The organism is Streptomyces marinisediminis (assembly GCF_026262575.1).
Classification (GTDB): Bacteria; Actinomycetota; Actinomycetes; order Streptomycetales; family Streptomycetaceae; genus Streptomyces; species Streptomyces marinisediminis.
This window is the reverse complement of record NZ_JAPKFL010000013.1, coordinates 113,260-164,704: the sequence shown is the minus strand read 5'-3', so window position 1 is coordinate 164,704 and position 51,445 is coordinate 113,260. Positions and strand designations below refer to the sequence as shown.

At 75.6% G+C, this 51,445-nt stretch carries 49 protein-coding genes (1 of these 49 cut by a window edge); 30 read left to right on the top strand and 19 right to left on the bottom strand.

The window, feature by feature from the left end; all coding sequences use genetic code 11:
* Positions 1-897: S8 family serine peptidase (locus tag OSB71_RS13210; RefSeq protein WP_265947839.1), on the top strand; the 897-nt coding region annotated here is incomplete at its 5' end.
* Positions 898-1,036: 139 nt separating this feature from the next.
* On the opposite strand, the gene OSB71_RS13205 is transcribed toward OSB71_RS13210, so the two are convergent.
* Entirely contained in the window at positions 1,037-1,921 is an 885-nt protein-coding gene (locus tag OSB71_RS13205; RefSeq protein WP_265947837.1) for a DUF3109 family protein, read from the bottom strand.
* A 62-nt stretch (positions 1,922-1,983) separates the two neighbouring features.
* Here OSB71_RS13205 and OSB71_RS13200 point away from each other — a divergent pair, with 62 nt between their 5' ends.
* The 3 genes from OSB71_RS13200 (at position 1,984) to ilvD (ending at position 5,813) form a co-directional block, all read left to right on the top strand.
* Complete coding sequence (locus OSB71_RS13200; protein WP_265947835.1) at positions 1,984-2,916, top strand: Ppx/GppA family phosphatase; 933 nt, start codon at positions 1,984-1,986, stop codon at positions 2,914-2,916.
* A gap of 46 nt (positions 2,917-2,962) precedes the next feature.
* Complete coding sequence (locus OSB71_RS13195) at positions 2,963-3,790, top strand: sugar phosphate isomerase/epimerase family protein (protein ID WP_416237254.1); 828 nt, start codon at positions 2,963-2,965, stop codon at positions 3,788-3,790.
* A gap of 181 nt (positions 3,791-3,971) precedes the next feature.
* Entirely contained in the window at positions 3,972-5,813 is a 1,842-nt protein-coding gene (gene ilvD, locus OSB71_RS13190; protein WP_265947832.1) for a dihydroxy-acid dehydratase, read from the top strand.
* A gap of 299 nt (positions 5,814-6,112) precedes the next feature.
* On the opposite strand, the gene OSB71_RS13185 is transcribed toward ilvD, so the two are convergent.
* From OSB71_RS13185 to OSB71_RS13170, 4 genes are all read right to left on the bottom strand, one after another.
* Positions 6,113-7,045, bottom strand: a complete 933-nt coding sequence (locus tag OSB71_RS13185; RefSeq protein ID WP_265947830.1) for an alpha/beta fold hydrolase — start codon at positions 7,043-7,045, stop codon at positions 6,113-6,115.
* Between the two features lie 6 nt (positions 7,046-7,051).
* Entirely contained in the window at positions 7,052-8,296 is a 1,245-nt protein-coding gene (locus OSB71_RS13180; protein ID WP_265947828.1) for a beta-ketoacyl-[acyl-carrier-protein] synthase family protein, read from the bottom strand.
* Entirely contained in the window at positions 8,293-8,526 is a 234-nt protein-coding gene (locus tag OSB71_RS13175; protein WP_265947826.1) for an acyl carrier protein, read from the bottom strand. Before OSB71_RS13175 ends, OSB71_RS13180 begins: the two co-directional genes overlap by 4 nt.
* A 523-nt stretch (positions 8,527-9,049) precedes the next feature.
* Entirely contained in the window at positions 9,050-9,613 is a 564-nt protein-coding gene (locus tag OSB71_RS13170) for a heme-binding beta-barrel domain-containing protein (RefSeq protein ID WP_265947824.1), read from the bottom strand.
* 275 nt (positions 9,614-9,888) lie between these two features.
* On the opposite strand from OSB71_RS13170, the gene OSB71_RS13165 reads away from it, so the two are divergent.
* On the top strand, positions 9,889-10,269 hold the full coding sequence (locus OSB71_RS13165) for a DsrE family protein (protein WP_265947822.1): 381 nt from the start codon (positions 9,889-9,891) through the stop codon (positions 10,267-10,269).
* Between the two features lie 158 nt (positions 10,270-10,427).
* Here the strand turns inward: OSB71_RS13165 and OSB71_RS13160 are convergent, their stop codons facing one another.
* The 6 genes from OSB71_RS13160 to OSB71_RS13140 form a co-directional block, all read right to left on the bottom strand.
* Positions 10,428-10,715 (bottom strand): DUF1416 domain-containing protein, encoded by a 288-nt coding sequence (locus OSB71_RS13160; protein ID WP_265947820.1) that lies wholly within the window; start codon positions 10,713-10,715, stop codon positions 10,428-10,430.
* 61 nt (positions 10,716-10,776) lie between these two features.
* Positions 10,777-11,616: a sulfurtransferase gene (locus OSB71_RS13155; protein ID WP_265947818.1), complete on the bottom strand. Its 840-nt coding sequence runs from the start codon at positions 11,614-11,616 to the stop codon at positions 10,777-10,779.
* Positions 11,617-11,871: 255 nt separating this feature from the next.
* A complete protein-coding gene (locus tag OSB71_RS24650; protein ID WP_416237255.1) occupies positions 11,872-11,955 on the bottom strand; it encodes an Ms5788A family Cys-rich leader peptide in 84 nt (27 codons plus the stop codon).
* Between the two features lie 426 nt (positions 11,956-12,381).
* Positions 12,382-13,092: an LmeA family phospholipid-binding protein gene (locus OSB71_RS13150; protein ID WP_265947817.1), complete on the bottom strand. Its 711-nt coding sequence runs from the start codon at positions 13,090-13,092 to the stop codon at positions 12,382-12,384.
* Between the two features lie 89 nt (positions 13,093-13,181).
* The gene (locus OSB71_RS13145; protein WP_265947815.1) at positions 13,182-14,159 is read right to left on the bottom strand and encodes a hypothetical protein; all 978 of its coding nucleotides are present in this window, start codon (positions 14,157-14,159) and stop codon (positions 13,182-13,184) included.
* Positions 14,156-14,425 carry a MoaD/ThiS family protein gene (locus tag OSB71_RS13140; protein WP_265947813.1) on the bottom strand — a complete coding sequence of 90 codons (270 nt, stop codon included), beginning with the start codon at positions 14,423-14,425 and terminating at the stop codon, positions 14,156-14,158. The genes OSB71_RS13145 and OSB71_RS13140 overlap by 4 nt, the downstream gene beginning before the upstream one ends.
* Positions 14,426-14,728: 303 nt before the next feature.
* Between OSB71_RS13140 and OSB71_RS13135 the strand changes: the two genes are divergently transcribed.
* The gene (locus OSB71_RS13135) at positions 14,729-15,532 is read left to right on the top strand and encodes a response regulator transcription factor (protein ID WP_265947811.1); all 804 of its coding nucleotides are present in this window, start codon (positions 14,729-14,731) and stop codon (positions 15,530-15,532) included.
* A gap of 265 nt (positions 15,533-15,797) precedes the next feature.
* Positions 15,798-16,820 (top strand): LacI family DNA-binding transcriptional regulator, encoded by a 1,023-nt coding sequence (locus tag OSB71_RS13130; protein WP_265947809.1) that lies wholly within the window; start codon positions 15,798-15,800, stop codon positions 16,818-16,820.
* 47 nt (positions 16,821-16,867) lie between these two features.
* Here OSB71_RS13130 and soxR read toward each other — a convergent pair whose 3' ends face one another.
* Positions 16,868-17,320 (bottom strand): redox-sensitive transcriptional activator SoxR, encoded by a 453-nt coding sequence (soxR, locus tag OSB71_RS13125; RefSeq protein WP_265947807.1) that lies wholly within the window; start codon positions 17,318-17,320, stop codon positions 16,868-16,870.
* 94 nt (positions 17,321-17,414) lie between these two features.
* On the opposite strand from soxR, the gene OSB71_RS13120 reads away from it, so the two are divergent.
* Positions 17,415-18,008 carry an NADPH-dependent FMN reductase gene (locus tag OSB71_RS13120; RefSeq protein ID WP_265947805.1) on the top strand — a complete coding sequence of 198 codons (594 nt, stop codon included), beginning with the start codon at positions 17,415-17,417 and terminating at the stop codon, positions 18,006-18,008.
* A gap of 64 nt (positions 18,009-18,072) precedes the next feature.
* Here the strand turns inward: OSB71_RS13120 and OSB71_RS13115 are convergent, their stop codons facing one another.
* Positions 18,073-20,025 (bottom strand): bifunctional metallophosphatase/5'-nucleotidase, encoded by a 1,953-nt coding sequence (locus OSB71_RS13115; protein WP_265947803.1) that lies wholly within the window; start codon positions 20,023-20,025, stop codon positions 18,073-18,075.
* A 133-nt stretch (positions 20,026-20,158) separates the two neighbouring features.
* Between OSB71_RS13115 and mshD the strand changes: the two genes are divergently transcribed.
* The 4 genes from mshD to OSB71_RS13095 all read left to right on the top strand — a co-directional run bounded on the left by mshD (position 20,159) and on the right by OSB71_RS13095 (position 25,117).
* Complete coding sequence (gene mshD, locus OSB71_RS13110; RefSeq protein ID WP_265947801.1) at positions 20,159-21,064, top strand: mycothiol synthase; 906 nt, start codon at positions 20,159-20,161, stop codon at positions 21,062-21,064.
* Between the two features lie 190 nt (positions 21,065-21,254).
* Entirely contained in the window at positions 21,255-23,522 is a 2,268-nt protein-coding gene (locus OSB71_RS13105) for an RNA degradosome polyphosphate kinase (protein WP_265947799.1), read from the top strand.
* On the top strand, positions 23,506-24,687 hold the full coding sequence (locus OSB71_RS13100) for a CHAD domain-containing protein (protein WP_416237253.1): 1,182 nt from the start codon (positions 23,506-23,508) through the stop codon (positions 24,685-24,687). Before OSB71_RS13105 ends, OSB71_RS13100 begins: the two co-directional genes overlap by 17 nt.
* Positions 24,668-25,117, top strand: coding sequence for an NUDIX hydrolase (locus OSB71_RS13095; protein WP_265947797.1), 450 nt, complete (start codon positions 24,668-24,670; stop codon positions 25,115-25,117). Before OSB71_RS13100 ends, OSB71_RS13095 begins: the two co-directional genes overlap by 20 nt.
* A 46-nt stretch (positions 25,118-25,163) precedes the next feature.
* On the opposite strand, the gene OSB71_RS13090 is transcribed toward OSB71_RS13095, so the two are convergent.
* Positions 25,164-25,970 carry a class I SAM-dependent methyltransferase gene (locus OSB71_RS13090; protein ID WP_265947795.1) on the bottom strand — a complete coding sequence of 269 codons (807 nt, stop codon included), beginning with the start codon at positions 25,968-25,970 and terminating at the stop codon, positions 25,164-25,166.
* A 134-nt stretch (positions 25,971-26,104) separates the two neighbouring features.
* Here OSB71_RS13090 and mshA point away from each other — a divergent pair, with 134 nt between their 5' ends.
* The 4 genes from mshA to OSB71_RS13070 all read left to right on the top strand — a co-directional run bounded on the left by mshA (position 26,105) and on the right by OSB71_RS13070 (position 29,793).
* Positions 26,105-27,421, top strand: a complete 1,317-nt coding sequence (gene mshA, locus OSB71_RS13085; RefSeq protein ID WP_265947793.1) for a D-inositol-3-phosphate glycosyltransferase — start codon at positions 26,105-26,107, stop codon at positions 27,419-27,421.
* On the top strand, positions 27,414-27,992 hold the full coding sequence (locus OSB71_RS13080) for a type III secretion system chaperone family protein (RefSeq protein WP_265947791.1): 579 nt from the start codon (positions 27,414-27,416) through the stop codon (positions 27,990-27,992). The genes mshA and OSB71_RS13080 overlap by 8 nt, the downstream gene beginning before the upstream one ends.
* Positions 27,993-28,187: 195 nt before the next feature.
* Positions 28,188-29,126: a hypothetical protein gene (locus OSB71_RS13075; RefSeq protein WP_265947789.1), complete on the top strand. Its 939-nt coding sequence runs from the start codon at positions 28,188-28,190 to the stop codon at positions 29,124-29,126.
* Between the two features lie 133 nt (positions 29,127-29,259).
* On the top strand, positions 29,260-29,793 hold the full coding sequence (locus OSB71_RS13070) for a GNAT family N-acetyltransferase (RefSeq protein ID WP_265947787.1): 534 nt from the start codon (positions 29,260-29,262) through the stop codon (positions 29,791-29,793).
* Between the two features lie 63 nt (positions 29,794-29,856).
* Here OSB71_RS13070 and OSB71_RS13065 read toward each other — a convergent pair whose 3' ends face one another.
* Complete coding sequence (locus OSB71_RS13065) at positions 29,857-31,152, bottom strand: MDR family MFS transporter (RefSeq protein ID WP_265947785.1); 1,296 nt, start codon at positions 31,150-31,152, stop codon at positions 29,857-29,859.
* Positions 31,153-31,463: 311 nt separating this feature from the next.
* The gene (locus OSB71_RS13060; protein WP_265947783.1) at positions 31,464-31,970 is read right to left on the bottom strand and encodes a helix-turn-helix domain-containing protein; all 507 of its coding nucleotides are present in this window, start codon (positions 31,968-31,970) and stop codon (positions 31,464-31,466) included.
* Between the two features lie 591 nt (positions 31,971-32,561).
* On the opposite strand from OSB71_RS13060, the gene OSB71_RS13055 reads away from it, so the two are divergent.
* From OSB71_RS13055 to OSB71_RS13025, 7 genes are all read left to right on the top strand, one after another.
* Positions 32,562-33,266 carry a hypothetical protein gene (locus OSB71_RS13055; RefSeq protein ID WP_265947781.1) on the top strand — a complete coding sequence of 235 codons (705 nt, stop codon included), beginning with the start codon at positions 32,562-32,564 and terminating at the stop codon, positions 33,264-33,266.
* Between the two features lie 11 nt (positions 33,267-33,277).
* Positions 33,278-34,552: an FAD-dependent oxidoreductase gene (locus OSB71_RS13050; RefSeq protein ID WP_265947779.1), complete on the top strand. Its 1,275-nt coding sequence runs from the start codon at positions 33,278-33,280 to the stop codon at positions 34,550-34,552.
* Positions 34,553-34,555: 3 nt separating this feature from the next.
* A complete protein-coding gene (locus OSB71_RS13045) occupies positions 34,556-35,362 on the top strand; it encodes a HisA/HisF-related TIM barrel protein (protein WP_265947777.1) in 807 nt (268 codons plus the stop codon).
* On the top strand, positions 35,359-36,378 hold the full coding sequence (locus OSB71_RS13040; RefSeq protein ID WP_416237252.1) for a zinc-dependent alcohol dehydrogenase family protein: 1,020 nt from the start codon (positions 35,359-35,361) through the stop codon (positions 36,376-36,378). The genes OSB71_RS13045 and OSB71_RS13040 overlap by 4 nt, the downstream gene beginning before the upstream one ends.
* A gap of 84 nt (positions 36,379-36,462) precedes the next feature.
* Positions 36,463-39,579 carry an amino acid adenylation domain-containing protein gene (locus OSB71_RS13035; protein ID WP_265947773.1) on the top strand — a complete coding sequence of 1,039 codons (3,117 nt, stop codon included), beginning with the start codon at positions 36,463-36,465 and terminating at the stop codon, positions 39,577-39,579.
* A gap of 76 nt (positions 39,580-39,655) precedes the next feature.
* Entirely contained in the window at positions 39,656-40,321 is a 666-nt protein-coding gene (locus tag OSB71_RS13030) for a hypothetical protein (protein WP_265947771.1), read from the top strand.
* Positions 40,322-40,611: 290 nt separating this feature from the next.
* Positions 40,612-41,370 (top strand): phosphoglyceromutase, encoded by a 759-nt coding sequence (locus OSB71_RS13025; protein ID WP_265947769.1) that lies wholly within the window; start codon positions 40,612-40,614, stop codon positions 41,368-41,370.
* Positions 41,371-41,460: 90 nt separating this feature from the next.
* On the opposite strand, the gene OSB71_RS13020 is transcribed toward OSB71_RS13025, so the two are convergent.
* Positions 41,461-42,333 (bottom strand): bile acid:sodium symporter family protein, encoded by an 873-nt coding sequence (locus OSB71_RS13020; protein ID WP_265947767.1) that lies wholly within the window; start codon positions 42,331-42,333, stop codon positions 41,461-41,463.
* 664 nt (positions 42,334-42,997) lie between these two features.
* Positions 42,998-43,780, bottom strand: a complete 783-nt coding sequence (phoU, locus tag OSB71_RS13015; RefSeq protein ID WP_265947765.1) for a phosphate signaling complex protein PhoU — start codon at positions 43,778-43,780, stop codon at positions 42,998-43,000.
* Positions 43,781-44,127: 347 nt separating this feature from the next.
* Here phoU and phoR point away from each other — a divergent pair, with 347 nt between their 5' ends.
* Entirely contained in the window at positions 44,128-45,438 is a 1,311-nt protein-coding gene (gene phoR, locus OSB71_RS13010) for a two-component system sensor histidine kinase PhoR (protein WP_265947763.1), read from the top strand.
* Complete coding sequence (gene phoP / locus OSB71_RS13005) at positions 45,435-46,115, top strand: two-component system response regulator PhoP (RefSeq protein WP_265947761.1); 681 nt, start codon at positions 45,435-45,437, stop codon at positions 46,113-46,115. Before phoR ends, phoP begins: the two co-directional genes overlap by 4 nt.
* Positions 46,116-46,691: 576 nt before the next feature.
* Here phoP and OSB71_RS13000 read toward each other — a convergent pair.
* A complete protein-coding gene (locus tag OSB71_RS13000; protein WP_265947758.1) occupies positions 46,692-47,369 on the bottom strand; it encodes a DUF461 domain-containing protein in 678 nt (225 codons plus the stop codon).
* A 515-nt stretch (positions 47,370-47,884) separates the two neighbouring features.
* On the opposite strand from OSB71_RS13000, the gene OSB71_RS12995 reads away from it, so the two are divergent.
* The 5 genes from OSB71_RS12995 to cysS form a co-directional block, all read left to right on the top strand.
* Positions 47,885-48,367 (top strand): CarD family transcriptional regulator, encoded by a 483-nt coding sequence (locus OSB71_RS12995; protein WP_219049383.1) that lies wholly within the window; start codon positions 47,885-47,887, stop codon positions 48,365-48,367.
* A 659-nt stretch (positions 48,368-49,026) separates the two neighbouring features.
* Positions 49,027-49,824: a 2-C-methyl-D-erythritol 4-phosphate cytidylyltransferase gene (gene ispD, locus OSB71_RS12990; protein WP_265947754.1), complete on the top strand. Its 798-nt coding sequence runs from the start codon at positions 49,027-49,029 to the stop codon at positions 49,822-49,824.
* On the top strand, positions 49,814-50,302 hold the full coding sequence (ispF, locus tag OSB71_RS12985; protein ID WP_265947752.1) for a 2-C-methyl-D-erythritol 2,4-cyclodiphosphate synthase: 489 nt from the start codon (positions 49,814-49,816) through the stop codon (positions 50,300-50,302). Before ispD ends, ispF begins: the two co-directional genes overlap by 11 nt.
* A 157-nt stretch (positions 50,303-50,459) precedes the next feature.
* Entirely contained in the window at positions 50,460-50,873 is a 414-nt protein-coding gene (locus OSB71_RS12980; RefSeq protein ID WP_265947750.1) for a PPOX class F420-dependent oxidoreductase, read from the top strand.
* Between the two features lie 118 nt (positions 50,874-50,991).
* Positions 50,992-51,445 carry the 5' end (the start) of a cysteine--tRNA ligase gene (cysS, locus tag OSB71_RS12975; protein WP_265947748.1) on the top strand. It continues 947 nt past the right edge of the window, so only the first 454 of its 1,401 coding nucleotides appear in the window; the start codon lies at positions 50,992-50,994; its stop codon lies beyond the right edge, outside the window.

Sequence of the window (51,445 nt, the reverse complement as noted above, 5' to 3'; positions counted from 1 at the left end):
TCCAACTCCGGCGTCATCGCGGGCGTCGAGTGGGTGACGGAGAACGCCAGCGGTCCGTCGGTGGCCAACATGAGCCTGGGCGGCGGCGCGAACTCCGCGCTCGACCAGGCCGTGCGCAACTCCATAGCCTCCGGCATCACCTACGCGGTGGCGGCCGGCAACGACAACGCCAACGCGTCCAACTACTCGCCGGCGCGCGTGTCGCAGGCGCTGACGGTGGCGTCGAGCACGCGGACCGACGCGCGCTCCTCGTTCTCCAACTACGGCAGCGTGGTGGACATCTTCGCGCCGGGCTCGGACATCACCTCGGCGTGGATCGGCAGCAGGTCGGCCACCCGGACCATCTCCGGCACCTCGATGGCCTCGCCGCACGTCGCCGGCGCCGCGGCGCTGGTGCTCGGGGAGAACCCGTCCGCCTCGCCGACGCAGGTGGGCTCCGCGCTCGACTCGGCCGCCGTCACCGGCAAGATCAGCAACCCCACCGGTGCGCCGAACAAGCTGCTCCAGGTGGGCGAGGGCGACCCGGGCAACCCGCCCGACCCGGAGCCGGGTGAGGGCTACTTCGAGAACACCAACGACGTCACGATCTACGACAACCGCACCGTCGAGTCGCCGATCGCCGTCAGCGGGATGTCCGGCAACGGCCCGTCCGACCTGAAGGTCGCGGTCGACATCAAGCACACCTACATCGGTGACCTGAAGGTGGAGATCGTCGCCCCGAACGGCGCCTCGGCCGTCCTGAAGGACTTCGGCGCCGGCGGCAGCGCGGACAACATCAACCAGACCTACACGGTCAACGCCTCCGGCGTGGCCGCCAACGGCACCTGGAAGCTCCGCGTCACCGACAACTACTGGTACGACAGCGGCAAGATCGACGCCTGGTCGCTCCAGTTCTGACGCACCCGGTGCGCTGACGGGGGCCACCGCGCCCACCGTGCCCACCGTGTCGATCCCGGCCCCACGGCACCACGTGCCGTGGGGCCGGGCGCGCGTGCGCCGGCGGGGGAGCGCCGGTGGCGCGGGCCGACCGGGCGCGTCAGCCGTGCGGCTCCGCCGCCGGTCCGTCCGGTTCCGGTCCGTCCGGTTCCGGGTCCGCCGGGTGCGGGGCCAGCAGTGGCAGCGTCGAGGCCAGGCGCCGCTCGCACAGCTCCACCAGCCGGTCGTAGCCCGCCTCGCCCATCAGCTCGACCAGCTCGGCCCGGTAGGAGACGTACACCGGCTCCCCGGCGCCGTGCGCGGACGGGGCGCCGGTGCACCACCAGTGCAGGTCGTGACCGCCCGAGCCCCAGCCCCGGCGGTCGTACTCGCCGATGGACACCCGCAGCCGCTGCTCGCCGTCGGGCAGCTCCACCCAGTCGTAGGTGCGCCGGACCGGGAGCTGCCAGCAGACGTCCGGCTTGGTCTCCAGCGGCTCGCGCCCCTCGCGCAGGGCGAGCAGGTGCAGCGCGCACCCGGCGCCGCCGGCGAAGCCGGGCCGGTTGTTGAAGACGCAGGCCCCGCCGTAGCGCCGCGTCTTGCGCTCGCCGTCCTCGTCGGTCTCCACCCAGCCCGTGCGGGTGCCGACGTCGTGGAACTGCCAGGTGTCCGGCGTCAGCCGGGCGGCGTGCTCGGCGACGCGGCGCTCGTCGTCCTCGTCGGAGAAGTGTGCGCCCAGGGTGCAGCAGCCGTCGCCGGCGCGGCCCGCCTGGATGCCCTGGCACCCCTGACCGAAGACGCAGCCCCAGCGCGAGGTGAGCCAGGTCAGGTCGCACCGGAAGAACTGGTCGGCGTCGGCCGGGTCGGGGAACTCCACCCAGGCCCGGGCGTGGTCGAGGTCGACCTCCTCGCCCGCCGCGCGACGGGCCTCGCCCCCGACGTTCCGGTTGGTGTTCGGCCCGCTCGGCCGGGTTTTGCCCGGCTTGGCCGCGTTCGTCGTGCCCACGCCTCCCAGGGTAAGGGCCGCCGGGGACGCGGCGGCGACGTGGCGCGTTAGCGTTCTCCCCCATGAGACTCGGTGTCCTCGATGTGGGTTCGAACACGGTGCACCTCCTGGTGGTGGACGCGCACGGGGGTGCCCGGCCCCTTCCGGCCTTCTCGCACAAGGCGGACCTGCGCCTGGCCGAACTGCTGGACGCGGACGGCGCGATCACCGGCGACGGCGTGGACCGGCTGGTCGCCACCGTCCGCGAGGCGCTGGAGGTCGCCGAGGACAACGGCGTGGAGGACCTGCTGCCCTTCGCCACCTCCGCCGTGCGCGAGGCGCCCAACGGGGCCGCCGTCCTGGCCCGCGTCGCCGCCGAGACCGGCGTCACGCTCCAGGTGCTCTCCGGTGCCGACGAGGCGCGGCTCACGTTCCTGGCCGCCCGCCGCTGGTTCGGCTGGTCCGCCGGGCGGCTGCTCGTCTTCGACATCGGCGGTGGCTCGCTGGAGATCGCCTGCGGTGACGACGAGGCCCCGGACGCCGCGGTGTCGCTGCCGCTCGGCGCGGGCCGCCTCACCGGCCGCCACCTGCCCGGCGACCCGCCGGACCCGAGGGACGTGCGCGCCCTGCGCCGCGAGGTGCGCACCGGGATCGCCCGGGTCGTGGGCACCTTCAGCCGCCTGGGGCCGCCGGACCACGCGGTGGCGACGTCCAAGACGTTCAAGCAGCTCGCGCGGCTGTGCGGGGCCGCGCGCAGCGGTGAGGGCCTGTACGTGCAGCGTGAGCTGCCCCTCGACGCGCTGCGGGAGTGGGTGCCCGAGCTCGCCGCCCTGCCCACCGGGCAGCGCGCCGAGCTGCCCGGCGTCTCCGCGGGCCGGGCCCCGCAACTGGTGGCCGGGGCGCTGGTCGCGGAGGCGGCGATGGACCTGTTCGGCGTCCGCGCGCTGGAGATCTGCCCGTGGGCGCTGCGCGAGGGCGTGATCCTGCGCCGCCTGGACCACCTGCGCTCGGCGTGAGACGCGTCACGGGGTCCTCCGCGCGACGTTTCGTACCCTGGTGCGCGTGATCGCAGACCCACGGGCGCGCCGAGAGCGCGTGCGTCCGCCGAAGGTCGCGCTGTCGACGGCGTCGGTGTACCCGGAGACGACGGCGACCGCGTTCGAGATGGCCGGGCGCCTGGGCTACGACGGCGTCGAGGTCATGGTGTGGACGGACCCGGTCAGCCAGGACGTCGAGGCCCTGCGCCGCCTGGCCGACCAGCACGGCGTGCCGGTGCTGGCCGTGCACGCGCCCTGCCTGCTGATCACCCAGCGGGTGTGGTCCACCGACCCGTGGGCGAAGCTCACCCGGGCGCGGGCCGCCGCCGAGCGGCTCGGCGCGGACACCGTCGTCGTCCACCCGCCCTTCCGCTGGCAGCGCTCCTACGCGCGCGCCTTCGTCGAGGGCGTGTGGCGCATGGCGCACGAGACGGACGTGCGGTTCGCGGTGGAGAACATGTTCCCCTGGCGCTACCGCGACCGCGAGATGCAGGCGTACGCGCCCGGCTGGGACCCCACCGAGGAGGACTTCCGGCACTTCACCATCGACCTCTCGCACACCGCGACGGCCCGCACCGACACCCTGGCCATGCTGGACCGGATGGGGGACCGGCTCGGCCACGTGCACATCGCCGACGGCAACGGCTCGGCGAAGGACGAGCACCTGGTGCCCGGCCGGGGCAGCCAGCCGTGCGCCGAGGTGCTGACCCGCCTGGCGGCGACGGGGTTCGAGGGGCACGTGGTGGTGGAGGTCAACACGCGCCGCGCCATGTCGTCCGCCGAACGCGAGGCGGATCTCGCCGAGGCGCTCGCCTACACCCGGCGCCACCTGCACGCGCCCCGGCCCGCCTGACGCCCCCGGCCCGCCTGACGGCCCGGGGTGCGCCAGGGCACGCCCCGCGCCCCGCGCCCCCGAGACCCGGGGCGCCCGCGCCGGGCGTCTCACCATGCGGAGGTCACGTCCGGATCATGAGCGCGGCGGCGTACGCTCGAAGACTCACGGAAAGCACCCGTCACAGACCAGGGAGCGCACCATGCCCGAGCTGAGGTCCCGCACCGTCACCCACGGCCGCAACATGGCGGGCGCCCGCGCCCTCCTGCGCGCCGCCGGCGTAGCCCGCGAGGACTTCGGCAAGCCGATCATCGCCGTGGCCAACAGCTTCACCGAGTTCGTGCCCGGGCACACCCACCTCCAGCCCGTCGGCCGCATCGTCTCCGAGGCGATCAAGGCGGCGGGCGGCATCCCGCGCGAGTTCAACACCATCGCCGTCGACGACGGCATCGCCATGGGCCACGGCGGCATGCTGTACTCCCTGCCCTCCCGGGACCTGATCGCCGACTCCGTGGAGTACATGACCGAGGCGCACTGCGCGGACGCGCTGGTGTGCGTCTCCAACTGCGACAAGATCACCCCCGGCATGCTGATGGCCGCGCTGCGGCTGGACATCCCGGTCGTCTTCGTCTCGGGCGGCCCGATGGAGGCCGGCAAGACGACGCTGGTCGACGGCACCGTGCGCACCAACCTGGACCTGGTGCACGCCATGTCCGAGGCCGTCAGCGACACCGTCTCCGACGAGGACCTCGAGCGCATCGAGGAAGCCGCCTGCCCCACCTGCGGCTCCTGCTCGGGCATGTTCACCGCGAACTCCATGAACTGCCTCACCGAAGCCCTCGGCCTGGCCCTGCCCGGCAACGGCTCCGTGCTGGCCACCCACACCGCCCGCAAGGAGCTGTACGAGGCCGCGGGCCGCACGGTGGTGGACATCGCCCGGCGCTACTACGAGGAGGACGACGCCACCGTGCTGCCCCGCGCCGTCGCCTCGCGCGCCGCGTTCGAGAACGCCATGGCCCTCGACGTCGCCATGGGCGGCTCCACGAACACCGTGCTGCACCTGCTGGCCGCCGCCCAGGAGGCCGGGCTCGACTTCACGATGGCCGACATCGACGCCGTCTCCCGCCGCGTGCCCTGCGTCTGCAAGGTCGCGCCCAACGGCAGCTACCACATGGAGGACGTGCACCGCGCGGGCGGCATCCCGGCCATCCTGGGCGAGCTCCAGCGCGCCGGGCACCTGCACGAGGACGTCCACGCCGTGCACAGCCCGTCGCTGGCCGACTGGCTCAAGCAGTGGGACATCCGCGGCGGCGCGCCCTCCCCGGAGGCCACCGAGATGTTCTACGCCGCGCCCGGCTGCGTCCGCTCGGCCACCGCGTTCTCCCAGTCCGAGCAGTGGGACACGCTGGACACCGACGCGGCCGGGGGCTGCATCCGCGACGCCGCCCACGCCTACTCCGCCGACGGCGGCCTGGCCGTGCTCTACGGCAATCTGGCCGAGGACGGCTGCGTGGTGAAGACGGCCGGGGTGGACGAGTCCATCTGGACCTTCGAGGGCCCGGCCGTGGTCGTGGAGTCCCAGGAGGACGCCGTCGACGCGATCCTGACCAAGCGGGTGACCGAGGGCGACGTCGTCGTCGTCCGCTACGAGGGTCCCAAGGGCGGTCCGGGCATGCAGGAGATGCTCTACCCGACGGCGTTCCTCAAGGGGCGCGGCCTGGGCGCCAAGTGCGCGCTGGTCACCGACGGGCGCTTCTCCGGCGGCACCTCGGGCCTGTCGATCGGCCACGCCTCCCCCGAGGCGGCAGCCGGCGGCACCATCGCCCTCGTCCGGGACGGCGACCGCATCGCCATCGACATCCCGAACCGCCGCATCGAGCTCAAGGTGCCGGACGCGGAGCTGGCCGCCCGCCGCGCGGAGCTGGGCGGGGTGTACGCGCCGAAGTCCCGCGACCGCAAGGTGAGCCAGGCCCTGCGCGCCTACGCCGCCATGGCCACCTCCGCGGACCGGGGCGCCGTCCGCGACGTCTCGAAGCTGGGCTGAGCGCCGGGGCCGGTGGCCGCCCGCCCCGGGCGGCCCCTCGCCCCTCTCGGCACTCGTGCCGCGCCACAGAGGGCGCCGCCGGGCCGCGCCGCCGGGACGCCGCCGGGCCGCGTCGCCGGGACGCCGCCGGGCCGCGTCGCCGGGACGCCGCCGGGCCGCGTCGCCGGGACGCGTCGCCGGGACGCCGCCGGGCCCGGCGGTGGCGTGTCCCTCGGCCGGGGGGCGGGCGCGCCCGCGAGTACTTCGACCACACCGGCCCCGACGGCTCCGGCCCCGGGGACCGCATCACCGCCGCGAGCTCACCCCGCCGGCTCGGTCACGCTCCGCCGCCGGGGGCGCGGCACCGCGGGCTCCAACCGGGCGGCGGCGGGCTCCGGCCAGGTGGCGGCGTCCGGCGGGCGGTCGGTCACGAAGTGCCGGACCAGCTCGGCGATCTCCCGCGGACGCTCCAGGACGGCCCAGTGGTCGCTCTCCGGAAGCACGTGGAAGGTGCTCGGCTCGATCGTCGCGGCGAACGCGCGCTGGCGCGCCGGGGAGGTGACGGTGTCGTGCTCGCCGCTGAACACCAGCGCCGGCACGCCGGACAGCCCGCCCGTCAGCGGGAGCCGCCGGTGCATCGCCCGGTCGAGGACGGCCATCGCGTGCGGCGTCCCTGTCACGGCGCGCAGCAGGGAGCGCCGCACGTACCGGTGGGCCAGGGCCCGGCGGTGCACCGGCCGGGACGGGTCCAGGCACAGCATGCCGGCGGCGGCCAGGTCCGCGAACTCCCCGGCCCGCCCCGCCGCCAGCCGGTCGGCGGCCCGGCGCCAGTCGGCCAGTTGGGCGGCGCTGATGTGCGCGGGGACGCCGCCCAGCAGCAGCCGCGCGACCCGCCCGGGATGCCGCTGGGCGTAGCCGAAGACGATGGCGGCCCCGTAGGAGTACCCGAAGAGGTTGACGCGCGGCGCGCCGAGGTCGTCGACGACGCGGGCGAGGGCGGTGCGCAGCAGCTCGCTGTCCTGCTCGGGCCGCAGCGGGTCCGCGCCCCCCATGCCGGGCAGGTCGGCGGTGACGAGGCCGGCGACGGGCAGGACGGCGTCCTCCAGGTGCGGCCAGCCGTACATGCTCTGCAGCGCGCCGCCCACGACGACGACGGGCTCGGTGCGCGGGTGGGGCTGCCGCAGCAGGCGGTAGGCGTAGGACAGCCCGTCCACGGTCAGCCGGCGCACGGTCTCCTGCGGTGGTGCGTCCATCCCGGCTCAGCCGCCCGCCAGCACGAGGGCGGCGTTGTGCCCGCCGAAGCCCAGCGACGTCTTCACCGCGTACTCCAGCCGCGCCGGGCGCGCCGCCTTGGCCACCACCTCCACCGGAACGAGCGGATCGAGGGTGTCCAGGTTGACGGTCGGGGGGACGAGCCGGCGCTCCAGCGCGAGCACCGTGAGCGCCGTCTCGATGCCGCCCGCCGCGCCCAGCGTGTGCCCCGTCATGGCCTTGGTGGACGTCACCAGCGGACCGTCGCCGAGCACCCGGTGCAGCACGGAGCTCTCCACGAGGTCGTTCACCACCGTCGAGGTGCCGTGCGCGTTGACGTGGCCGATGTCGGACGGGGACACGCCCGCGTCGGCCAGCGCGGCCCGCAGCGCCCGCTCGACACCGGTGCCCTCCGGGTCGGGGGCGACGGGGGCGTACGCGTCGTTGGTCGCCCCGTATCCGAGGACCCGCGCCCGCACCCGCGCCCCGCGCGCCCGGGCGTGCTCGGGGCGCTCCAGGACGAGCAGCCCGGCGCCCTCCCCGATCACGAAGCCGTCCCGGTCGACGTCGAACGGGCGGCAGGCGGCGGCCGGGTCGTCGCGGCGCGTGGACAGCGCCCGCAGCCGGCAGGCGCTGGCGATCAGCAGCCGCGCGCACACCGACTCGGCGCCCCCGGCCACGGCCACGTCGCACAGCCCGGCGCTCAGCAGCGTGCGGGCCGTGCCGATGGCGTCCGTCCCCGAGGAGCAGGCCGTCGTCACCGCCAGGCCCGGGCCGCGGGCCCCCAGGTCGCGGCAGACGGCGCTGACCGCGCCGTTGACCGGGACCAGGGCGCCCAGCTTGGGCGAGACCCGGCGCGGGCCCTGCTCGGTGAGCGCCGCCTGCTGCGCGTCGTAGAACGGCAGCCCGCCGTGGGCGGAGCCGATGACCACGGCGACCCGCCCCGCGTCCCACACTCCGGGGTCGAGCCCGGCGTCGGCCACCGCCTCCCGCGCGGCGACGACGGCCAGTTGGGAGAAACGGTCCATCAGCCGCGTCTCGGCCACGCCCAGCACCGCGTCGGTGTCCAGCTCCGCGCCGTCGACGGCGTAGAAGAAGTCGCAGGACAGGCCGCTCAGCTCCGCCGGACGCACCACTCCGCGCGGCGCGGTGGCCGTCGTCACCTCCCGCCACGCGCGCTCGACGCCGACCCCGGCGGCCGTGACCAGGCCCAGCCCCGTCACGGCGGCGGCGAAGCCCGGCGCCGCGCTCACGCCGCCACCCGGTCGCGCACGGCGGCGACGAGCTGTCCCACGGTGTCCCGGGACGTCAGCTCCACGTCCTCCAGGTCGACGCGCAGGCGGTCCTCGATGAGCAGCCGCAGCTCCTCCAGCGCCAGGGAGTCCATGCGGAGCTGCCGCAGGGGGACCTCGGGGCGCACGGCGGCGGCGGCCACCCCGAACTTCTGGGTCAGCAGCGCGCTGACGTGTTCTGCGATCTCCATCCGGCAGTCCCCTTGCTCCCCACCTGGCCACGGAAGGCTCGTACGTCGGACAAGGTGCGCAACGCCGCGCGGCGCGCGAGGTTACGTCCCCGGATGCGGCGGCACACGAAGGGGTTCGGCGGCGAACAGCCATAGGGTGCGACTCCCGCGCGGCCCCACCGCCCGCCGCGGCCGGCACGCGGTTCCGGCCGGGCATCCGCTCCCGGGCGGACGGGGGCGGCGCGGCCCGTACGACCCGGCCGCCACGGTGGGGGAGGTGGAAGGTCACCCCGTGGGCCGGGACCGGCCGGGCGCCGGTGTGGCCGGGCCGGGGGCGGGGGAGGCGGCCGCGGTCGGCGCCGCGGTACGCCGAAGTCGACGGGGGCGGCCGTTTAAGCTGGACGAGGTGGGCTGCCAGCCGCCGGAACCGGCGGCCGGGCCGACACACCCCCGGCGGGCGGGCGGGCGACGACGCCGGGGCGGGCCGGGCGCGCGGTGCGACGGCGGGACGGGCCGAGTGCGCGGGGCGGGTGCGCGGGGTGGCCTACTTGAAGAAGGCGATCCCGTCGTCCGGCAGGTCCTTCAGGTCCTTCGCCCACTCGCTCGGGTCGACGACCTTCTTGAGCTGGGCGGACATGTAGGGCCGCAGGGGCACCTCCGGGGTGGCCTTCTCGCCCACCCACATCAGGTCGCCTTTGACGAAGCCGTACAGCCGCTTGCCGCCGCTGTAGGCCGCCGCTGAGGCGAGGCGGGCGACGGCGTCGGTCGCGAGGTCGATCTGCGGCTTGCCCTCGGCCAGTTCGCCGTACCAGATCTCGGCGATGCCCTGGTCGCGGACCATGGTCACCTCGACCTTGCGGCCCTCGCCGATCCGCCAGTAGCCGGTCTCCGTCTCCAGCGGACGCACCTTGCGGCCCTCGGCGTCCAGGACCCAGGAGTGCGAGACGTACTCCAGGAAGTCGCGGCCGTCGTGGCGGAAGGAGACCTCCTGGCCGAAGTTGCACTGCTCGGCGCCGGGGAAGTCCGCGACGCCCGCGCCCGTCCAGTCGCCGAGCAGGAAGGCGAGGGGGACGAGGTCGGGGTGCAGGTCGGACGGGATCTCGATCATGGAGTCAGACGCTCGCTGGTTCGTTCGGCGGTGCGGTGCGGTGCGGTGGGCGCGGGTGGGGGCCGGGGCTCAGCGCTGGCCCTCGAAGAGCTTTTTCACGACCAGGAGCGCGAACCCGCCGGTCCCGAGGACGACCAGGACCATCAGGGAGATGAAGAATGCCTCAAGCACGGGGCGCTCCTTGCGCGGCTCGGTGGACGGACGACCGGGGCCGAGTCTAGTCGCCGCGGAGGGCCCCGGCGCTGTGAGGTCCGCCGCCCGGCTACCGTGGCCCCATGGCAGACGGTGCAGAGGGTTCGCGCAAGCTGGTGATCAAGGTGACGGCCGGGGCGGACGCCCCCGAGCGCTGCTCCCAGGCGTTCACGGTGGCCGCGGTGGCCGCCGCGAGCGGGGTGGAGGTCTCGCTGTGGCTCACCGGTGAGTCGGCGTGGTTCGCGCTGCCGGGCCGCGCCGCGGAGTTCGAGCTGCCGCACGCGGCGCCGCTGCCGGACCTGATCGCGGGCGTCCAGGCCGGGGGCCGCATCACGCTGTGCACCCAGTGCGCGGCGCGCCGGGGCATCTCCGAGGCCGACGTGCTCGACGGCGTCCGCATCGCCGGCGCGCAGGTCTTCGTCGCGGAGGCGATGGCCCCGAACACGCAGGCGCTCGTGTACTGAGGCACCGGCGCGCCGGGGCGTGCCGGAGGGCGCCCGCGGCCGCGCCGCCCGGCGTCCGCCCGCGGCGTTCCGGCGCGCGACGGGCCGAGGGCCGCACCCTGGCGTCCAACCCGGTGCGGCCCTCGGCCCGTGCGCGACCCCAGCGGACCGCGAGCGCGTCACACGGCGATGGCGACCTCCGCCACGCCGCCCTGCTGGGCGACGACCGTCTGGTCCGCGGTGCCGCCCGGCACCAGCGCGCGGACGGTCCAGGTGCCCTCGGCGGCGTAGAACCGGAACTGGCCGGTCGCGGAGGTGGGCACCTCGGCGGTGAACTCGCCGGAGGAGTCCAGCAGGCGCACGTAGCCGGTGACGGGCTCGCCGCCGCGGGTCACGTTGCCCTGGATCGTGGTCTCACCGGGCTTGATGGTGGAGGCGTCCGGGCCGCCTGCCTGGGCTCCGCACATGGAGGGTCCTCTTTCGGATCGGGAAAGCGGGAGAAGCGGGAGAGGGGTCAGCCGGTCGCCGTCACTTGGCGGGGCCGAGCTCGATCGGGACGCCGATGAGCGAGCCGTACTCCGTCCAGGAGCCGTCGTAGTTCCGGACGTTCTCCTGGCCCAGCAGCTCGTGCAGGACGAACCAGGTGTGGGCGGAGCGCTCGCCGATGCGGCAGTAGGCGATGGTGTCCTTGGCCAGATCCACGCCCTCGGCCTCGTACAGCTCCTTCAGCTCCGCGTCGGTCTTGAAGGTGCCGTCGTCGTTGGCCGCCTTCGACCACGGGATGTTGCGGGCGCTGGGCACGTGGCCGGGGCGCTGCGACTGCTCCTGCGGCAAGTGCGCCGGGGCGAGCAGCTTGCCGCTGAACTCGTCGGGGGAGCGCACGTCGATGAGGTTCTGCTCGCCGATGGCCTGGACGACGTCGTCGCGGAAGGCGCGGATCGCGGTGTTCTGCGGCGTGGCCCGGTACTGGGTGGCGGGGCGCGTCGGGACCTCGGCGACCAGGTCGCGGGAGTCCAGCTCCCACTTCTTGCGGCCGCCGTCCAGCAGGCGCACGTCCTGGTGGCCGTACAGCTTGAAGTACCAGTAGGCGTAGGAGGCGAACCAGTTGTTGTTGCCGCCGTAGAGGACGACGGTGTCGTCGTTGGCGATGCCCTTCCCGGACAGCAGCTTCTCGAACCCGGCCTGGTCGATGAAGTCGCGGCGCACCGGGTCCTGGAGGTCCTGCTTCCAGTCGATCCGGATCGCGTTCCTGATGTGGTTCTTGTCGTAGGCCGAGGTGTCCTCGTCCACCTCGACGACGACCACCTTCGGGTCGTCGATGTGGGCCTCGACCCAGTCGGCGTCCACCAGGACGTCACTGCGGCTCATGGGATCTCCTCCGGGGCGTTGGTGCGGTGCGGTGCGTGTGCGGTGCGTGCGGCGGGTGGTCTGCGGTGCGGGGCGCGCGGGGCGCCGCGGAGGCGGGTCCTCCGGGCGGGCGTCCGGCGCCGTCCGGTGTGGCGTGCGGCGCCGGACCGGCACGGAGCGGGGCGCCGTCGGCCGTGGCGGGCGGCTGGGCGGCCCGCGCCCGTCGGCCGGCACGGCGCCCGCCGCACCGGTGCGCCGGCCGACGGGCGCGGGCCGTCAGGCGGTGGGGCGACAGAGCATGGCGGCGACGCGGCACAGGTCGACTGCCCGTCGCTTGGTGAGTTCCGCCTGTCGGGTCATGCCGTCGATCGTAAGGACGCGGGACGCGCGTGTCACCGACGTTCCGCATGACGAGACGTGATCGTTTGCATGGTGGGACGCGAGCCGGTGCCGCGCCGCTCCCCGCCGCTCCCCCTCGGGGGCGGCGGCGCCGGCATCTCGCGGTCGCCCGGGGCGACGTCTCGGATGCTGGACGAGGGCCCTTCCACGCCCGTTCCGGCCGCCTCCGCCGCGCCCGGGCACCCGTGCCGCGCCCTGGCGGCGCGCCCTTCGCCGGGCACTGGCGTGCGGGGCCCGACCGCCCGTGGGCTGCCCGACCGCCCGTGCGCCGGGCCGGGGCCGTCCGTGCGTGGGGCCGTCCGTCCGTGGGGAGCCCACGCCTTCCCCGGGCCGCCCGGCCGTCCGGTCGTCCGTGCGTCCGCCCCGGCGCCCGCGCCGCCGGCCGCGTCAGCCGGCGAGGTCGATCCGCTCCCCGGCGAACTCGACCTGGACGCCGTCCTCGGTGGCCTCGACGCCGGTCAGCTCCACGCCGGCGGGCAGCCCGTCGATCCGCCGCGTGTAGTCGATCCGCTCGCGGATCAGCTCCTCGACACCGGGGATCGAGGAACCGGGCACCTCGTCGGCGTGCAGCCGGATCGTGTCGCCGTTCTCCACGGTGAGCGTGCTGACCGTGGACTCCTCGATCGTGCGGTCCAGCAGCGGCACCCGCACCCGGCCGGTGACCTCGACCTTCGCCTGCCCGTCGGCCGCCGCGTCGCCGCCGTGGGAGATCGTCACGCCCTCGTCGGCCGCCGCGCTGAGCGCGTCGTAGGTGATGTACGCCGTCCCGGTGGCCTCGGCGGCCACGCCGCCGCGGAAGTCGTCGGCGAGCCGGATGTCGCGGGCCCGCACGTCGAACTCGTCGACCTGGAGCGTGCGGCCGTCGCTGGAGGCGGTGACGCCGCTGAGCGTGATGTCCACCGACTCCAGCTCCTTGCTCGCGAGCTGGGTGAGGAAGGGGAAGCCGTTCACGGACGCCTCGGCGGACTCCGCGCCGCGCGCTGCCCGGGCCCGGTCGGCGAGCTCGCCCTCGGCGTAGTTCACCGCGAGCCGGTCCACGCCGACGAAGAGGCCGCCCAGCACGAGCAGGACGATGAGTGTGATCCGCAGTGCGCGCATGGCCTTCGGCCCCCCAGGTCGACTCCCGCGATCCTAACGGCGCGGCTACCGGCCGGTTCAGGCGGTGACCCGGCCGGTGGCGGCCCGGTTCAGGCGGCGAGCCGGGCCAGGGCGTAGACGGCCGGGGCGGCCAGGGTCAGCGGCAGGGCGACCCCGGCGGTCAGGTGCACGAAGCGCGAGGGCCAGTCGTAGCTGGCCGTGCGCAGGCCGACCAGTGCGCACCCGCCCGCGAGCGCGCCGAGTACCGCGCCCGCCGCGCCGCCCTGGAGCCCGGCCCACCGCACGGCCTCGGCACCGACCAGCTCCGCGGCGGCCAGCCCGGCCGCCGCGGCGCCCGCCAGCGCCAGCGCGGCGGTCACCGGCCCGGGCAGCGGCACCGCCCGCAGCACGGCGGCCGCGCCCACGGCGACGGCGCCGGCCGTCACCACCTCGGGGCTGTGTTCCACGGCGGCCAGGAACCCGGCCGCCAGCACGGTCAGCACCGTGGCGGTGACGCCCGCGGTCAGCGCGTACAGCCGCTCCTCCGGGGCGCCGCGGTCGCGGAGCTGGAGCAGCAGCACCAGCAGCATCCAGAACCCCAGCACGCCCAGCAGCGCCGTCGCGGTGTGCCCGGCGTCCACGGCGAGCAGCGCCGCGTCGGCGGTGAGCCCGGCCAGGAAGGCCGCCGCGATGCCCTGCCGGGCGGGCCACATGCCGTTCAGCCGGTACCAGCCGGCGGCCGTCACCGCCTGGAGCGCCAGGAGCGGCACGACGAGCGCGAACCGGCCCAGGGGGGCGGCGGCGGCGAACGCCACCGCCAGCGCGAGGGTGCCCAGGGCGGGCAGCGGACCCGGTGGGATGACCGGGTCGCCGACGCGCTCGGCGACACCGCCGGGGCCGTGCGCCGAGCGGCCCGCCCGGCGGCGCCCCGGCCCCCGCCCGCGCCCCGGGCCGGGCTGCGGCGGGACGGCACCCGGGCCCCCGGGGCCGCCCGTCGGCGTCCCCGGGGCGGGTTGCGTCGCCTGCGGCGGCCGCGACCCGCCGTGCTGGTGCGGGGCGTGGTCGTGCCGGTCGTGCGGCGCGCTCACCGCGCCCCTCCGGCGAACGGCGGGAGGACCTCGACGGTGCCGCCCTGCGTGAGCCGCACGGCCTCGTGAGGGCGGGTGCCGACCGGGTCGCCGTCCACCAGGAAGGAGCAGCGCCGCAGCACCCGGGCGAACTCGGGGCGCGCGGTGTGCCGCGTCCGGGCGGCGTCCAGGGCCTCGGCCAGCGTCCCGGCCTCGTACCCCTCCTCCGCGACCCCGGCCGCGGCCTTCGCCGCCGCCCAGTAGCGGATCGTTCCCTGTACGGCCATGTAGCGACTCCCACCGCGACGAGCTAGTGCGTGGCCCCCATCATGCCCTCCCCGCCACCGCCCGCCCGCCCCGCCGCCCGGCCGTTCCCGGCGGGGTCCGTCCGCCGGGGCGGAGGGTGAACGGCGGGGTAGGGCGTGGTGAACGTCGCACTGGGGAGGCGGGGGGATCTCGGCTATCCTGCTGCGGGTAAGGACTCGGGCAATGTCGCCTCCGGGTCCTTTCGTGCTTTCGGGCGGCCCTCACCCACCGCGGGGAGCGCGCCGTCCCCCGCCCTCGATGGGACCGAGGAAGGACTCACCGTCATGAGCTCGCTTCTCCTCCTGACCAACGCTCTCCAGCCCTCCGCCGAAGTGCTGCCCGCGCTCGGGCTGCTGCTGCACAACGTGCGGGTCGCCCCGGCCGAGGGGCCCGCCCTGGTCAACACGCCGGGGGCCGACGTCATCCTCGTCGACGGGCGGCGCGAGCTGCCGCAGGTGCGCTCGCTGTGCCAGCTCCTGCGCTCCACCGGGCCCGGCTGCCCGCTGGTGCTGATCGTGACCGAGGGCGGCCTGGCGGCCGTCACCGCCGAGTGGGGGGTGGACGAGGTGCTGCTGGACACCGCGGGCCCCGCCGAGGTGGAGGCCCGGCTGCGGCTCGCGCTGGGGCGCCAGCAGCTCACCGTGGACGAGAGCCCGATGGAGATCCGCAACGGCGACCTCTCGGTGGACGAGGCGACCTACAGCGCCAAGCTCAAGGGCCGCGTGCTCGACCTCACCTTCAAGGAGTTCGAGCTGCTGAAGTACCTCGCGCAGCACCCCGGCCGGGTGTTCACCCGCGCCCAGCTCCTCCAGGAGGTGTGGGGCTACGACTACTTCGGCGGCACCCGGACCGTGGACGTGCACGTGCGGCGGCTGCGGGCCAAGCTCGGCCCGGAGCACGAGTCGCTCATCGGCACCGTCCGCAACGTCGGGTACCGGTTCGTCACGCCGGAGAAGCCGGGGAAGCAGGGAAAGCAGGGGAAGCCGGAGGAGGTGGCCGAGCGCGCCGCCGGGGAGAAGAGCGTCGCCGAGGCGGCCGAGCGGGTGGCCAGGGACGCGGCGGACGCGGGCGGTACCGGGCGCCGCTGACGCCCGGTACCGCCCACGTCCGCGCGCGGCCCGTCCGCCCGGCGGGCGGCCCGTCCGCCCGGCGCGTGCGTCGGCTGCCCGGCGTGCGCCCGCGCCACCCACGGAGTGGCGCCCACGCCGCCAGCCCGTGCGCTGCTCGTGCCGCCCACGGTGCGACGCCCCGCGGCCCGGCGGGTGTGCCGGGCGGCCCCGGCGTGGTGACGTGGCGGGGGAACGGTATCCGCGTGTGACCCTGGGGCCCGTCCCCCCGCGTAGACTGCCCGCCGTGGCGAAGGTGACGCGAGACGACGTGGCACGGCTGGCGGGAACCTCGACCGCCGTCGTGAGCTACGTCATCAACAACGGACCCCGACCGGTCGCCCCCGCCACCCGGGAGCGGGTGCTCGCGGCGATCAAGGAGCTCGGCTACCGGCCGGACCGCGTCGCGCAGGCCATGGCCTCCCGCCGCACCGACCTCATAGGGATGATCGTCCCCGACGCCCGGCAGCCGTTCTTCGCGGAGATGGCCCACGCCGTCGAACGGGAGGCCGCCGAGCGCGGCAAGATGGTGCTGGTCGGCAACTCCGACTACCTCGACGAGCGCGAGGTGCACTACCTGCGGGCGTTCCTCGGCATGCGGGTCTCGGGGCTGATCCTGGTCAGCCAGGGCCCCAGCGAGCGCGCGGCGGCCGAGATCGAGGCGTGGGACGCGCGGGTGGTGCTGCTGCACCGGCGTCCGGAGGCGATCGAGGACGTCGCCGTGGTGACCGACGACGTGGGCGGCGCGCACCTGGCCACCCGCCACCTGCTGGAGCACGGGCATCCCTACGTCGCCTGCCTGGGCGGCGTGGAGACGACCCCGGTCGTCGGGGACCCGGTGACCGACCACGTCGAGGGCTGGCGGCGCGCCATGCGCGAGGCGGGCCGCTCCACCGAGGGGCGGCTCTTCCAGGCACCCTACAACCGCTACGACGCCTACGAGGTGGGGCTGAAGCTGCTGTCCGGCCCGGACCGGCCGCCCGCGATCCTCTGCGCGACGGACGACCAGGCCATCGGCGTCCTGCGGGCCGCGCGCGAGCTGCGCCTCGACGTGCCCGGTGAGCTGGCCGTCGCGGGCTTCGACGACGTGAAGGAGGCGGCGCTGACGGACCCGCCGCTGACCACGGTCGCCTCCGACCGCCCGGGGATGGCGCGGGCCGCGGTGGACCTGGTGCTCGACGAGACCGTGCGCACCACCGGCTCCCGCCGCGAGCGGCTCCGGCAGTTCCCCTCCGCCCTCGTCGTGCGCCGGAGCTGCGGCTGCGGCTGACGCCGTCCGGCCGCCGGGGCTGTCGCCGCCCGCCGCGACGGGGGCGCTCAGGCCGTGAAGCCGCGGCAGCCCGGGCCGGCCTCGGCGGCCATGTCCCAGGGGTTGACCAGCGCGCAGCGGTCCAGGGTGAGGCAGCCGCAGCCGATGCAGTCGTCCAGGTCGTCGCGCAGCTCGGTGAGTTGCTTGATGCGCAGGTTCAGGTCGTCGCGCCAGCACTCGGAGACGCGGGCCCAGTCGGCCCGGCTGGGCGTGCGGTTCTCCGGCAGCAGGTCCAGCACGTCGCGGATGCGCTCCAGCGAGATGCCCACGCGCTGGGAGGCGCGGATGAAGGCGACGCGGCGCAGGGTGTCGCGCGCGTACCGGCGTTGGTTGCCACTCGTGCGGCGGCTGTGCAGGAGTCCGTTGCGCTCGTAGAAGCGCAGGGCGGAGGCGGCCACGCCGCTGCGGGCGGCCACTTCTCCGACGGTGAGTTCGCGCGCCTTCCAGGAGGGTGTCGTCATGTCCGTCACCGTAGCTTGACTTCAACCTAAGTTGAAGTCAGAGGCTCGGTGCAGCGGTCGGGCGAGGGGCCCGGCCCGGACCACGGGAGTCACCATGTCCACCACCGCGCTGCGCCTGGCCGTCCTGACCGGGAGCGTCCGCGAGGGCCGCTTCGGCCCCACCGTCAGCCACTGGTTCGCCGAACAGGCCCGCGAGCACGGGGCGTTCGACGTGGACGTCGTCGACCTGGCCGACCACCCGCTGCCGCTGGTGATGCCGAGCTGGGGCGGCGCTCCGGCGGCCGACGTGGCGCGCCACCAGCGGGAGCTTGGCGCGCGGCTGGCGCGGGCGGACGCCTTCGTCGTCGTCACCCCGGAGTACAACCACAGCTTCCCCGCCGCCCTGAAGAACGCCGTGGACTGGTACCGCGAGGAGTGGCGGGCCAAGCCCGTCGGGTTGGTCTCCTACGGCGGCCAGGGCGGCGGCATCCGGGCCGCCGAGCAACTGCGGCAGGTCTTCCCGGAGATGCACGCCGTCACCGTGCGCGACGCGCTGAGTTTCCACCACGCCTGGAACGCCTTCGACGAGCAGGGCCAGCCCCGGGAGGCCGCGGAGGCGGCGGCCGCCGCCAAGGGCATGCTCGGCCAACTCGACTGGTGGGCGTCCGCGTTGGCCGAGGCCCGGGCCAAGCGCCCGTACGGGGCGTGACACGGCGGCGCGCCCACCCGGCCGGCGTCCGGCGGGTGGGCGCGTCCGTGCGCGGGGGCGGTGCTCAGCGCACGACGGTGACGCGGTCCGCCGCCGGGGCCGCCAGCGGGGCGCCGGGGGAGGAGTGCGCCCGCAGGTACTCCTCCAGCGCGCGCAGGTCGTCCCCGCCCACCAGCGGGTCGGTGCCCTCGGCCAGCGTCGGGAAGCCGTCGCCGCCGCCGGCGAGGAAGGAGTTGACGGCCACCCGGTAGGTGCGGTCGGCCGCCAGGGGCGCGCCGTCCAGCCGCACGGAGCCGGCCACGACGCGGTCCGCGCCGGTGCGGGTCAGGTCCAGGGTGTAGGTGAACCCGTGCGAGACCTGGAGGATCTTCGGCGCGGCCGCGTTCGCCCCGCTCACCTGCTCGCGCAGCACGCCGAGGAGCTGCTCCCCGGTGAGGGAGACGATGTTGACGGTGTTGGAGAAGGGCTGGACGGTGTAGCCCTCGGCGTAGGTGACCACGCCGTCGCCCTCGGTGCCGGAGGCCGCGTGGGTGAGGTCGGCGCGGATGCCGCCGGGGTTCATCAGCGCCAGGTCGGTGGTCTCGTCCTGGGTGCGGGCGTGGGCGAGCTGCGCGTCGGCGACGAGGTCGCCCAGCGGCGTCTCCGGCAGCGTCCGGTCCGCGGTGATGTCCTCGGAGACGTAGCCGATCGGGCGGTTCGCGACGGGTGCGGCCAGCTCCTGCCAGCCGGCGATCAGCTCGGTGAGGTCGGCCGCCTTCGGCCGCTCGCGGTGGACGACGTGGTTGGTGCCGGTCACCGAGGCGCGCACGATGTCGCGCCGGGCGCGGTCGTAGACCATGTCGAGCTCGGTGAACAGGCGGCCGTAGGAGGCGGCGGAGGTGACCAGCCGGTCGTTGCCCTCCGGGTCGGGCAGGCTGCACACGTACGGCTGGTGGGTGTGGCCGGTCACCAGCGCGTCCACGCCCGCGTCGGTGCGCGCCGCGATGTCCGTGATCGGCCCCGAGATGCCGCCGCCGGGGGCCGCGCAGTCGGCGTTGTACGCCGGGTTCGCCGGGTGGCCGCCCTCGTGCACGAGGGCGACGACGGCGTTGACGCCCTGGCGCCGCAGCTCGCGGGTGTAGCGGTTGATCGTGTCGGCTTCGTCCAGGAACTTCAGCCCCTTGACGCCCTCGGCGGAGACGATGTCGGCGGTGCCCTCCAGCGTGACGCCGACGAAGCCCACCTTCACCCCGCGCTGCTTGACCACCGTGTACGGCTTCAGCAGCGGCTTGCCGGTCTTCTCGTCGACGACGTTGGCGGCCAGCACGGGGAAGTCGGCGCCCGCGAAGGTGCGGTCCTCGGCGTAGCAGCCGTCGACCGGGTGGCAGCCGCCGCGCTGGAGCCGCAGCAGCTCCGCCCGGCCCTCGTCGAACTCGTGGTTGCCGACGCCGACGACGTCCATGCCGAGCGCGTTCATCGCCTCGATCGTCGGCTCGTCGTGGAAGAGCCCGGACAGCAGCGGGCTCGCGCCCACGATGTCGCCGGGGGCGACGGTGATCGAGTGCCGGTGCCCCTCGCGCGCCTCGCGCAACGCGGTGGCCAGGTACTCCACGCCGCCGGCCGGGACCGACTCGGTGCTGCCGTCGGCGTGCTCGCGGGTGACGGTGCCGCTGGACCCGGTGGGCGGCTCCAGGTGGCCGTGGAAGTCGTTGATGGCCAGCACCTGGAGGTCGACGGTCCGGCCGTTGCCGTTGCCGTTGCCGTTGCCGTGCCCGTGCCCGGGGCGGGGCCCGGGGTCGGCGTGCCCGGTGGCGGCGGGCCCGTGGTCGGCGCGGCCGGGGGCGGCCTGGGCGGCCGAGGGCAGCGCCGCCGTCCCCAGGGCGAGGGCGGCGGCCAGGCCCGTCGCGGTGAGCGCGAACCGGCGCGGTGCGCGGCGCCCGGGCGAGCGGTGCGGCGTGGCGGCGTCCGGCGTGGCGCCGTCCGGTGTGTGGCGGTGCGGCGTCAGCGGGGCGCGTGGCACGCGCGGCGCTTTCGGCATGGTGGTCCCCTTCGCGGAGCGTTCGACAGCAGGGAGCGTGCGAAGCAGGGGCAGCCTACGGTCAACGCGCGTAGCGTGTCAGGGGCCGTGCGGTGACCACGAGGTGGCGAACAGCGGGCGTAGGCTCTGCGGCATGAGCGACGTGGTGGTCACAGAACGGGTGTCCGAGGACGTCGTCGGCGAGGCGCTGGTGCTCATCGACACCGCCGCCCGGGCCGACGGCCAGTCAGCCGTCTCCGAGCAGGGGCGGCTCCAACTCCGCGGCGGGTACCGCGCCGGCGTCACGCACTTCCTGGTGCGCTCCGGCGGCGAACTCGTCGGCTACGGCCAACTGGAGGACGCCGACCCGGTGGAGGCACCGGCCGGCGAGCTCGTCGTCCACCCGGCGCACCGCGGCCGCGGCTACGGCCGGGCGCTGGGCCTTGCGCTGCTGCACGCCTCCGGGCGCCGGCTGCGCCTGTGGGCCCACGGGGGCCACGCCGCGGCCCGCCATCTCGCCCAGGGCCTCGGGCTCACCCTCTTCCGCGAGCTGCGCCAACTGCGGATGCCGCTGCGTGCCGACGCCCTGCCCCCGGCGGCGCTGCCCGACGGCGTCACCCTGCGCTCCTTCGTCCCCGGCAAGGACGACGCCGCCTGGCTCGACGCCAACGCCGCCGCCTTCGCCCACCACCCCGAGCAGGGCTCCCTCACCCAGCGCGACCTCGACGCCCGCAAGGCCGAGCCCTGGTTCGACGCGGCGGGCTTCCTCCTCGCCGTCCCGACCGACGAGCCCGAGCGGATCACGGGCTTCCACTGGACCAAGGTGCACGAGGTCGAGCGGCTCGGCGAGGTGTACGTCGTCGGCGTCGTCCCCGGGCACCAGGGCGGCGGCCTCGGCCGCGCCCTGACCACCGCCGGGCTGCGCCATCTCGCCGAGGTCCGCGGCATGCCCACCGCGATGCTCTACGTCGACGCGGACAACGCCCCGGCCGTCGCCGTCTACGAGCGCCTGGGCTTCCGCACCCACGCCGTCGACCTGATGTACCGCACGGAGACGTAGCCCGCCGCCCGCGCGCAGTCGCAGGATCGCCTGCGCGCCACGTGGGTGTAACCGCTGATTCAGACTCGGTTGCGAGCATCGCGGGGTGCAGCACGCCGGGGAAGAGGTCTCGCAGGCGGCCACCGCGTCCGCACGCCGGGCCCGGTCGGCCGACGAGCCCGGCGTGCGCCGAGGGCGGAAGAATGGGGGAATGGACCAGTCCGCGCACTCCGCCCCGTCCCAGCCCTCCGGCCCCGACGAGACCCAGCCGGTCGTGGGCGCGCTCACCGCGGCCCGCCCGGGCGCCGTGGCCGCCTCGCCCCTGGGCGGCGGCTCGCTGACCGCCGCGCTCGACCCGGACCTCGACTCCGAGCCGGACGTCTACGACCTCGACGCCGAGTCCGGCGACGACCTCCCCCGGGACCGCTTCCTGGAGCGGGAGCGCAGTTGGCTGGCGTTCAACGAACGCGTCCTGGAGCTGGCCGAGGACCCGAACGTGCCGCTGCTGGAGCGGGCCAACTTCCTGGCGATTTTCGCCAGCAACCTGGACGAGTTCTTCATGGTCCGCGTCGCCGGGCTCAAGCGGCGCATCGCCACCGGCGTGGCCAACCGGTCGGCCTCCGGGCTCCAGCCGCGCGAGGTGCTGGAGCTGATCTGGACGCGCTCGCGCGAGCTCATGGCCCGGCACGCCGCCTGCTACCAGCAGGACGTCGCACCCGCGCTCGCCGACGAGGGCGTGCACCTGGTGCGCTGGGGCGACCTCACCGACACGGAGCAGGCCCGCCTCTTCACCCTCTTCCGGCACCAGATCTACCCCGTGCTCACCCCGCTGGCCGTCGACCCGGCCCACCCCTTCCCCTACATCTCCGGGCTCTCGCTCAACCTGGCCGTCGTCGTGCGCAACCCGGTCAGCGGGCACAACCACTTCGCCCGGGTGAAGGTGCCGCCGCTGCTGGCCCGCTTCCTGGAGGCCTCCCCGCAGCGCTACGTGCCGCTGGAGGACGTGATAGCCGCCCATCTGGAGGAGCTGTTCCCCGGGATGGACGTGCTGGCCCACCACATGTTCCGGGTCACCCGCAACGAGGACCTGGAGGTGGAGGAGGACGACGCGGAGAACTTGCTCCAGGCGCTGGAGAAGGAGCTCATGCGGCGCCGCTTCGGTCCGCCGGTGCGCCTGGAGGTCGAGGAGTCCATCGACCCCTACGTGCTGGACCTGCTGGTGCGCGAGCTGAAGGTCTCCGACGCCGAGGTCTACCCGCTGCCCGGCCCGCTGGACCTCTCCGGGCTGGCGGCGATCGTCGGCCGCGTCGAGCGGCCCGAGCTGCGCTTCGCGAAGTTCATCGCCGGCACCCACCGGGATCTGGCCGAGGTGGAGTCCGCGTCCGCGCCCGACGTCTTCGCCGCGCTGCGCGAACGCGACGTGCTGCTGCACCACCCCTACGACTCCTTCTCCACCTCCGTACAGCTCTTTCTGGAGCAGGCGGCCGCCGACCCGGACGTGCTGGCGATCAAGCAGACGCTCTACCGCACCTCCGGCGACTCGCCGATCGTGGACGCGCTCATCGACGCCGCCGAGTCCGGCAAGCAGGTGCTCGTGCTCGTCGAGATCAAGGCGCGGTTCGACGAGCAGGCCAACATCAAGTGGGCGCGCAAGCTGGAGGAGGCCGGCTGCCACGTCGTCTACGGCCTCGTCGGGCTGAAGACGCACTGCAAGCTGTCCCTCGTCGTCCGGCAGGAGGGCGAGCACCTGCGCCGCTACGCCCACGTCGGCACCGGCAACTACCACCCCAAGACGGCGCGGCTCTACGAGGACCTGGGCCTGCTCACCGCCGACCCGCAGGTCGGCGCGGACCTGTCCGACCTGTTCAACCGGCTCTCCGGCTACTCGCGGCGGGAGACCTACCGGCGGCTGCTCGTCGCGCCCACCTCCCTGCGGGACGGGCTGGTCTCGCGCATCACCAAGGAGATCACCCACCACCGCGCCGGCCGGCCCGCCTGCGTGCGCTTCAAGGTCAACTCGATCGTCGACGAGGCCGTCATCGACGCCCTCTACCGGGCCTCCCGCGCCGGGGTGCCCGTGGACCTGTGGGTGCGCGGCATCTGCGCGCTGCGGCCCGGCGTGCCGGGGCTGAGCGAGAACATCCGGGTACGCTCCGTGCTCGGCCGGTTCCTGGAGCACTCCCGGGTGTTCGCCTTCGGCGGCGGGGGCGACCCCGAGGTGTGGCTCGGCAGCGCCGACCTCATGCACCGCAACCTCGACCGGCGCATCGAGGCGCTCGTGCGCGTCACCGACCCCGCCCACCGGGCGGCCCTCAGCCGGCTGCTGGAGACCGGCGTGGACGACGCGACCGCCTCCTGGCACCTCGGCCCCGACGGCGACTGGACCCGGCACGCGACCAACGCCGAGGGACGGCCGCTGCGCAACGTACAGGAAATGCTCATCGACGCCCGGAGGCGCCGACGTGGCCCCACGACATGACCTCACGGCGGGCGGCGCCCCCGTCTCCACCGACTCCCCGCGCGCACTCGTGCCGCACGCCGCGGGGGAGGCCGACCCCCCGCCCCGCCACCAGCCGGGCCCCTTCCACCCGGCCGGCACGGCCGGCGAGGTGCTCGCGGGGTACCTGCACCACCAGGCCGGAGAGGTGCTGCGGGCCCTGCGGCAGCACGCGGAGACCGCCGGCAGCGCGGAGACGGCCGCCGACGCCGCCGAGGCCGTGCGCCTGATGCGCCGCGCCGCCCGGCGCATCAGCGGCACCCTGCACACCTTCCGCCGCCTGCTCGACCCCGCCTGGGCCGACCACCTGGCCACCGAGCTGACCTGGCTGTGCGACCTGCTGGGCCGCGAGTACGACTACGCCACCCGCCTGGACCGCCTGCTCACCGCACTGCACCGGCTCTCGGCACCGGGCGAGGGCACCGCCGTCTCCGGCACACCGGGCCGCCCCGGCGTCGGCGCGGCCCGGGCCGGCGCGCTGCTGGAGCGCCAGCTCACCCTCCTGCGCACCCGCGCCCACTCCGCCGCGCTCCAGGCGCTGGGCTCCGGCCGCTTCCACGCCGTCGCCGACGCCGTCGCCCTGCTCGCCTCCGAGGTGCCGCTGGCGACCGAGCCCCCCGCGTCCGCCGACACCGCCGCCCCGCGCGGCGCGGACGGCTCCGCCGCCCCTTTCGCCGCGGACGGCTCCGCCACTCCCTTCGCCGCGGACGGCTCCGCCGCCGCGCTGCCCGGCCTGCGGCCCTGCCTGGAGCACGCCCACCGCCGCCTGACCGACGCCGTGGACGCCCTGCCGCTGGGGCCCGGCGCCCTGGCCCACACCCTCACCGGCTCCGCCGACCGCTACGACGGCGCCTGGCACCACGTCCGCCTGCTGCTGCGCCACCTCCGGTACGCGCAGGAGGTGCTGGGCGAGGAGAGCGGGGTGCTCGGCACCGCCGCGCGCCACCTGCACCGGCACCGCACCGCCGCCGAGGCCGCCGCGGCCGCCGCCTCCGCGGGGCGCACCCCGCGCATCGCACCGGCCACCGCCTACGCGCTCGGCGTCCTGCACGCCGACCAGCGGCACGAGGTGGAGGCCGCCCGCCTGGCCTTCTGCCGCGTCTGGCACCCCCCGAGCGGCCCCGGCCATGCCCCCGCCCACCCCTGAGCCGCCGGTGCGCGCCGCCGGCTGCGTGCTCTGGCGTCCGGCGCCGGGTGGCGCCGCCGGGACCGGCGTCGAGATCGCCCTCGTCCACCGGCCCAGGTGGGCGGACTGGTCGCACCCCAAGGGCAAGCTCCACCCCGGTGAGAGCGCGGCGGCCGCGGCCGTGCGCGAGGTGACCGAGGAGACCGGCATGCACTGCGCGCTCGGCCCCCGCCTGCCCACCGCGCGCTACCGCACCGGTGAGCGGTGGAAGACCGTCGACTACTGGCTCGCCCAGGCGTGCCACGGAGCCTTCGCCCCGTCGCGGGAGATCGACCGCATGACGTGGCTCCCGCCCGCCCGCGCCCGCCTCCTCCTCACCCACCCCCGCGACCGCACCCTCCTGACCACCGCGCTCCTCCACCTCCGCGCGGCCCCGCACCGCGCGCCCTGAGCCCGCCGCCCGGGGGCTCGGCGCCGGCCCCGCGTGGGCGCGGTGGCTACGCCGGGAAGCCGGGTGGGGCCAGGGCGGGCCAGCGGACGGTGAGTTCGCCGTGGCGCCAGCGGGCGGGGGAGTCGGTGACCGGCCAGTCGGCGGACAGCGCGCGGGCGGTGTGCACCCAGCGTTGGCGCGCGCCGAGCGGGGCGTAGGGGGCGGCGGCGGCCCAGGCGGCGTCGAACGCGGTGAGGAAGGCGTGCACCGGCCGGCCGGGGACGTTGTGGTGGATGAGCGCTTTGGGCAGGCGTTCGGCGAGCTCGGAGGGGCGCGCGAGGGTGGCCAGGCGGGCGGCGAAGGTGACGGTGCGCGGACCCTCGGGGCCCAGGGCCACCCACACGTGACGGCGGCCGATCTCGTCGCAGGTGCCCTCGACCAGCAGGCCGCCGGGGGCCAGGCGGGCGCACAGGCGCGACCAGGCGCCCGGCACGTCCTGCTCCGGGTACTGGCGCAGCACGTTCGCGGCGCGGACCAGCAGGGGCGGGTCGGGCAGCGGGAGCTCGAAGCCGCCGCGGGCGAAGGCCAGCCCCTCGCGTGCGTAGGGCCGCGCCGCCGCGACGCGCGCCGGGTCGATCTCCAGGCCGGTGACGCGGACGTCGCCGCGGACCCGGCGCAGCCGGGTGAGCAGCTCGACGGCCGTCCACGGGGCGGCGCCGTAGCCGAGGTCGACGGCGAGCGGGGCGGCCTCGGCGCGGCGCAGGGCGGGGCCGTGGACGGCGGCGATCCAGCGGTCCATGCGGCGCAGGCGGTTCGGGTTGGTCGTCCCGCGGGTCACGGTGCCCACGGGGCGGCCCGGAGGACGGGCGGGCACGGTGGACCAGGGTACGGGGTCCGCCCCCCCGGACCGGCCAGGTCACGGTTGGGCAAAGTGGGAAGACGGGGGCGGACGGAGGCGTTCCGTCCAGGGAAACGGCACCGCAGGACCGCACGGCGCAGGGAGGACACGTGAGCGCGTACGTCACGCGGCTCGGACGTCGGCTCGGACTCCCGCGCAGAGCGCGCCGCGTGGCCATGCTCAGCGTGCACACCTCACCGCTGCACCAGCCGGGCACGGGCGACGCGGGCGGGATGAACGTCTACATCGTGGAACTGGCGCGGCAGCTCGCCGAGCTGGGCACCGAGGTGGAGGTCTTCACCCGGGCGACGACGGGCGGGCTGCCGCCCACGGTCGAGCTCGCGCCCGGGGTGCTCGTGCGGCACGTGGACGCGGGCCCGTACGAGGGGCTGAAGAAGGAGGAGCTGCCCGCGCAGCTCTGCGCCTTCACGCACGGCGTCATGCAGCAGTGGGCCCGGCACCGGCCCGGCCACTACGACCTGGTGCACTCGCACTACTGGCTCTCCGGCCACGTCGGCTGGCTGGCCGCGCAGCGCTGGGGCGTGCCGCTGGTGCACGCCATGCACACGATGGCCAAGGTGAAGAACGCGGCGCTGGCCGCCGGGGACACCCCGGAGCCCGCGGCCCGCGTCATCGGCGAGACCCAGATCGTGCGGGCCGCGGACCGGCTGGTGGCCAACACCGCCGAGGAGGCCGAGGAGCTGCGCCGGTACTACGACGCCGATCCGGCCCGCACCGCCGTCGTCCACCCCGGGGTGAACCTGGCCCGGTTCCGGCCCGCCGACGGGCGCGCCGCTGCCCGGGCCCGGCTGGGGCTGCCGCGGGACGCGCTGATCCCGCTCTTCGCCGGACGCATCCAGCCGCTGAAGGCACCGGACGTGCTGCTGCGCGCGGTGGCCGTGCTGCTGGAGCGCGACCCGGAGCTGCGCGGCCGCCTGGTGGTGCCGGTCGTCGGCGGTCCTTCGGGGTCGGGGATGGCCAGGCCGGAGGGGTTGCAGAAGCTGGCGGCCAAGCTGGGCATCGCCGACGTCGTGCTGTTCCGGCCGCCGCTGGACCAGGAGGCGCTGGCCGACTGGTACCGGGCGGCCAGCGTGCTGGTCATGCCGTCGTACAACGAGTCCTTCGGGCTGGTGGCGATCGAGGCGCAGGCCGCCGGCACACCGGTCGTGGCGGCCGCGGTGGGCGGCCTGCCCGTCGCCGTCCGGGACGGGGTGACGGGGTACCTCGTCGCCGGGCACGACCCGGTCGACTACGCCCGCGCGCTGCGCCGCTTCGTCGACCAGCCCGAGCGCGTCACCCGGATGGGCCAAGCCGCGGCGGAGCACGCGCGGGCCTTCGGCTGGGCCGCCGCGGCCCGCCACACCGCCGACGTCTACGCCGACGCGCTCGCGGCCCGGCCCGGTCGCCTACGATCGCTGCATGTCTGACGCCGCCGCTGTGATCGAGCAGACGCTCGCCGACGCCGAACTGGAGTGGGAGTCGCCGAAGCCGGGCACCTACGTCGTCACGCTCCCGGGCACCCGGAAGCTGTCCACGACCTGCCAGCTCATCGTCGGCGCTCACTCACTGTCCGTGAACGCCTTCGTCATCCGCAACCCCGACGAGAACCACGCGGGCGTGCACCGCTGGCTGCTGGAGCGCAACACCCGCCTGTACGGGGTGAGCTACGCGATCGACCAGCTCGGTGACATCTACCTCGTGGGCCGCCTCCCGCTGAGCGCGGCGACGCCGGAGGAGATCGACCGCCTGCTGGGCACCGTCCTGGAGAACGCCGACGGCTCCTTCAACCACCTGCTGGAGCTGGGCTTCGCCGGGGCGATCAAGCGCGAGTACGCCTGGCGCACCTCGCGCGGGGAGTCGACGCGCAACCTCGACGCGTTCAGCCGCCTGACCGGTGAGCAGGACGCCGCCGCGCAGCGGGACGCCGGGCCGGACGGCGCGTCGGACGGCGCGTCGGACGGCGGGCCGCGCCCCGGCCAGGACGCCGGGCCCGGCTAGCGCGCCCGGGGCGGCGACGGCGGGCGGGGCCGACGGGCCGGCCGACCGGCGCCCGGCGCGGGCATGCCCCGCCGCGGCCCGCGCCCGGGCCACCGGGCAGTTCGAATGAATGGTGCTCAGATGCCTATGACGCTCATCGGGTGACGTACGGGCGGTAAGCGTCTCTCCGTGCGGCGGCGGCGCGTTGGAGCGCACGTGGAACCGCGTGAGCTGTGGGAGAGGAACACGGTGCTGGCCGAGGCGTTCTGTGCCAGCGACGACCGGGTGCGCCAGGCGCAGTCGGTGCTCGACGAGGCCCAGGCGGAACGGACCAGGATGCTCGCGGCCTTCGCCGTCACCGTCGGCAACGACTCCGCCGTCGCCGACCTGATGGGCCTGCACGAGCGCGAGGTGCGCGTCGCGCGGCGCACGGTCGGCAAGGAGGACGCGCGCACCATGGCCTCCGGGCTCCTCAAGCCCGCGCCGCAGCCGCCGCCCGCCGAGGAGTCGTTCCCCGCGCCGGAGCCCGAGGCCGACGGAATGACGCCGCACGAGCCCGTGCGGCAGCCGCCGGAGGCCGAGATCCACGTGCCGCGCCAGCGCGGCGAGTTCGGGGCGCCGACCGGTGCCCCGCACCCCGAGGCGCAGGCGGCGCGGGCCCACCCGGCGCCGGCGCAGTCCGCGCCCGGGTTCGTCCCGCCGCAGGCCGCGCAGGTCTTCGGTGCGCCCGCCCAGCCGTTCACGGCGTCCCACCCCGCGCAGCCGTTCGTCACACCGGAGCCGTCGGCCGAGCCGTCGCGGGAACCGCAGGGTGCGCCGCCGTACGCCGGGGCGCCGCGTACCGAGGCGGTCCGGGAGGCCGAGGGCTGGTCGTCCTGGTCGTCCTCCATGGACTCGGTGCTGGTGTGGAGCTGGCAGTCCGGCGTCGACCTGCAGTTCGTGGCGGAGGAACTCGGCCTGGACCTGCGCGCGCTCCTCGTGCGCGTGCAGACCCTGGCGGCCGAGGGGCGGCTGTCCCTGCACGCCCCGCCCCACTCGCCGCACGCCGACACCGCCGGGCGCCACCGCCGTCGCCAGGCGGCCGCCCAGGCCGAGGAGTACCTCGCCGCGCCCGCCGACGCCGTGGGCCCCTTCGCCGCCTCCACCCACCGGTGACCACCCAGCCCCGCGCCCCCGCGCCCCCGCTCCACCGCGCCTCCCGCGCCCACCGGGCAGGGCGCGTCCCACACGCGGTCATCACGCGCCGACGCGGGGCCGCGGAGCGCCGTCCCCCTGTACCGTGCCGCCCATGGTGGAGGTACGGCTGCTGCACACCGCGCACTGCGACGCGGAACTGCTGGACTCGGCACGCGCGTTGCTGGTGGACGCGTTCGACGGCGACTTCGCGGACGCCGACTGGGAGCACTGCCTGGGCGGCCTGCACGCCTTCGCCCACGCCGACGGGACGCTCGTGGGCCACGGCGCGCTGGTGCAGCGCCGCCTGCTGCACGCCGGCCGGGCGCTGCGCACGGGGTACGTCGAAGGCGTCGCCGTCCGCGCGGAGTTCCGCCGTCGCGGGGTGGCGGGGGCGGTGATGGCCGAGCTCGAACGGGTGGTCGGCGCCGCCTACGAGCTGGGCGCGCTGGCCGCGTCGGAGGACGGCCTGCCCTTCTACACCGCCCGCGGTTGGCTGCCCTGGCGCGGCCCCACCCACGCCCTCACCCCGCACGGCACCGAGCGCACCGCGGAGGAGGACGGCGCGGTCCTGGTCCTCCCCGGGGCAGCGCCCCTGTCCCTCGACGCGCCCCTCACCTGCGACTGGCGCGACGGCGACCTGTGGTGACCCCGGTCCGGTGACCCCCGCCGGGCGGCCCCGCCGGGCGGCCCCGTGCCCGGCGGTGGGCCGTCACGCCGGTTCGGGCGTGGCGGGCCGCTCCCGGGGCGCGGGGGCGGCGGGCTTCGGTACCGGCGGCGCCGGGGTGGTGGTGCGCAGGAGCAGGGCGTAGCCGAGCGCGGTCAGGGTGCCGAGGGCGGCCATCGCCGTCCACAGGGTGTCGGCGCCGAACCGGTCGATCGTCCAGCCGCCGGCCAGCGGGGCCACCAGGGCGGCCACGGACCAGGACAGTCCGTACACGCCCTGGTAGCGCCCCCGGCCGTGCAGGGGCGAGAGGCGGACGACCAGGCCCATCTGCGTGGGGGAGTTGATGATCTCCCCGAGGGTCCACACGAGGATGGTGAGCGCGTACAGCGCCAGGGTGTCGGCGAAGGCGGACAGGCCGAAGCCGTAGCCGATCAGCAGCGAGGAGCAGATCAGCAGCCGGCGCGGGTCGCGGTGCTCGATGAAGCGGGTGACGGGGATCTGCAGCGCCACGATCAGCACGCCGTTGACGGCGATGGCGATGCCGTACTCGGTGCTGGTCAGGCCGCTGAGGCTCATGGCGATCGGCAGCGAGACGTAGGCCTGCATGAACATCGTCGCGACCAGGAAGCTGAGGGCGACGACGCCCATGAAGCGGCCGTCGCGCGCCACGGTGCGCAGGGTGACGCGGGGGTCGGCGGTGCCGCCGGGGGTCAGCGGCCCGCGCTCGGGACGGGACTCGGGGAGCTTGACGAAGACCAGCACCGCGCACACCAGGGTCAGGCTCGCCTCGCCCAGAAAGAGCCACAGGTAGCCGTACTGGGCGATGAGCCCGGCGGCGGTCGCGGAGATCGCGAACCCCAGGTTGATGGCCCAGTAGTTCAGTGCGAAGGCCCGGATGCGGTCCTCGGGGGCGACGATGTCGGCCATCATCGCCTGCACCGCCGGACGGGAGGCGTTGCTCGCCACACCGACGAGGAAGGCGATGGCGGCGATGGCGAACGGGTGCTCCATGAAGCCGAGCAGCGCCACCGAACCGGCCGTGGAGAGCTGGGAGACGAGCAGGGTGGGGCGCCGACCGAGCCGGTCGGTGAGGACGCCGCCGCCCAGGGAGGCGACCGCGCCGCCCGCGCCGTGCAGGGCGGCGACGAGCCCCGCGTACGTCGGCGAGTAGCCCCGGTCGACGGTCAGGTACATGGAGAGGAACGTCGCGACGAAGGCACCGAGCCGGTTCACCAGCGTGGAGGTCCACAGCCACCAGAAGGCGGGTGGCAGCCCCGCGACGGCCCGCCGCGCGGAGTGGCGGACGCGGTCGAGCGGTCTGAGTGGTGGCCTGGTGCGCACGGCGAACCCCCGAGTCGGCGCTGTAAGGAGCGTTATACGTGCGGAACCTTACCGAGCCGCCCCTCACTCGCGCGACCGGATTTGGTCCCACCCTCGCTCCTCCGCAGGTCGCACGTCCCACGACCGACCCGCCGCGGGCGGGTGCGCATCGCCGGGGCCGGAACCGGCGTCAGCGGCCCACGCCGCGCCGGCGCCGACCGGGCGGACCCCGTGGGCGGCGCGGGAGTGCGGCCCCGGCACGGCGCGGCCCCGGCACGGCGCGGGCCTCCCACTCGGCCGGGCGGGAGCGCCTGGCGGGCCTCCGGGGCGGGTCAGCGGTGCGCCCCCGGGGGCTCGGGCGGGCCCCCGGGCCCGGGTGGCGGGCCCCCGGGGCGCGGGGCGGGTGGCTCCGGCGGGCCGGGGTCCGACGTGGTGGGGAGGAAGCGCGCGATGGTCTCGGCGCGTCCGGTGACGCCGAGCTTGCGGTACACGGTGTGCAGGTTGTTCTTCACCGTGCGCTCGGTGATGCCCAGCCGCCGGGAGATCGCCCGGTTGGACACCCCGGTCAGCAGGAGCCCGAGGATCTCGTTCTCGCGCGGCGTCAGACACCGGCGCCAGTCGGACCCGTCCGGTGCCTCCGGGGGAGGGGCGGACCGGGGGCCGCGCCCGGCGACCGGGGCGCGGGCGGCCGCGGGCGGCGCCGGGGCCGCGTCCCGGCCCCGCTCCAGCAGCCGCAGGAGTTCGTGCAGGAGCCGCTCGATCTCCCGTACCGCCGCGAGGAGTTCTTCCAGCGATTCCGGTCTCGCGGAATCGGATAACCGGCGCTGCTCGTCGGACACGCGTGCCTCCACTTCCGCGCACACCGGAAACGACGGCGCACGCGGTGAGCCGTCCTCGTGATCACGTACGGCGCCGCGTGACGCCGCGGTCCCGGCCGTCGTGAGGTGTGTCCGTGTCTTACCCGGAGCGCCCACGGCGAAGCGTCGAGGACGGGCCATTCCGACCGCGTCGCCCGGAGCCCGAAAACCCGTCGACCCCGTTGTTCCTCCTGGTGGCTTTCCGCACCGCCCGGCCACACGCGTGGCCCGGGCGCGGCCCTCGCCGCCCCCGGAAAGGCGGGCCGCGTGGGCGGCGCGCGGGAGGTCCGCCCCGTCCGCCCGCACCGTCTTGCCCGTGCCCGCACCGCCCCGTCCGCCCGCACCGCTCCCGCGCCGCCGCCGCGCCCGCCCGCCGCACCGCGCCACAACTGCCGAATGCGGCCCGCATTTCCGCCCGTTTCCGCTGGCCCGTGGCGTCGAATAGGGCGCAGGTACCGGGGACTTGTATCCAAGGTACCGGCGATTTCGCGGTGTGCGGTGAAGAGGGGCGGGAACTCTCCGGCGCATGCCTGAATTCCGCTTGTCCGCCCCGAGTTTCGAAGGTGGTAGTCCGTGACGCGTCATTCAGCTCGCCGCGCCGATCTCCTGATACACGCGCAGCGCGAAAAACACGCGCGGCGGCCCAACGCCCTGCTCGCCGCCGCCAGGAAAGGGCCGGTGGACACCGACGCGCTGCGCCGGCTGGTCCAGGCCGACCTGCTGTGCCTGCACGCGGAGACCGTCGCCTACGCGACCCTGCTGGCCCGCTTCCCGCGCAACCCGGCCGGGGAGCTCTTCGTCCGGCTCCACCAGGCCCTGCTGGCCCGCCGCCCGGAGCTGGAGCGGTGCGCCGCCGCGCTGGGCACCCGCCGGGCCGGGGCGCCCTACCGGGAAGGCACGTTCGACGCCTTCGCGTTCCCCGGCACGCTCTCCTGGGTGGCGCTGCACGCCGACCAGGCGGGCGCCGCGCTGGCGATCCACACCGACTTCGCCGCCTACTTCCCGGTGTGCCAGGAGCTGGTGCGGCTCCTGGACGCGGCCGGCGCCGACGTCCCGGAGGAGTTCCGCGCCTGCTACCGCGCGCCCCTGCCCCGGGACCTGCTCGACCTGGCCGCCGACGCGGTCGACGACGGACTGCGCCACGGTGACGAGCCGGAGACGGCGACGGCCGTCGCCGACCTGCTGCGCGCGAGCCTGGACGGGTTCTGGCGGTTCGCCGCCCACGGCCCGACGGCCGCGGTGAGCGAAGTCGGCACGCCCGCCCCGGCCGCCGGGTGAGGGGGTCGGCGATGCGCGTCGGAATCGCCGGCGGCGGGCTCGCGGGGCTGACGCTGGCCTGGCTCCTGGAGGGCCGGCACGACGTCGTGCTCCTGGAGGCCCGGCCCCGCCTCGGTGGCAACGCCGAGTCGCTGTCCGTCCGGAGCGGCGGACACCCGCACGGGGTGGACCTCGGAGTGCGCGAGACCGCGCCCGGCTCCTTCCCGGTCTGGCGCCACGTGGCCGCCGAGGTCGGCCTCACCGCCGACGACCTGGTCACCTCCCCCGCCACCCGGGCGCTCTCGCGGGCCCGGGACGCGCAGCCGGCGTGGGTCTCCCCGGCCGGACCCGGCGCCGAGGGGCGGCCGGTGACGCCGGACGGCCCGGTGCGGCGGGCCCTGGCCCGGTTCCAGGCGGAGGCCGCGCGCTGGCAGGCCGAGGAGCTGGGCTGGGACGTCACCCTGGGCGAGCTGGTCGAGGCGTGGCCGGAGCCGGACCGGGGCCACGCGGACCTGCTGTACGCCCTGCCCGCCTCCGTCCACGGCTGTACGCTCCAGGAGGCCCGTGGACTGTCCGCGCGGGCCGTGGGCGCCCAGTTCGCCGGCCCGGAGCCGCGCGAGGACGAGCCGCCGGAGGTCACCTACCTGCGCGGCGGTACCGGGGCGCTGGTCCACGCGCTCGCCGGGGACCTGCGCACGGCCACCGTGCGGGTGGGCGCTCCGCTGCGCGCGGTCACCGCGGACGGCGAGGGCTTCGCGCTCCTCGACGCGGTCGGCGGCGTCCACGCCGTGGACGCGGTGGTGCTGGCCCTGCCCGCGGACCGCGCCCGCGAGGCGCTCACCCCCCTGGCCGGGGCGGAGGAGCTGCGCGCCGAGCTGGCCGCCGTCCCGTACCGGACCCTGACCTACGCGCTGCACCGCGACCCGTTCGGCATGCCGGCCGACCGCACGGCGTGGTCCACCACCAACACCGCGGTGCACGACGGCTGGAGCGAGACGACGACGTGGTACGGGCCCTCGTTCGGCGCCGACCTGTTCGTCAGCCAGCTCACCCACCGCGCCGGCCGGCCGCGCCGGGAGCTGGCCCGCGCCACCTTCCGGACCGCGCTGCCCACCCCCGCGGCGACCCGGGCCCGGCACCGGCTGGCCGCACCCCGCGGCCGACCGGGGCTCCTCCTCGCCGGCCACTGCACCACCCCGATCGACACCCAGGAGGCGGCGATGGCCTCCGCCGTCGCCGTGGCCGAACGACTGGCGCCCGGCGCCGACCGGCTGCGGCGGCTCCGACACGACGTGAAAGGCGGCTGAACGATGACGCACGGCACCACACCCCCCACGGCCCCCGGCCCCCGGCGGCCCGAGGCGGTGATCCCCTGCATCGACGTCTCCGAGGGGCGGGCCACCGAACCGGCCGGCCACCCCGGGCTCTCCGACCCCGGGGACGTCGCCGAGATCGCCCGCAGCTACGCCCGCGACGGCGCGACCACGCTCTTCCTGGACGTGTTCGACGCGTGGGCGGACACCGGCTACCTGCCGGACCTGCTGCGTGAACTGGACGAGACCGGGCTCGCTCCGGTGGTCTCCGTCCAACAGGGCGTCCTGACCTCGCTCGCGGCCTGCGAGAAGCTGCTCGCGGCGGGCGCGGCCAAGGTCTCGGTGAGCACCAGCATGGCCGAGGAGCCCGACCTCGTCGCCTCGGCGGCGACCGAGCTGGGCGGCCACCGCCTCCTGGGCGTCCTCAACTGCGCGGCCGACGGGCGCGGCGGGTGGCGCGTGCTCGTCCACGGCGGCGACACCCGCACCGGCCTCCAGGCCACGGACGTGGCACGCCGGTACGGCGAGCTCGGGCTGGCGGCCGTCCTCGCCAACAGCGTGGACCAGGAGGGCACCTCCGCCGGGTACGACCTGGAGCTGACCGGCGCCGTGGCCCGCGCCTGCGGCCTGCCGGTGATCGCCTCCGGCGGCGCGGGCGCGGCCGAGCACCTGGTCGCCGCGCTGGACGCGGGCGACGCCTCCTACGTCCTGGTCAACAAGCTGGTGCACTCCGGGCGGACGACGATCGCCGCGCTCGGCGAGGCGCTGCGCGGCACCGCGCCCGAAGAGGGGCACGGGCCGTGAGGGCGCTGGTGTTCGCGCGCCACGGCGACCCCGCCCGGGTGCTCCGGCGAGCGGAGGTGGCGTGCCCGGCCCCCGGCCCCGGGCAGGTGCGGGTACGCGTGACGGCGCGTCCGGTCAACCCCTCCGACCTGCTGTTCGTCCAGGGACGCTACGGCCGCCGCGCCGCCTTCGCCCCCCGCTCCGACGGGCCGGGCGGGGGCGCCCCGGTCGCCGCCGCCGGCTTCGAGGGCGCCGGGGTGGTCGACGCCCTGGGGCCGGGTACGGCGGGGCCGCCGCCCGGCACCCGGGTGGCCGTCGCCGCCGACGGCACCTGGCAGGAGTACGTCTGCGCCCCCGCCGCGGCCGTCCTGCCGGTGGGCGAGGGCATGCCCCTGGACGCCGCCTGCCAGCTCACCGTGAACCCGTTCACCGCCCACCTCCTGCTGGACGACCTCGCGCTCCGGGAGGGCGACTCGGTGCTGCTGACCGCCGGGGCGTCCGCCGTCAGCCGCATGACCGCCCGGCTCGCCCGCCGCCGCGGCCTCCGCTGCCTGGCCGCCGTCCGGCGGGCGGAGCAGGTCGCCCCGCTGGAGGGCGGGGACGCCGTCCCGCTGCCGGCCCCGACGGGTACGGAGCTGGCGGAACGCGTCCGGGAGGCCACGGAGGGCCGCGGGGTGGACGCCGCGCTGGACGCCGTGGGCGGGTCCGTGGGCGGCGCCGCCCTGCGCGGTGTGCGCCCCGGCGGACGGTTCGTCTCCTACGGCCTGCTCTCCGGCCGGCCGGTGCCCGTGCCGCCCGAGGCGCTGATCTTCCACCGGACGCGGGTGAGCGGGTTCTGGCTGCCCGAGCGGCTGGAGCGGCTGGAGCGGCGGGGGGAGCCGGCGGTCCGGCGGGTGACCGGGGACGTGGTCGCCGCGGTGGCCGCCGGGCTCCCGGGCCTGGAGGTGGCCGCCCGCTACGACCTCGACTCCTACGCCCTCGCCCTGGAACACGCCGCGCGGCCGGGCCGCACCGGCAAGGTCCTGCTCACCGGCTGACCGGCCGCCCCGCCGGCGCCGCGCCGGTCCGCCGACGCCGCGCCGGTCCGCCCCCGTCACACCCGATCACCGAAAGGCTCCCCCATGCCCCACACCAGCCGACCCGCCCACGCCGTGCCCGAGCGCGTCCGGCGGTGGAACGCCACGGCCACCGACTACCCGCGCGACGCGCTCCTGCCGACCCTCTTCGCCGAGCGGGCCGAACGCGACCCCGACGCCCTCGCCCTGCTCTGGCCCGGCGGCTCGTGGACCTACCACCAGCTCCACGAGCGCGTGCGCCGGACGGCGGCCCACCTGCGCGCCCGGGGCGTGGACGACGGCGACACCGTGGCGATGCTCCTGGAGCGCTCCCCGGAGGCCGTCGTGGCGGCGCTCGGCATCCTCGAAGCCGGCGCCGTCTACCTCCCGCTGGACCCCGCCCACCCCTCGGCGCGCCTGGCCATGGTGCTGGAGGACTCCGGGGCCGGCCACGTGCTCGCGCGACGGGACGCCACCCTGCCCGACCCCGCCTCCTCGGCGCTCGTCACCACCGACGAGGCGGCCGACCACCCGCTGCCGCCGCGCGACGCGCGGTGGACCGGCGGGCGCCGGGCGACCGACGCCGCCTACATCGTCTACACCTCCGGCTCGACGGGGACGCCCAAGGGCGTGGTCTGCACCCACCGCGGACTGGTCCGGTTCGCCGCGGCCGACCACCCCTCGGTCCCCGGCCCCGGCGAACGGCTGCTGGCCACCACCAACCCGGCCTTCGACGTCTCCTGCTACGAGTTCTTCTGCACCCTGCTCAACGGCGCCTGCCTGGTGCTGCCCGAACCCGACGCGCTGCTCGACACCGGGGCGCTGGACGACACGCTGCGCGAGCAGGGGATCACGGTGGCCTGGCTCAGCGCGGGCCTGTTCCACCAGCACGCGCAGGCGGCGCCCGGCATGTTCGCCGGGCTGCGGTGCCTCATGGCGGGCGGCGACACGCTCAGCCCGTCGGCCGTCCGGGCGGTGCTCGACCACGGCCGGCCGCGCTACCTGGTCAACGGGTACGGGCCGTCGGAGAACGCCGTAATCAGCGTCAGCCACGTCATCGAGGAGCTCGCCCCGCACGCCGAACTCGTCCCCATCGGACGGCCGCTGCCCGACACCACCGCCTACGTCGTGCGCCCCGACGGGCGCCTGGCGGCCGTCGGAGAGGAGGGCGAGCTGTGGCTCGGCGGCGACGGCGTGGCGCTGGGCTACCTCAACGCCCCGGAGAAGACGGCCGACCGCTTCCTGCCCGACCGCTTCGGCGACGACCCCGACGGACGGCTCTACCGCACGGGGGACGTGGCGCGCTGGCGCGCGGACGGCGTCCTGGAGTTCCTCGGCCGCCGGGACCGCCAGGTGCAACTGCGCGGCTTCCGGGTGGAGCTCGACGAGGTCGAGGCCGTGCTGAGCACCCACCCCGGAGTGCGTGAGGTGGCGGCCGACGTGCTGGGGGAGGGCGGCGGCGAGCGGCTGGGCGCGGCCGTGGCCTGCGACCCGGACGTGGACTCCGAGGCGCTCGTCCGCCGGCTCCACGACCACGCCCGCGACCGGCTCCCGGCCTACATGGTGCCCGCCCGGATCGCGGCCACCGCGGAGCTGCCGCTGACCACGAGCGGCAAGGTCGACCGGGACCGCCTGCTGGCCCTCCTCACCGAGCGGGACGACGCCGCCGACTCCGGCGGGGACGCGCCCCGTGGGCCCGAGGAGGAGGCCGTCGCCCGGATCTGGCGCGACCTGCTCGGCGTCGACGCGGCGGGCCGGGACGACGACCTCTTCGCCCTGGGCGGCACCTCGCTGCTGGCCACCCGGGTCGCGGCGGCCACCCGGCGGCACTTCGGCATCCACCCGGAGCGCAGCACGGAGCTGATCCGCAGCCTGCTGGACAACGCCACCCTCGCCGCCTTCACCGCCCGGGCCCGGGAGCTGGCCGACCCCGGGGCGGAGCCGGCCGGCGCGGCGGACCGGCCGGACTTCGCGGCCGAGGCGCGCCTCGACCCCGCCCTGCGGTTCACCGCCCCGGAGGCCACCGCGGAGCCACCGGGCACCGTCCTGCTGACGGGTGCCACCGGCTTCCTGGGCGTGTACCTGATCGACCGGCTCGTCCGCGCCGGGGCCGACCGGGTCTACTGTCTCACCCGGGCCCGGGACGCCACGGAGGGTGCGCGCCGGATCGCCGCCCGCATGCGCCGCTACGGCCTGGACGCCTCGGCGTGCGAGGAGCACATCGTCCCCGTGCCCGGCGAGCTGGCCGAGCCGCACTTCGGCCTGGCCGACGCGGACTGGGACGCGCTGGCCCGGGCGTGCGACCTCGTCGTCCACTCCGGGACCAGCGTCAACTTCGCCTACCCGTACCAGGCGCTGGCCCCGGTCAACGTGGGCGGCACCCGCACGGTGCTGGAACTGGCCGCGGCCCACCGCCGCAAGCCCGTCCACCACGTGTCGACGATAGGCGTCATCGCCGGGTTCGGCACCGCCGGCGTGCGGCACGTCAGCGAGGACACTCCGCTCGACCACGCCGACCGGCTCTCCCTGGGCTACATGGAGACCAAGTGGGTGGCCGAACGCCTGGTGGGGGAGGCGGCGAAGCGGGGTCTGCCCGTGGCCGTCCACCGCCCGTACGAGATCACCGGCACCAGTGACCGGGGCGTGTGGAACACCGACACGATGATGTGCGCGCTGTTCCGCACGATCGCCGAGAGCGGCCTCGCTCCCGACATACCGCTCCCGCTGGACTTCGTGCCGGTGGACTACACCGCCGACGTCATCACCCGCGTCATCACGCACGAGAAGCCGGACGGCCGGGTCTACCACATCACCAACCCCCGCGACGCGCGGCTGGACCTGCTCGTCGAGCGGCTGCGCGCCATGGGCTACCGCGTGGAGACGGTGCCCTACCCCACCTGGCTGGAGGCCGTCGCCCGGTGGACCGCCGAGGACCCGGAGCACCCGATGGCCCCGTACGTCCCCATGCTCACCGAGCCCGCGCACGGCGCCGGGATGTCGGTCAAGGAGATGTACTTCGCCGGCACCTTCCCCGGGTTCGACCGGGACAACACCGAGCGCGCGACGGCCGGGGGCGGGCCCGAGTGCCCGCCGGTCGACGCCCACCTGATCGACCTCAACCTGCGCTACCTCCGGGACGTCGGCTACCTGCCCCCACCCGAGGCGCGGGCGCCCGCGCACTGACCGGACACACCGGCACACCGGCACACCACCGCACCGCACCGCCCAGCAGAACGGCGAAGAGAAGGGAAGGAACACCATGACCACCCCACAGCACCCCGCCGCGACCCGTGCCGCCGCGGAGGTCGAACGCCTCCGGGACCTGCACCCCGTCGGCAACCCCCTGCCGGAGACCGTCGCCCGGGGCGGTGACCCCACCGTGTACCTGCGCCGTCTGGTCGCCATCGAGATGCAGTGTCACGCGGCCGAGCGCGTCGCCCACGGCGCCCTGCTCGCCCGCTTCCCCAGTGACCGGGCCGCCGAGCTCTGGCTCACCCTGGGGCGGCTCGTCCAGGACGCCACGCCCAAGCTGCACGCGGTCGCCCGCGCCCTGGGCATGCGGCAGGCCGACCTGGCGCGCTGGCCCGCGGAGCGCGGCGCCTACGCGTTCAACGGAGCCCTCTCCTGGGTGGCCCTCGCCGGTGGTCAGGCGGCCGCCGCGCTCTCGGTCCACACCGACCTGGTCGTCTACTTCGCCGGAGGCACGGCCGTGGCCCGCCGGCTGCGCGAGGCGGGAGCCGACGTCCCCGAGGAGTTCGTCGCCTACTACGACGACCCCGGCGACGACGCCCTGCGCGACCTGGCCCTGGAGGTGGCGCAGGAGGGACTGGACCGCGGTGACGACCCCGAGGAGGCCGTGTTCCACGCCCGCCGCACCGAGGAGGCCATCGGCGACATCTGGGCCACGGCGGCGCTCGCGTCCTGACGGCCGGGGCCCGCGGCCGGGAGCGGCACCCCGCTCCCGGCCGCCCGCCCCACCGACCGCGCCCGCCCGCCCCACCGACCGCGCCCGTCCACCCGCCGAGCGCGCCCGTCCACCCGCCGTGCCGCCACCCGCCGCGCCCACTCCTCGGCGGGCTCCCTCACGGCCCCTTCTCCCGCCCCGGGGCCGCCCGTGCGCCTGCCCGGTCGGCGGACCCCTCCGCACGTCACACGGCACGCGGCGCCCCGCCCCACCCGCGCCGCCACCTCCGACCGGCGCATTAGGCTGGCCCCATGGCCGACGCGACGTACAAGCTGATCCTGCTCCGCCACGGCGAGAGCGAGTGGAACGCGAAGAACCTGTTCACCGGCTGGGTGGACGTCAACCTGACCGACAAGGGCGAGACGGAGGCCGTACGCGGCGGCGAGCTGCTGGCCGACGCCGGTCTCCTCCCCGACGTCGTCCACACCTCCGTGCAGAAGCGGGCCATCCGCACCGCCAACCTCGCGCTGGAGGCCTGCGACCGGCACTGGGTCCCCGTCCACCGCTCCTGGCGGCTGAACGAGCGTCACTACGGCGCGCTTCAGGGCAAGGACAAGGCGCAGACGCTCGCCGAGTTCGGCGAGGAGCAGTTCATGCTCTGGCGCCGCTCCTACGACACCCCGCCCCCGGTGCTGGAGGACGGCGCCGAGTGGTCCCAGGCCGGCGACCCGCGGTACGCCATGATCCCCCCGGAGCTGCGCCCCCGAACCGAGTGCCTCAAGGACGTCGTCCACCGGATGATGCCCTACTGGTACGACGGCGTCGTCCCCGACCTCGTCACCGGGCGCACCGTCCTCGTCGCCGCGCACGGCAACAGCCTGCGCGCCCTCGTCAAGCACCTGGACACCGTCTCCGACACCGACATCGCCGGCCTCAACATCCCCACCGGCATCCCCCTGCTCTACGAGCTGGACGACGCCTTCCACCCCGTCAACCCCGGCGGCACCTACCTCGACCCGGAGGCCGCCAAGGCCGCCATCGAGGCCGTCAAGAACCAGGGCAAGAAGTAGTCGGGCAAGGCTGAGCCCCTCCTCGTGGCGGTACGCCGGAGGAGGGGGCTCGGCCGCCGTGCGGCGTGGGGAGCTGCCGTCGGCGAGGCGTCAGGCGGAGGTGGGGTGGGTCTTGCGGGTGCGGGCGAAGGCGTAGGCGGTGAGGGCGGCGGGGACGTTCATGACGACGCCGTAGAGGGCCGGGGGGACGGCGATGGCCGGGTTGTCCAGGACGGACAGGGCGACCGTGATCGCGAGCGCGCTGTTGTGGACGCCGATCTCCATGGCCGAGGCGATGGCCTGGGGACGGGTGACGCCCACCGCCTTGGGGACCCAGTAGCCGATGAGCAGGCTCAGCGCGCACAGCAGCAGCGCCACCGTGCCGACGGTGAGCAGGTGCTCGGTGACCTCGTCCCAGCCCTGCACCATCGCGAGGGTGACGACGGCGGCCAGGGCGACGACGGAGGCCCGCTTCACCGGGCAGGCGGCGCGGGCGCTGAGGCCCGGGTCGCGGCGGCGGACCGCCATGCCCGCGGCCACCGGGACGAGCACCACCGCGAAGACCTGCACGATCTTGTCCGGCTGCAACCCCACGGCGGCGGAGTCGCCGAGGAAGTGGGCGACCGAGAGGTTGACGACGACGGGCAGCGTCACCACCGCGATCACCGAGTTGACGGCGGTCAGGCTGACGTTCAGCGCGACGTCACCGCCCGCGAGGTGCGAGAACAGGTTGGCCGTGGTGCCGCCGGGGGAGGCCGCGAGCAGCATCATGCCGACGGCCGGCTCCGGCGGCAGGCGGAAGACGAGCACGAGCCCCAGGCAGACCAGCGGCAGCAGCAGGAGCTGGCACGCCAGGGAGACGAGGGCGGCCTTGGGCACGGTGGCGACGCGCACGAAGTCCCGCACGGTGAGGGACAGGCCGAGCCCGAACATGATGACGGCGAGCGCCGCGGGGAGGGCGATCGTCAGGAGCGCTGAGTCCATGCCCCGCAGCATGCGGGGTCCGGCCGCCGACGTGAACCGCGGGGTGGGCCAGCGCGCGGCTCGCGGGGCTGAGCGGCTCCACCGGGCGGGGCCGCCGGGTGGAGCCTGAGCAGGGCCGGGCGGGGCGGAGGCGTGCCCGGCCGGGCTGGGACGACGTCGGGGCGGGTGGGACCCGGTGGGGGAGGCCGTGGGAGGCCGCCGCCGGGGTCACGGGCGCGGGAGGCGCCCCGGGCGGGCCGGCCCGGGGCGCTCCCGGCGCGACGTGTCGCGGCTAGCCGCAGCTTCCGCCGCAGTTGCAGGGGCCGCCCGACTGGCAGCCGCAGGAGCAGCCGGGGCCGCACCCGCACGACAGCAACGCCGCCCTGAGTGGACCGAACGTGTGCTTACGGAGCTTTGCCAACACCGCTTCCCTCCTCGGGCCGGTTCACGGTAGGCACCAGGGAAGCGGGCCCGCGGACCACCGGGCAACGGCGCGCGGAGGGCGCGCGGAAGCAACCGCGCCACGTCGGCGACCCGCGTGCGCCGTCCGCACGACGACCGGCCGAGGCGCCGACCGGCTGGCGCGCCGACCGGCCGGGGCGCGCACCGGTCGCGCGCCGGCTGGCCGACGACTCGGCCGGCCGCGTCAGGCGGCGGACCGGTCGGCCGTCGGTGGCGCGGCGGCTCAGTCGGCCGACGGCTTCTCGGCGGCCTGCTCCGCCTCCGCCGCCTCCGCCGCGGCGGCGGGCGCGGAGGCGGCGGAGGCCGCGGCCACCGCCGCCGGGGCCGTCTCGGCGGCCGCCGCGGCCGCCGCCGGGTCCAGCTCGTCGGCGTAGTCGCCGGTCACCAGGTAGACCACGCGCCGCGCCACCGACACGGCGTGGTCGGCGAAGCGCTCGTAGTACCGGCCGAGCAGCGTCACGTCGACGGCCGTCTCGATGCCGTGCTGCCAGCGGTGGTCCATCAGGTGCTGGAAGAGCGTGCGGTGCAGGTCGTCCATGCGGTCGTCGTCCTGCTCGAGCTGGAGGGCGAGCTCGACGTCCTTGGTGATGAGGACCTCGGTCGCCTTGGCCATCAGCCGCTGTGCGAGCTGGCCCATCTCCAGGATGGTCGCGTGCAGGTCGTGCGGGACCGCGGAGTCCGGGAAGCGCAGGCGCGCCACCTTGGCCACGTGCTGGGCGAGGTCGCCCGAGCGCTCCAGGTCCGCGCTCATCCGCAGGCTCGTCACCACGATGCGCAGGTCGGTGGCGACGGGCTGCTGCCGGGCCAGGAGCTGGATCGCCCTGCTCTCCAGGTCCCGCTGCAGGTCGTCGACCTTGTCGTCGTTGGCGATGACGCTCTCGGCGAGCTTCAGGTCCGCGTCGAGCATGGCCGTGGTGGCACGGCCGATGGCGGAACCGACGAGCCGGGCCATTTCGACCAGGCTGTCGCCGATCGCATCCAGCTCCTCGTGGTACGCGTCCCGCATGGCAGTCCTTCCCTCGCTTCTCGGCTGCGCCGACCGGCGGCCGGGTGTCGGCCGCCCCGGCGTCGGCCGCTGTCCTACGCTCCCACGCTGAGGCGGGAAGGCGTCGGGAGCGGCCCCGTCACGTGAATGACCTACCACGTTCGGATGAATTCTGAGCGACACGGGAGGAAGTGGCGCACCTCGGCCTCACAACTTCCCCCCGCCCGGTCCGTTTCGTTCGCTTTTCGTGGCGTATGCGGGACAGGCAGTGAACCACCACCGACCTGCCGGTGAACTCTGGGGGACGAGTGACCGAGGCGGGCGGCCGCACCTGACGACGCCCTGTCCGGCCCGCTTAGTCTGAGGGCATGGACGTGAACGCGGCGATCGCCGCAGTGGCCGCGATCGCCGGTGTGTGCACCGGTGCCATCGCCGTCCTCGCGTTCCGTTGGAGCGAGCGCGAGCAGGCGCGGCCCAGCCGTTCCTCGCTGCACACCGAACCGGTGCTGCCGCCCGGCGTGGACACCGTGCTCTCGGTGCTGCGCTCGTCGGCCGTCGTGCTGGACGAAGAGGACGCCGTGGTCAAGGCCAGCTCGGCGGCGTACGCGCTGGGCCTGGTGCGCGGCGGCCGGCTGGCCGTGGAGCCGATGCTCCAGATGGCCCGCCAGACGCGGCGGGACGGCGAGATACGGCAGGTCGAGCTCGACCTCGCCCGGCGCGGCAGGGGCGACGCCCTGGCGGTCTCCGCCCGGGTCGCCCCGCTCGGCTCCCGGCTGGTGCTGCTGCTCGTGGAGGACCTGACCGAAGCGCGGCGCATCGAGGCGATCCGCCGCGACTTCGTCGCCAACGTCAGCCACGAGCTCAAGACGCCGGTCGGCGCGCTCTCCCTGCTCTCCGAGGCCGTCCTGGACGCCAGCGACGACCCCGAGGCCGTCCGGCGCTTCGCCGGCCGCATGGAACACGAGGCCACCCGGCTGACCAGCCTGGTGCAAGAACTGATCGACCTCTCCCGGGTGCAGAACGACGACCCGATGGAGGACTCCGAGCCCGTCGCCGTCGAGGAGCTCGTCGGCGAGGCCATCGACCGCTGCCGCCAGGGCGCGGACGCCAAGGAGATCACCATGGCCACCGGCGGAGGCGAGGACCTGTACGTCTTCGGCCACCGCGGGCAGCTCGCGGCGGCGCTCGGCAACCTGGTGGAGAACGCGGTCAACTACTCCCCGCAGCGCACCCGCGTCGGCGTCGCCGCCCGGCGGGTGGCCGCGTCCGGCGGGGACATGATCGAAATCGCCGTCACCGACCAGGGCATCGGCATCTCCGAGCGCGACCGGGACCGCATCTTCGAGCGGTTCTACCGCGTCGACCCCGCACGCTCCCGGGCCACCGGGGGCACCGGGCTCGGCCTGGCCATCGTCAAGCACGTGGCCGCCTCCCACGGTGGCGAGGTCACCGTGTGGAGCGCCGAGGGCCAGGGCTCGACCTTCACCCTCCGTCTCCCCGAGGCCGGCAGCGCCCGCGCCAAGGCGGAGGAGAGCCGCCGCAGCCGCACCCGGCTCAGCGGCGCGCTGCAGAAACCCGGCGACTACGTGGGTCCCGACGGCGGCGAGGACGCCGACGGCGTGGGCCCCGTCGAGACCCTCCCCAGAGAACAACACGCATCCCCGGAGGTCCTCCCGTGACCCGAGTGCTCGTCGTCGAGGACGAGGAGTCGTTCAGCGACGCTCTGTCCTACATGCTGCGCAAGGAGGGCTTCGAGGTCGCCGTCGCGACCACCGGGCCCGACGGCCTGGACGAGTTCGAGCGCAACGGCGCCGACCTCGTGCTGCTCGACCTCATGCTGCCCGGCCTGCCGGGCACCGAGGTCTGCCGCCAGCTCCGCAGCCAGAGCAACGTGCCCGTCATCATGGTCACGGCCAAGGACAGCGAGATCGACAAGGTCGTCGGCCTGGAGATAGGGGCCGACGACTACGTCACCAAGCCGTTCTCCTCCCGCGAGCTCGTCGCCCGCATCCGCGCGGTCCTGCGCCGCCGCGGCGAGCCCGAGGAGGCCGTCCCGGCCGCGCTGGAGGCCGGGCCCGTGCGCATGGACGTCGACCGCCACGTGGTCACCGTCTCCGGCGGCAAGGTGGACCTGCCGCTCAAGGAGTTCGACCTGCTGGAGATGCTGCTGCGCAACGCGGGCCGCGTGCTGACGCGGATGCAGCTCATCGACCGGGTCTGGGGCGCGGACTACGTCGGCGACACCAAGACGCTGGACGTCCACGTCAAGCGCCTCCGGGCGAAGATCGAGCCCGACCCGGGCGCGCCGCGCTACCTGGTCACGGTGCGCGGCCTGGGCTACAAGTTCGAGCCCTGATCCCGCCCCGGCGGCCCGCGCCGCGATCTCACCCGGACGGGCGTATCCGCCTCCACCGCGCGCTGACGCCGCTCCGCCTCGTTGACGCCGGGCGCGCGTGCGGTCGGCCGTGACCGTGCGGGGCCCCGGCGCGCGCCTCCGGAGACCACCGGCACGCGGAGCCGGTGCGCGCGTACGGCCGGTCGGCACGACGCCGTCGAGCGGCCCACCGGCATCCGCGCGCCGCCGTGCGCTCTTGCGCGCCGCTCCCCGGATGCGGGATGTGCGTGCGGCCGTCCGGCGCGTGAGCGGGTCACCTCAGCCGGGCACGGTGCGTGCCGAGAGCACCGGCCCGCCGCTCGGTGCGGGTGCGCGAGCCGACGGGCATGTCGCACGGGGCGGCCCCCTTCGGCCGGGCCGCTGGGCCAGGAGGCCGCTCACGGCCGGGCCGCGGCGCCCCGGCCGGTCGGCCGGTGGTGTGCCCGCGCGCGCCGCCGACGTCGGAGCACCGCTCGCCGCCTGCGTCGGGGCGTCGCCCACCCGTGGACGCGGGCGACGGGGTGCGGAGCACCCGGGCCGCCCGCGGGGGCGTCCGCCTCAGCTCGCCGCCGGGGTCTCGCCCGCGGCCGGGGTCTCGCCCGTCGTCGGGGACTCGCCCGCCGCGGGGGACTCGGTGCTGCCCTCGGCCGTCGGCTCCACGCCCGGCGCCGGGGACTGCGTGCCCTCGGGCGTCTCGCCCGGGGAGGTCGCGGCGGGCGACGGGCCGAACTCGGAGTAGGTGAGCTGCGTCTCCGGGTAGACGAAGGCCCGGATCGGGATGTCGCCGGTCTCGCTCAGCTCGAACGTCAGCGGCTGGGCCTCGCCGTCCGTGATGTTCCGCTCGCCCGCGTCCTGGATGACGGCCGCCGCGTTGCCCTCGCCGCCGAGCATCAGGTGGCCGCCGGCCGGCACGGTCAGCGAGCCGCCGTCGGCCGGGGAGAGTTCGACCTGCCCCGTGCCGCCGTCCGTGGCGAAGGTGATGCCCTGGAGCGTCTCGTCCTCGCCGCCGCCGTTGAAGATCCGCGCGGTGACGCTCGCGGGGCCCTCGCCGTCCTCGGTGGTGACGACGGTGACGTTCTGCAGCTCGATGTCGCCCTCGCTGGCGGAGGCGTTGTCCGGGACGATCTGGTTGGTCGCCGCGTCGACGCCTGCGGCGCACCCGGCGAGCGTGAGGGTCGACAGGGCGAGGGCGGCGGCGACGGCGCCGCGTCGGAGGCTGGTGCGGCTGCTGCTCACGGCGGCGCATCTCCTAGCAGTGAGGGGCGTCTGGCGGTCTGACAGCGGCAGCGTACCGACCCCCCGTGGCGGGCTCGCACCCGACCCGCCCCCGCCGCCGCCCGCGTCCGCGCGGGCGGCGGCGGGAATCACCCGCCAGATCGCGGTGCGCATTCGGCCCCGGGGAGAACTCGCGGTGAATGAGCGATGCCACCGGCAATTGATCTCCGGACCGTTCGCGGATGCGTTCCCGGGAACGCCGTGGAGATCTCGTGCCGTACGCGAAGGGTGAGCGCGCACGCCATCAAGAAACGGACAAAACCGACACGTGTCACGTCGGTCACGCGGGTGCCGAGAATGTTTCCCGGTCCGGCGAGAGGTGCCCTCACCTGCGAATACCCGCTTGCGCGACGGGTGTGCAGCACGATATAGGCGCCGTTGTCAAGCCCCGAGATATGCCCTGACCTGCGGAAACGCCATTCAGCGCGACCCGTTCCCGTGCTATCCTGGATAGCCACGGAAGGGGTACCTGTCACATGACGTTCAAGGTTGGCGACACCGTGGTCTATCCCCATCACGGGGCCGCGCTGATCGAGGCCATCGAAACTCGTCAGATCAAAGGCGTGGACAAGACCTACTTGGTTCTGAAGGTCGCCCAGGGCGACCTCGAAGTTCGTGTGCCGGCGGAAAACGCCGAGCTGGTCGGCGTACGGGATGTGGTGGGGCAGGACGGCCTGGAGCGCGTGTTCGACGTGCTGCGCGCGCCGTACGCCGAGGAGCCCACCAACTGGTCCCGCCGCTACAAGGCGAACCTGGAGAAGCTCGCCTCCGGTGACGTCATCAAGGTGGCCGAGGTCGTGCGCGACCTGTGGCGCCGTGAGCGCGAGCGGGGCCTCTCCGCCGGTGAGAAGCGGATGCTCGCCAAGGCCCGGCAGATCCTGGTCAGCGAGCTGGCGCTGGCCGAGAACACCAACGAGGACAAGGCCGAGGCGCTCCTCGACGAAGTGCTCGCCTCCTGAGCCGGGCCGCACGGCAGCGCACACGCCCGGCCCGCCGCCCACGGCGCTCGCCGTGCGGTCGGTGAACGCGTCGCGCGCGGCGCGGTCGTGAACCGCCCGCGGTCGTGCACCGCCGGTGCCGACGTCATCGCCGGCGTGGACGAACGGGCGTCGCCACCGAGGCGTCACCCGGCAGCGTCGGGTCCGGCGCCCCGGAGTCGACGTGGACGCGGTGACGCGCGGCTCCGACACACCATCCGGCCGTCGGACGAACGTCAGCGACCGGACGGACGGCCGTCACGTGTGCCGTGTGAGCTGCCGCCGTACCAGATGCCGCGTACCAGATGCCGTGCGTCGCGCGAGGCGCCGCGGTGGAAGGACCACAGCACCCGGGCAGCGGCCGTACAGTCGTACGGCGCGGGTGCTGACGGCCTTTCCGCCGCGGCCCTCGCGTGGCCGGTCATCGCCGCGTGGCCGACCGCCGCCGCGTGGTCGACCGCCGCTGAGGAGCTGTCGCGGCGCCACCCGTGTACGTCGACACGATGGGTGCGCCACACGGTGCCGGGCCCGGGTGGGCGGCACGACCGGTTGTCACGGAAGGGGACCGGTCACGCCCTCGCGTCCGACACGTTCTGGCCATACCCATCCCGGATGAGGACACAAACCTGAACGTGCAGCCAATGTCCGACGATCAGCCCGCCCAGATTTCGGCCACGGACGAGCGGCCCGCGCCGCGCGGACCGCGGGCCGCGGCGGTCATCCCCGCCGCCGGGCGCGGCGTGCGCCTGGGCCCCGGCGCGCCGAAGGCGCTGCGCGCGCTGGGCGGCACGCCGATGCTCGTCCACGCCGTCCGCGCCATGGCCCGCGCCCGCGACGTCGGCCTCGTCGTCGTCGTCGCGCCGCCGGACGCCGCCACCGAGGTCCGCCACCTGCTCGACGCCCATCCGCCGCCCGCCGCCCCCGCGGCGCAGGGCGCGGACGTCGTCGTCGTCCCCGGGGGCGCCACCCGGCAGGAGTCCGTGCAACGCGGGCTGGCCGCGCTGCCGGCCGGCGTCGAGGTCGTGCTCGTCCACGACGCCGCCCGGCCGCTGGTGCCGGCCGACACCGTGGACGCCGTCGCCGCCGCCGTGCGCGCGGGCGCGCCCGCCGTCGTTCCGGCGGTGCCGGTGAGCGACACCGTCAAGGAGGTCGAGCCGCGGCCGGGCGGTGCGCCGGAGCCCGTCACCGGCACGCCGGTGCGGAGCCGGCTGCGCGCGGTGCAGACCCCGCAGGGCTTCGACCGGGCCGTGCTCGCCGAGGCCCACGCCGCCTTCCCCCGCGAGGGCGAGGGCGCCACCGACGACGCGGGCCTGGTCGAGCGGCTGGGCACGCCGGTGGTCGTCGTGCCGGGGCACGAGGAGGCCTTCAAGGTCACCCGGCCGCTGGACCTGGTGCTCGCCGAGGCCGTCCTCGCCCGCCGGAGGGCCGATGGCTACTGACCGCCCCGCCGTGCCGCTCGTCGGCATCGGCACCGACGTGCACGCCTTCGCGGCCGGTCGCCCCCTGTGGTGCGCGGGCCTGCTGTGGGACGACGGCGACGGACTCGCCGGGCACTCCGACGGCGACGTGGCCGCCCACGCCGCGTGCGACGCGCTGTTCTCGGCCGCCGGGGTGGGCGACCTGGGCGCCCACTTCGGCACCGCCCGGCCCGAGTGGTCCGGGGCCTCCGGGGTCACGCTGCTCGCGGAGGCCGCCCGCATCGTGCGCGCGGAGGGCCTGGCCATCGGCAACGTCGCCATCCAGGTCATCGGCGTCCGTCCGAAGATCGGCAGGCGCCGGGCGGAGGCGCAGGCGGTGCTGGGCGAGGCGGTCGGCGCCCCGGTGTCCGTCTCCGGCACCACGACGGACGGCCTCGGACTCACCGGCCGCGCCGAGGGCCTCGCCGCCGTCGCCACGGCGCTCGTGCTGCGCGGGTAGGCCGCCCGGTCCGGCGCCCGCGCCCGCGACGCCCGCGTCCCCGCGTCCGTTCGGTGGCCACTGCGCCGGACGGGCGAGAGGGGCGCCCGGTAAGACTTGCGCGGCCCGTGCGCGGGTAGTCGTCGAAGCGTCAACCACGCGAGGGAAGGTGCACGCAGTGGCAGCCGCACTGTCCGACAAGCTCAAGCAGGTCCTCGACGGCAAGGTCTTCATCACCGTCGCCACCATCCAGCCCGACGGACGCCCCCAGGTGTCCCCGGTGTGGGTCAAGCGGGACGGCGAGGACGTGCTGTTCTCCACCACGCTGGGCCGCCAGAAGGAGAAGAACCTGCGCCGGGACCCGCGGGTCAGCGTCGTCGTGCAGCCCGCCGACGCGCCCTACACCTACGCCGAGATCCGCGGCACGGCCAGCATGACCACCGAGGGCGGCCAGGAGCTCATCGACGAGCTGGCGATGAAGTACGTCGGCACGGAGTACGCCGAGTTCAACCCGGGCGCACCGCAGGAGCCGGACCGCGTCGTCGTGCGCGTCACGCCCGAGCGCGTCGTCGGCATGGGCGACCTGGCCTGACCGGCGGTCGCCCATGCCGCCCCGGCACGGGCGTCCGCGACGGCGGCCCCGCGCTCCCCGCGCGGTCGCCCCGCACCGATCGCGTGGGGCAGCCGCCGTCTTCTACTACCCTTGACGGGTGACTCTTCGCCTGTACGACACCAGCGCCCGGCAGATCCGTGACTTCCAGCCCCTGACCGACGGCTGCGTCTCGATCTACCTGTGCGGCGCCACCGTGCAGGCCGCGCCGCACATCGGGCACATCCGCTCCGGGCTCAACTTCGACGTCATGCGCCGCTGGTTCGCCTACCGCGGCTACGCGGTGACGTTCGTGCGCAACGTCACCGACATCGACGACAAGATCATCACCAAGTCCGCCGAGCAGGACCGCCCGTGGTGGGCGATCGGCTACGAGAACGAGCGGGCCTTCGACGACGGCTACACCGCGCTCGGCTGCCTGCCGCCGACGTACGAGCCGCGCGCCACCGGGCACATCCCCGAGATGGTGGAGATGATGGACACGCTCATCGAGCGGGGCCACGCCTACGCCGCCGAGGGGAACGTCTACTTCGACGTCCGCTCCTACGACCGCT

Excerpts from the sequence above, each read along its gene's own strand:
- OSB71_RS13200 (WP_265947835.1), top strand. The coding sequence starts at position 1,984 with ATGAGACTCGGTGTCCTCGATGTGGGTTCGAACACGGTGCACCTCCTG.
- ilvD (WP_265947832.1), top strand. The coding sequence starts at position 3,972 with ATGCCCGAGCTGAGGTCCCGCACCGTCACCCACGGCCGCAACATGGCG.
- OSB71_RS13185 (WP_265947830.1), bottom strand. The coding sequence starts at position 7,045 with ATGGACGCACCACCGCAGGAGACCGTGCGCCGGCTGACCGTGGACGGG.
- OSB71_RS13175 (WP_265947826.1), bottom strand. The coding sequence starts at position 8,526 with ATGGAGATCGCAGAACACGTCAGCGCGCTGCTGACCCAGAAGTTCGGG.
- OSB71_RS13170 (WP_265947824.1), bottom strand. The coding sequence starts at position 9,613 with ATGATCGAGATCCCGTCCGACCTGCACCCCGACCTCGTCCCCCTCGCC.
- OSB71_RS13165 (WP_265947822.1), top strand. The coding sequence starts at position 9,889 with ATGGCAGACGGTGCAGAGGGTTCGCGCAAGCTGGTGATCAAGGTGACG.
- OSB71_RS13160 (WP_265947820.1), bottom strand. The coding sequence starts at position 10,715 with ATGTGCGGAGCCCAGGCAGGCGGCCCGGACGCCTCCACCATCAAGCCC.
- OSB71_RS13155 (WP_265947818.1), bottom strand. The coding sequence starts at position 11,616 with ATGAGCCGCAGTGACGTCCTGGTGGACGCCGACTGGGTCGAGGCCCAC.
- OSB71_RS24650 (WP_416237255.1), bottom strand. The coding sequence starts at position 11,955 with ATGACCCGACAGGCGGAACTCACCAAGCGACGGGCAGTCGACCTGTGC.
- OSB71_RS13150 (WP_265947817.1), bottom strand. The coding sequence starts at position 13,092 with ATGCGCGCACTGCGGATCACACTCATCGTCCTGCTCGTGCTGGGCGGC.
- OSB71_RS13140 (WP_265947813.1), bottom strand. The coding sequence starts at position 14,425 with ATGGCCGTACAGGGAACGATCCGCTACTGGGCGGCGGCGAAGGCCGCG.
- OSB71_RS13135 (WP_265947811.1), top strand. The coding sequence starts at position 14,729 with ATGAGCTCGCTTCTCCTCCTGACCAACGCTCTCCAGCCCTCCGCCGAA.
- soxR (WP_265947807.1), bottom strand. The coding sequence starts at position 17,320 with ATGACGACACCCTCCTGGAAGGCGCGCGAACTCACCGTCGGAGAAGTG.
- OSB71_RS13120 (WP_265947805.1), top strand. The coding sequence starts at position 17,415 with ATGTCCACCACCGCGCTGCGCCTGGCCGTCCTGACCGGGAGCGTCCGC.
- OSB71_RS13115 (WP_265947803.1), bottom strand. The coding sequence starts at position 20,025 with ATGCCGAAAGCGCCGCGCGTGCCACGCGCCCCGCTGACGCCGCACCGC.
- mshD (WP_265947801.1), top strand. The coding sequence starts at position 20,159 with ATGAGCGACGTGGTGGTCACAGAACGGGTGTCCGAGGACGTCGTCGGC.
- OSB71_RS13105 (WP_265947799.1), top strand. The coding sequence starts at position 21,255 with ATGGACCAGTCCGCGCACTCCGCCCCGTCCCAGCCCTCCGGCCCCGAC.
- OSB71_RS13095 (WP_265947797.1), top strand. The coding sequence starts at position 24,668 with ATGCCCCCGCCCACCCCTGAGCCGCCGGTGCGCGCCGCCGGCTGCGTG.
- OSB71_RS13080 (WP_265947791.1), top strand. The coding sequence starts at position 27,414 with ATGTCTGACGCCGCCGCTGTGATCGAGCAGACGCTCGCCGACGCCGAA.
- OSB71_RS13070 (WP_265947787.1), top strand. The coding sequence starts at position 29,260 with ATGGTGGAGGTACGGCTGCTGCACACCGCGCACTGCGACGCGGAACTG.
- OSB71_RS13050 (WP_265947779.1), top strand. The coding sequence starts at position 33,278 with ATGCGCGTCGGAATCGCCGGCGGCGGGCTCGCGGGGCTGACGCTGGCC.
- OSB71_RS13045 (WP_265947777.1), top strand. The coding sequence starts at position 34,556 with ATGACGCACGGCACCACACCCCCCACGGCCCCCGGCCCCCGGCGGCCC.
- OSB71_RS13035 (WP_265947773.1), top strand. The coding sequence starts at position 36,463 with ATGCCCCACACCAGCCGACCCGCCCACGCCGTGCCCGAGCGCGTCCGG.
- OSB71_RS13030 (WP_265947771.1), top strand. The coding sequence starts at position 39,656 with ATGACCACCCCACAGCACCCCGCCGCGACCCGTGCCGCCGCGGAGGTC.
- OSB71_RS13025 (WP_265947769.1), top strand. The coding sequence starts at position 40,612 with ATGGCCGACGCGACGTACAAGCTGATCCTGCTCCGCCACGGCGAGAGC.
- OSB71_RS13020 (WP_265947767.1), bottom strand. The coding sequence starts at position 42,333 with ATGGACTCAGCGCTCCTGACGATCGCCCTCCCCGCGGCGCTCGCCGTC.
- phoU (WP_265947765.1), bottom strand. The coding sequence starts at position 43,780 with ATGCGGGACGCGTACCACGAGGAGCTGGATGCGATCGGCGACAGCCTG.
- phoR (WP_265947763.1), top strand. The coding sequence starts at position 44,128 with ATGGACGTGAACGCGGCGATCGCCGCAGTGGCCGCGATCGCCGGTGTG.
- OSB71_RS12995 (WP_219049383.1), top strand. The coding sequence starts at position 47,885 with ATGACGTTCAAGGTTGGCGACACCGTGGTCTATCCCCATCACGGGGCC.
- ispD (WP_265947754.1), top strand. The coding sequence starts at position 49,027 with ATGTCCGACGATCAGCCCGCCCAGATTTCGGCCACGGACGAGCGGCCC.
- ispF (WP_265947752.1), top strand. The coding sequence starts at position 49,814 with ATGGCTACTGACCGCCCCGCCGTGCCGCTCGTCGGCATCGGCACCGAC.